This is a genomic window from Enterobacter cloacae complex sp. 2021EL-01169 (assembly GCF_020733125.1).
Lineage (GTDB): Bacteria > Pseudomonadota > Gammaproteobacteria > Enterobacterales > Enterobacteriaceae > Enterobacter > Enterobacter roggenkampii.
Map to the genome: position 1 here is coordinate 57672 of NZ_JAJFTC010000005.1, position 57671 is coordinate 115342.

Sequence of the window (57671 nt, forward strand, 5' to 3'; positions counted from 1 at the left end):
TTGCCGTCCTCTTTCATCTGCACCTTACCGGTACTCAACGTCAGGCTGTTGGCATTAATGGTGGTGGCGCCGTTAACGCTAATACCGTTTTGGTTAGCAACGATCACGTCCGCTTTTCTGCCGAAGACTTCCATCGTCCCGTTAATATAGGACGCCTGGGCTCCCGTCACTTCACTGATAATTGCTTTTGCTTCATGCTCAAGCTGGGCGTTTTTAACCGTGTAACCCCCGATCTTAGACACACCATCCTGCATGCTGTTGTTAAAAATAAGGCCATTTTTATCAACGTTAAACTGGTCGAATTTATTATGCGAGACGCCTTTCGCATTCGGATCGGTGATATTCACGACTGGCGTGCCGTTAGCCGCCTGACCCATTGTTGGCCCTTTACTCTGGCTGGCATCCGGCACCGTTGCGGCTTCGGCATTAGCTGCGAGAATACCCGCTATTGAAATAAAAAGTGGGCAAAGGTGTTTATGCAAATTCCCTGCGGTTAGCTTCGTTTTTGAGGTTTTATTATTGCTCATAAAAATTCCTTAAATTAGAACGTTACTTCCATCTTGTAATAAACGACCGTGTTATCGACGGTATTCTCTTCCAGTGAATCTGGTTTTTTTATAGGCCAGCCCGCGAGGACATACGTTGAAAAATGGCTACCGGTAGCTTTAATCCCGACAGAGCCACCCATCATGAATTGGCTATCACATACGTTGACGCCTTTAGGGCAATTATCTTTGGCAAAGCCCAGGTCATAACCTACATAGGGAATAAGCTGATAGATACCGCCGACGCCAACATCGAATGGAAACTGCAGGGTATTGGCGATCCAGCCGCCGCTATCAACCAGCAGGCTATCGTCCTTGAAGCCGCGTACGGTGAATTCATCGCCCAGCGTTAATTTTGCATCGCTAACCAGTACGTTCGGGGTGTACTGGAACCCTGCGTTGAGTTCATACACGCCACCTAAACGGCCAGACTGAAAAAGCGGACGCGTCCAGCTGGCAATGCCGTTGTACTTGACGTAATCAAGGTCAAACCCTTTAAGGTCGGCATCGTTTTTCCAGGCGGAACCAAACCAGGGAACCGCTGCCGTCACGCCCACATCGCCATAGAACCAGCCGTTCATCAGAGCGCCGACCCAGGTAGCGCCCGACGAAATCGAGGTATAGGTTTTAGAGCTGACGTCTATACGCTGGTTTTCAATGCTGTTGTTGCTATTACGTCTTTCAACTTTTGCCCACCAGCTGGTTTTACCCGTGGCGTTACGGCCGAGCATGCGGCTGACACGCAGAGAAGCACGGTCAGAATCTCCGTCAGAAGCGTAGCTGGCGTTATTGCCGGCAAGCGTTTTGTCGTAGCTGGATTTGTAATAAAGCGCGTCAAACGACCAATAACCCAGTGGGATGCTGTAACTCGTTGACCACGAATCCTGATTATCCTGGTTATTCTTCAGGTTATTCCATGAATAATAAACGTTGAAAATATCATTGATGCCGGCAATGTTTTTAGCGGTTACGCTGCCATAATACTGCTGCCAGCCGTCAGCCTTAAAGCCAGAGTTGTTAAGACCCGCGGTGACCGAAAGAGGGAATGCAGGCACGTGCAGCAGATTAAGATCGGAATAGCTGTTTATAACAGACGGTTGAATTTCAATATTGTCGTTAGGGTAAACGCGCAGCAGGTTTTCGACCATTTGATCGACATCCTGCATGTTCAGAATCTTGTCTTTCGCAAAAGGATAGGCAGTGAACATGCGCGTGCGTTCACGGAAGGACGGCGCTTGCCCGTTAACCTTAAGATCGTGTATTTTTCCCCACATCACCCGCAGAGAGAGTGTGCCCGTTTTGATATTACCGGGCTCAACACCAATCAGCGTCGTGGCATAACCACGAGAAATATAAAAATCGGTCAGTTCTTTGGCCAGTTCAAATATTTCTGTTCGACCGAGCATTTTGCCCTCATAGCGATCGATAATCGCCTGACGCTGCGGTGAGTTGTCAAACTGCGTATCATCAAGGATGACAATATGATTGACCTGAAATTTCCAGTTCGAGTCGCTGCTGGCCAGGGTTTCATCTCCGGCTTCGCGCATTTTTTTTTGTTGCTGGATTAACTGCTCGGTCCGCTTGGCTTCTTCTATTAATGCCTGGCTGGTTTGTCTTTCGAGACGATCCAGTTCCTGTTTATTTTGCTGACCAGGGAGTGCCGCCGTAGCGTGAGCCACAGGAATGAACGGCACTAATAAAAGTGCATATTTTGAAAAACGCTGAAGCACGAATCTCTCCTTGATAATTATCTTAAAGCCATGGTGTATTGAATTGCGCCGACCACCCTGCCAGCACTTAATGAGTTTTCGCGATTAACCTCGGCAGGAACGAATATCTGGGCCTGATAGTTTTTAGTTAAGCGGGATGAAACCTGGAAAGGGTATTCTTTTCCAAGAACAAGGGCCGATGAGACATACGGGCTGGATTTTTCGTAAACCATAATCGCGAAATTTTTCGCGTAGCCTTCGCCGGTCTCGACGCCCAAAAGACCGTTCATTGATGCGAATTTGGTATTGATCAGGGAAGAGAAAGTTAAGCCAACTTGTGCCTGTTCCGGGCATGTGATGGTAATAGAAAAGTCCTTTTTATCACCTTGATAATTTAGCGTATTCTGGAATGAGGCAATACTGTAGGTCCCCAAATCGACGTTGGTCGACGAGGGATAAATGGAACATGAACGCGTATTTACTTTAATTGGCGCTGAGAAATTGATAGTAAGAATACGAAGCGCATCCTCTGGCGTGAGCAAAGGTTTGACTTTTACGTTAACCATTTCGCCGGCAGGGATCTCGGATTCTCCCTGATTAATATTACCTGTCTGCACGAACTCTACCAATACGGTGCTGTTGTCGATAGAACAGCTCGGGCTGCAGGTCACCGGAGAGCCGGAGTTACCCGGCACCCAGGTGTTCCCTGCGTTGGCTGGCCATTTCATCCGAATACCGATACCCGGAATTTCGGTTGTATAGACTTTATCTACCGAGGAAGAGAGATAATTTCGGCTGTAAGCGGTGTGCCACTGCGTTTGCGTTGATTCATCACAGATATATTTGATGTTAGGTGCAGTATACGTTTTCGACCATAAGACCGTTCCAGTGGAGCCTTTATCCGCAGGGTTTAACGTAATGTCGTCTGTAATATTTAAAACCTTTTCCACGCCTTCGAGTCTGCACGCAGAGGCTTTTGCTTCAAGGGTAAACATCCATAAAACGGATAATAAAACGAGATAAAGCAGAGTAGTAATGTATTTATTCATTTTCTGTTAAAGGCCTTTGCAGAGAATATCTATCGCATTAAAGGAGGCCGCTTTATTCATGTTGCGGGTGTTTCTGTTATCAGAAAGGTGATTGACTTCTGCTGAGCACGCGTTCATCACCTTATTACTATTCCATTTAATAACGATCGGCTTGCCAGGTTCAGGTAAGGTCAGCATTGCCAGGCCACCCTGTCCGACCATACCGAGCGTGGTATTGCTACCATCGGTAATGGATGCGCCGAAGGGGATCTTTTGCCCGGAGGCATGTGTGAAGCGCACAAAGGTCTGTTGCTTCTGCTGTGTTTCCATTTTGATATGCACGGCGGCACCGGCGGTTGGCACAATGCTCTTACGCGTATCCTCTACATCGACACTCATTGATGTACCTTTTGGATCAATGAAGACATCGTTGTATCTGTAAGGCGTCAGATAGCCGACAATCCCGTAGCCGTTATCTTTAATGACCGCATTTGAATCAGGGTAAACTCTTGCCCCTTCAGCGCCTTTGGCCTCTATCACGCCAATGGTGTCGCCTAACGTTGGGGTCAAATTGATACCGCCACGGTGTACAACCACGCCACCGTTCATGTTCAGACCGCCCATGAAGCTATGGAGGGACTGGCTGAACGCGACGCCGCCGGAAGCGATATCGCCCACATAAGACAGGTTGGTACCGAAGTTGGTTTCTGGCCTGCTGGACTCGCTGAAGTAGCCGCTAAAGCCATACTGCGATCGCTCGCCGGTCGAGCCGCTGAGCGAGGTGCGGATGGTGGCCTCATCACTGTTGTAGCTAAAGTTTGCTCCCAGGCGAGCCTGTTTTTCATAACGATGGCCGAGCGGCATAGATACGCTCAGGTAGATCGTATCGTCGTGACCACCGTCTTCATTGTTGGTTCGGCCAAGCGAAATGCCCCAGGTCGACGAGCCAAACCGGTTGTTGTATCCCAGCGCGTAGTTGGATTTTTCCGTGCGGCCCAGTTCATCGTTCCAGATGTTGCCGATGAAACCACTGACGTAGAAACTTCCCCAACCCGCAGGCAGCATCTGGTTGATGTTTGCTTCCAGGCGTTCACGATAGCGTTCGGGTAAATATCGGTCGTTACCATGCTCCAGCGCCTGCTTCACGCTGACGGCATCCGACAGCGAGTAGTAATTTTTACTGGAGTAGCGGTAACCCACCAGGCTGAAATTTGTCCCGGTTTCGGAAAGATTTTTAGCAAGGCTGATACGCAGGGACATGTCACACAGTGAGCCGCAGTCATCGCTCCCGGTGCTGGAGTTAAAGTTCGTATAAGAGCGGGTAACGTCCAGGCCTAATGCCCCCAGCGGGGTATTGATAGCCACACCACCCAGCAGGGCGTTGTAATCGCCATCAAACGCGGTTTGAGCGCCTACGTAACCGGTCAGATTATTAAGCAAACCGTACTGAAGCGTGCCTTCCGTCATCCACGGATCATCGGCAAGAAATGTGTTGCGGATTTCACCCGAGGAGACCGAATAGCGAAAATAGCCTTCGCGCAGCAGCTGCGGAACGCTGGAGTAGGGGACGGTAAAGGTATTGATGGTGCCATCGGTCTCTTTGACGGTGACTTCCAGATCGCCGTTGTAGCCCGTTGCATAGAGATCGCTGATGGCAAACTCGCCTGGGGGAACCACTTTTTCATAGAGGGTACTGCCGGACTGCTTGATGGTGACCGTCGCGTTGCTGTTGGCAAAACCACGAACGACAGGCGCATAGCTGCGCACGGAGTCCGGCAGCATGCGATCGTCGGTGGCGAGTCTGACGCCGCGAATGGCCGTTGTATCAAACATCTCCCCGCTGGTGTTGAGATCGCCCAGCACCACTTCAGATTGCCAGGCCGCAATTCCCCGGCTGGCAAATGCCTGCAGATGATCGACCCCTTCATCCTCAATATCATTGCCGAGGTTCAGGGTGTCATAGGTTACAAAACGCCACGCACCGAGCGTCATAGCGGTTTGCAGGTTACCAAAGAGATAGTTGCTGGTTTCACCTAACTCACGGTTGCGCGTGCTTGAACCACTCAGCGCGTAGGAGGCCATGAGGGTAGGTTCACCGTCATCCCATAGTTCAGGGCTGATATAACCCTCTGGTGTATTGAGCAGCATCGCCTGCGGAACGGTGACATCCAGGCGCTCATCATCCTGGTTGTAGGTGACGGTGGCGCCGGGGATAAGCGTTTCAAGGATCAGGCAGCGGCCCGTCTTCCAGTTTTCCGGCAGTTTGCTGGTATCGACATCAAAGCGGATAATCATTTCCGGCGTCATGCAGGCATTTACGCCCTGCGTATTGTTTGCCGGAATAAATGAAATGGGCCAGGTTCCTAATTTGCGCAAGTTGCTAAATACTTCCAGTTTGTAATCACCTGGCTGGATTTTATCTACCCCGTCGAACTGGCTAAGGTCTAATCCACTGTCATAGAAATTCATAAAGCCGCGAGAAAAGTTTACCGCTTTTTTTTCTGTTTCTGCGTTAACCTGGCCTGAAATGCACAATGCCAGAATCATTATCTGGCCAAGGGTACTTTTCGCTTTTTTGAGAAGCCTGTATTTATTATGGCGTGCGGACATTTGACCTTCCGAAAGGTAGAACGTATAAAAAGTTAAAAGTTATAGGTGCGCTTAATATATGCGCCTAAATCAGTGATATAATTGTATTTAAATATGCCGCGTCCACTCACTGCGCTCACCTGCGGAAAGTGATAAACCAGCGTTCCATAAGGGACAATCATGTCACCGGGGATCTCAATGTCTTTATTGTCGGCATTCGTTAGCCACACGCTCGTCATGCTCACGTGGAAAGGCGAATTATTGGTTCCCACCACGTCGTAGCCCTTTGCCACTTTACGCAGTTCCCACTTCAGATCGTCGCCCGCCTGCATGGGATTGCCTTTCAGGCCCGCAGGGCGATAGAAAAATTTGATCATCGTGCGGAACGCCATTTTTATCTGATTCCGATCCGCCTCTTCCGGCAGTTCAGGTGGAATATCCAGCACGTTTAGCCAGAGCAGGGTTTCACGATCTTTCGGGTATTTTCCTGCGGCTTCCTCTGTCTGGAATATACGGAAAACTTTCCCTTTCTGACCGTTTACGCGCGCAGCGGGAGGGTTGATAAAGAACGGAAGATTCTCCTTCTCCGTCCCATCGGTTTTGTCGGTGCTGGAAAGCCAGACCTGCACCAGCTCCGGGTTTTTACTGAGGTTATTTACGCGAACGGTTTGTTCACTCTCGTTTGCATTGAATGCCACACGAGTTGTTAAAATTTGTATAGTGGCGTTGGCGCAGGGGAACCACGTCAATGTCACCATTAACATTACTTTGAGAATATTACTGACCATCAGGCTCAACGTTCCTAAATGTGGCAGGGAAAGCAGTGGGATCACTCCCACTGCTCAAAGGTCTTACTGATACTTAATGGAATAAATGACGTCAGTGGTGACTTTACCGGCCGTTGCCGCACCGCCAGTGGCAACGTACTGCGCCCAGTAGTCGAAGCGAGCGGTATTACCCGAAATGACCGCTGTTTTCGGGTTATTGTTTGCGGTATTCAGATCCAAAACAGCTTTGCTGGAATCTAACAGACCGATTTCAACTTTATCGGCACCACCCGTGGTAACGGTGTTTTTCAGGTTACCGGTCGCGGTGTTGATATTGGTGCTCTGTGCCAGTTCGAAGAAGACGCTGGCGACTTTGTTGTTGGTGCAATTTGAGCCGCTCAGTTTAATGAAGAATGGCGTGTCTCCCGCGCGCTGACCCGCAGTGGCCAGCGCGGTGGTGCTGACGCTTGGCAGATGCACGGTGAAATCAGGAGAGGTGGATTCACCCTGTGCGTCACCGCCTGTAATAATACAGGTGGCGTCACTGATCGTTCCGTCAAAGGTAATTGTGCCATCTTCGGCCGCTGCTGCAGAACCCGCTCCCGCCAGAATGGTAAAAAGACCAATTTTTAAATATTTGTTCATAGATAATTCCATTTAGACATAAATTTTAATAAAGCGGCGGGATTGTAGGGAGTAAAAAAAGAGAAAACCACAGGATGAAACTAAATAAATTCCGAATTGAGACTGTCTCATGCTGTTTATGTATGTATGAATATGGTATGAGGTGTTTTTTTCTTTGAATTACAAGGGCGAAATAGATGGTGGGATGAATTAAATATTCACTTGGAAAATATATGGATTGTAAAGATTATAATATTTTTATGGCTATGGCTTTATTTGGTGAATAGGATGGGTTGTCTATATATGTTGTATTTATGAGTCGCTTGAATTTAATGGATTCAGGCGCTATTCTTAGCGCCATACAGCATTACGATATGAAACGATCCCTTCCTCGTCGGGCTTAACGACGCGGAAGGGATTTTTTTTCACCTTTAGCAACGATCGTCTATCTATGATACGAGGACAGGACATGAGCACTTTAGGTCATCAGTACGATAACTCTCTGGTATCTAACGCGTTTGGTTTTTTACGCCTTCCGATGAACTTCCAGCCGTACGACAGTGACGCGGACTGGGTGATCACCGGCGTGCCGTTCGACATGGCAACGTCAGGCCGTGCGGGTGGGCGTCATGGCCCGGCGGCGATCCGTCAGGTTTCCACTAACCTGGCCTGGGAGCACAACCGCTTCCCGTGGAACTTCGACATGCGCGAGCGTCTGAACGTGGTGGACTGCGGTGACCTGGTGTACGCCTTTGGCGACGCGCGTGAGATGAGCGAAAAGCTGCAGGCCCACGCCGAGAAGTTGCTGGCTGCCGGTAAGCGCATGCTCTCCTTCGGCGGCGACCACTTCGTGACCCTGCCGCTGCTGCGCGCCCACGCGAAGCACTTTGGTAAAATGGCGCTGGTGCACTTCGATGCCCACACCGACACCTACGCCAACGGCTGTGAGTTTGACCACGGCACCATGTTCTTCACCGCGCCGAACGAAGGTCTGATCGACCCGAACCACTCCGTGCAGATCGGTATTCGCACTGAATTCGACAAAGACAACGGCTTCACCGTGCTGGATGCGGGTCAGGTTAACGATCGCGGTGTTGATGACATCCTCGCGCAGGTGAAGCAGATCGTGGGTGATATGCCTGTGTATCTGACCTTCGACATCGACTGCCTGGATCCGGCATTTGCACCGGGTACCGGTACGCCGGTGATCGGCGGCCTGACCTCAGACCGTGCCATCAAGCTGGTGCGCGGCCTGAAGGATCTCAACATTGTCGGGATGGACGTGGTGGAAGTGGCGCCTGCGTATGACCAGTCCGAGATCACTGCGCTGGCCGCAGCGACCCTGGCTCTGGAAATGCTCTACATCCAGGCAGCCAAAAAAGGCGAATAAGCCTCTTCTGGCGTAAAAAAAACCTCTCCCTGGAGAGGTTTTTTATTGCCTTTAAAACACGTTAAACGGGTATTCCACGTAAGCGCGGATCTCGTCCCCGCCCACGTTATAATCGCTGGCGTTGCTGGAGACGCGCAGTACGGAATAGCGCAGTTTCAGTTTCAGATCCTTCGCCGGACCATCCTGCACCTGGTACTGGATCTGATTAAACCACTCGTGCTCTTTGCCGTTGCTGGTTTCTGCGGTTTTGATGTTGTCCCCGCGCACGTAGGCGGTGGTCCAGCTCAGACCCGGCAGGCCAAGGCCACCAAAGTCCAGACCGTAGGATGCCTGCCAGGAACGTTCATCTTCGCCGTTAAAATCAGACCAGTAGGAGTTTGCCAGCCAGATGGTGTTACCGCCATCACCCACGCCGCCCTGGTCGCGGTAGCCGCCGTAGTTGTAGCCGGTGCTGCCGCTGCTCTGCTGGTACGCCACTTTGAACGTGTGAATATCCCAGATGTAGCTCGCCGCCAGGCTCCAGATAGCGTTGCTGCGGCCCGTGTCGAGGCTGTCCGCATAACTCTGGTCCAGACGGGAGTTATAACCGTTGAAGTCGAGCACCAGCTGCTGCCCGGTGCTGAACGGCTGTTTGAAGTTCAGGCCCAGATATTGCTTGTTCATCACCTCTTCATTGTGAGAGGCGTAAAGCGCGCCGCTGAACTGGTCGTTGAACTGGTAGCTCGCGCCGCCGAAGGAGAGGCTCTTCAGCCCGCTGTCGTGGCGGTCGTCACTTTTACGCTGCTCGTCCGTGAAATAACCGGCATTGATTTCCAGACCATCGATCTCTTTTGAGGTCAGCATGGTGCCGGTATAGCTTTCAAACAGCAGGCGGGAGCTGTCGGCATTCACGATAGGCAATTCTGGTCGCTGATTCCCGTAGCTCAGTACGGTATTCGAGATGCGCATTTTGGCGGTTGCGCCAAACTTTGCCAGATCGGATTTTGCCCGGCCGTCGTCTTCCTGCTTAAAGAAGTCGATGCCGCCCGCGCCGCTCTTGCCGCGGCCGCCGTCCAGGCGCACGCCGTATTGAGCAATACCGTCCACACCAAAGCCAACCGGTCCTTCGGTATAGCCGGATGCAAACGTGGCGATGATCCCCTGACCCCATTCGGCTTTGTCCTGCTGGCCCTGATGATAATCACGGCTGATATACGCATTGCGTAAAAAAAGGTCCAGATGGCTGTCGTCAATAAAACCCTGGCTGTCGGATTGCTGACTTGCAGCGGCAGGTAATGCGGCAAATAAACTTAAAGCAATTAATGATAATTCTTTTTTCACGGAGGGAACGTCTCTGTCTGGATATATTAATTGAATAACTGCAGGGGGGATAATTACCGGAAAAAGTGACCTTTGCAATAATTATGTGACCAGGTGTTTCGATGTGACAGGGCAGATTTTGCGGGGCTTTCAGGGGTGTTATCGATACGTGCTGTTAAGTTAACAATTCATGCGAAATAAAAAGGAGGCAAAACTGCCTCCTTCTGAAATTATTTAATTCCGTCTGCGGCCATACGGTCGCGAATATGCTGTGCGCGTTCTTCAGAGGCAGGGTGATCGTCAAACATGGAGCTTTGACGTCCCGCTTCCAGCTTGGCCAGTTTTTCGAAGCTGGTGGCTAAACCGGATGGATTAATGCCGCGTTTGCGCAACAGATCGTAGGAGTAGTCATCCGCTTCGGACTCCTGACGCTGGGAGAACTGAGAGTTCACCAGCTTTTCACCTACGTCGCCCAGCTGTGACTGCGACAGGCTGCCAACGATACCGCCCGCTGAGGCTGCCGCTGCGCGGATGGCATTGGTGCCCAGGGCTACCTGCATCCCTTTCTTCACGTGGCCCAGGGCAACGTGGCCCATTTCATGGCCGATAACCGCTTCCACTTCGTTGTCGGTCATCATGTCCATCAGCCCGCTGTAGACGCGGATACAGCCGTTTGCCATCGCGAAGGCGTTGACGTCTTTCGCCATGTACACCTTGTAGTTCACCGGCTGGCCGTTGATGTTATCGCCCAGCGCGGAAGCAATCTTATTCAGACGCTGCGTGTAGGTACTGTCAGACGGTGCAAGGGTGGCTTTTCCGTCCATATCTTTACAGGCCTGGTCGCTCAGCGCTTTTACCTGCGCATCGCTCAGGGAATAGGCCTGAAAGGCCTCTGCGCCTGACGTCATCAGACCGTTAGAGTCCATATTCTGACAGCCGCTCAGCAGGAGCGTTGTACCCAGGGCCAGCACTATTGCACGCATTTTCATGAGGTTGCTTCCGTACTCGTTAATCTGAATAAAATCCGAAAAGTGCACCGTCAGCGAAGCCGGTGTCGGGCTAAGTATAAGGAATATCTACAGGGCCGGGCGAGCAGATTGCGCAACATGCGAGCATGATCCAGAGATTTCTTAACAAGCAAAAGAATGCTCCATGTACATGACTTGCGGCTTGGGTTACATTGTTGGCACTTTTTTCCGGCGTAGCCCAAAACGCGCTGTCGTCAAGGGCATGGCCTTTAACAGTCCGATCTGGAGTTAAAATGTCCTCACGTAAAGAGCTTGCTAATGCTATTCGTGCGCTGAGCATGGACGCAGTACAGAAAGCCAAATCCGGCCACCCAGGGGCCCCTATGGGTATGGCTGATATCGCCGAAGTTCTGTGGCGCGATTTCCTGAACCACAACCCGCAGAACCCGTCATGGGCTGACCGCGACCGCTTCGTGCTGTCCAACGGCCACGGCTCTATGCTGATCTATAGCCTGCTGCACCTCACCGGCTACGATCTGCCTATCGAAGAGCTGAAAAACTTCCGTCAGCTGCACTCCAAAACTCCAGGTCACCCGGAAGTGGGCTACACCGCTGGCGTAGAAACCACCACCGGCCCGCTGGGTCAGGGTATTGCAAACGCTGTGGGTATGGCGATTGCTGAGAAGACCCTGGCGGCGCAGTTCAACCGTCCTGGCCACGACATCGTTGACCACTTCACCTACGCGTTCATGGGCGATGGCTGCATGATGGAAGGCATTTCTCACGAAGTGTGCTCCCTGGCAGGTACCCTGAAGCTGGGTAAACTGGTTGCGTTCTATGACGACAACGGTATCTCCATCGACGGTCACGTTGAGGGCTGGTTCACTGACGACACCGCTGCACGTTTCGAAGCCTACGGCTGGCACGTTGTGCGTGGCGTTGATGGCCACGATGCTGACTCGATTAAACGTGCAGTAGAAGAAGCGCGCGCAGTGACGGACAAACCGTCCCTGTTGATGTGCAAAACCATCATCGGCTTCGGTTCTCCGAACAAAGCGGGTACGCACGACTCCCACGGCGCGCCGCTGGGCGACGCGGAAATCGCACTGACCCGCGAAGCGCTGGGCTGGAAATACCCTGCATTCGAAATCCCATCTGAGATCTATGCTCAGTGGGATGCAAAAGAAGTAGGCCAGGCAAAAGAAGCGGCATGGAACGAGAAGTTCGCTGCTTACGCGAAAGCCTTCCCACAGGAAGCGGCTGAATTCACCCGTCGTATGAAAGGTGACATGCCGTCTGACTTCGACGCGAAAGCGAACGAATTCATCGCTAAGCTGCAGGCGAACCCGTCTAAAATCGCGAGCCGTAAAGCGTCTCAGAATGCCATTGAAGCGTTCGGTCCTCTGCTGCCTGAATTCCTCGGCGGCTCCGCTGACCTGGCGCCATCTAACCTGACCCTGTGGTCCGGTTCTAAGCCAATCAACGAAGACACTGCCGGTAACTACATCCATTACGGTGTACGTGAATTCGGTATGACTGCGATTGCCAACGGTATCTCCCTGCACGGTGGTTTCCTGCCGTACACCTCTACCTTCCTGATGTTCGTTGAATATGCGCGTAACGCCGTGCGTATGGCGGCGCTAATGAAACAGCGTCAGGTGATGGTCTATACCCACGACTCCATCGGTCTGGGCGAAGACGGTCCAACTCACCAGCCGGTAGAGCAGGTGGCTTCCCTGCGCGTGACCCCGAACATGAGCACATGGCGTCCATGTGACCAGGTGGAATCCGCGGTGGCGTGGAAATACGGCGTTGAGCGTCAGGACGGTCCTACCGCGCTGATCCTCTCCCGTCAGAACCTGGCGCAGCAGGAACGTACCCCAGAGCAGCTGGCGAACATCGCGCGCGGCGGTTATGTGCTGAAAGATTGCGCGGGCCAGCCAGAGCTGATCTTCATCGCTACCGGTTCTGAAGTTGAACTGGCCGTTGCTGCATGGGAAAAACTGACTGCCGAAGGCGTGAAGGCGCGCGTGGTTTCCATGCCGTCTACCGACGCGTTCGACAAGCAGGATGCGGCTTACCGTGAATCCGTACTGCCTAAAGCGGTTTCCGCGCGTGTGGCAGTGGAAGCGGGTATCGCTGACTACTGGTTCAAATACGTGGGTCTGAACGGCGCTATCGTCGGTATGACCACCTTCGGTGAATCTGCTCCGGCAGAACTGCTGTTCGAAGAGTTCGGCTTCACCGTTGAGAACGTTGTCGCTAAGGCGAAAGAACTGCTGTAATCACCATTTTGCCCGGTGGCGCTTATGCTTACCGGGCCTACAAATGGCTCGAAAGTAGGCCGGGTAAGCGCTAGCGCGCCACCCGGCTTTTTTGTAAGCATTATTCCACCTAAAATGTGACGCAAGTCATATAGCTCGCTTATTCATCTGGACAGACATTCCTTTTATTCCCCGATTCGCTTATTCTTGCTGAAGCGTTTCAGTCGATTAAATGTTCGACAAATGACCAATCAATCGCAGTTTGTGACAGCAAGGATTCCCCTTCGGGCGTAGCTGGATTACTCTTTCAGCCACCTCAAACTCAGGGATTGCTTTGCAGGAGATCTATGACCGTACGCGTAGCGATTAACGGCTTCGGTCGCATCGGGCGTAATGTGATTCGTGCTTTGTATGAATCCGGACGTCGGGCGGAAATGACCGTGGTGGCAATCAATGAACTGGCGGATGCTGCGGGCATGGCGCATTTGTTGAAGTATGACACCAGCCACGGACGCTTTGCCTGGGATGTGCGCCAGGAAAGAGATCAGCTTTTTGTGGTTGATGACGCTATTCGTGTGCTGCATGAGAACAGCATCTCCGGGCTACCCTGGCGTGAACTGGGTGTGGATGTGGTGCTTGACTGTACCGGTGTGTATGGCAATCGCGAACATGGCGAAGCGCATCTCGCGGCAGGTGCGAAAAAAGTCCTGTTTTCTCATCCCGGCAGTAACGACCTCGACGCGACCGTCGTGTTTGGCGTCAACCAGCATGAGCTGCAAGCCGAACACCGCATTGTCTCCAACGCCTCCTGTACCACTAACTGCATTATTCCGGTCATCAAACTGTTAGACGATGCGTATGGCATTGAGTCCGGCACCGTGACCACGATTCACTCCGCCATGCACGATCAACAGGTCATTGACGCTTACCACCCGGATTTACGGCGCACGCGTGCAGCGAGCCAGTCAATCATTCCGGTGGATACAAAGCTGGCTGCAGGGATCACCCGAATTTTTCCGCAGTTCAACGATCGTTTTGAGGCGATTGCCGTGCGCGTCCCGACGATCAACGTCACCGCGATCGACCTTAGCGTGACGGTGAAAAAACCGGTAAAAGCTTGTGAAGTCAACCTGTTGCTGCAAAAAGCGGCACAGGGGGCATTTCATGGTATAGTTGACTATACGGAATTACCGTTGGTCTCAGTAGATTTTAACCACGACCCGCACAGCGCCATCGTCGATGGCACGCAAACGAGGGTCAGTGGCGCACACCTTATCAAGACGCTGGTCTGGTGTGATAACGAATGGGGCTTTGCTAACCGAATGCTCGACACCACGTTAGCAATGGCTGCTCAAGGTTTCAGGTAAGGCGCATCGTGCGTCTGCAAAACTTTAAGAATCAACGAGAGGATTCACCATGTCTGTAATTAAGATGACCGATCTGGATCTGGCTGGTAAACGCGTTTTCATCCGTGCCGATCTGAACGTACCGGTTAAAGATGGCAAAGTGACCAGCGACGCGCGTATCCGTGCATCTCTGCCAACCATCGAGCTGGCTCTGAAGCAGGGCGCGAAAGTGATGGTCACCTCCCACCTGGGTCGTCCAACTGAAGGCGAGTACAACGAAGAGTTCTCTCTGCTGCCAGTGGTTAATTACCTGAAAGACAAACTGTCCAACCCGGTTCGCCTGGTGAAAGATTACCTGGACGGCGTTGACGTTGCAGCCGGTGAGCTGGTTGTGCTGGAAAACGTTCGCTTCAACAAAGGCGAGAAGAAAGACGACGAAACCCTGTCCAAAAAATACGCTGCACTGTGCGACGTATTCGTGATGGATGCATTCGGTACGGCTCACCGTGCTCAGGCGTCTACCCATGGTATCGGTAAATTCGCAGACGTAGCGTGTGCCGGTCCTCTGCTGGCTGACGAACTGGAAGCGCTGGGTAAAGCACTGAAAGAGCCTGCTCGTCCGATGGTCGCTATCGTTGGTGGTTCTAAAGTTTCTACCAAACTGACCGTTCTGGATTCTCTGTCTAAAATCGCTGACCAGCTGATCGTTGGCGGTGGTATCGCGAACACCTTCGTTGCCGCTCAGGGCCACAACGTCGGTAAATCCCTGTACGAAGCAGACCTGGTTGACGAAGCCAAACGCCTGCTGGGTACCTGTGATATCCCGGTTCCAACTGACGTTCGCGTCGCGACTGAGTTCTCCGAAACCGCAACCGCGACCCTGAAATCTGTAAACGACATCAAAGACGAAGAGCAGATTCTGGACCTGGGCGACGTTTCTGCACAGAAACTGGCTGAAATCCTCAAAAACGCAAAAACTATCCTGTGGAACGGTCCTGTTGGCGTGTTCGAATTCCCGAACTTCCGCAAAGGGACTGAAATCGTGGCTAACGCAATCGCAGACAGCGAAGCGTTCTCTATCGCAGGCGGTGGTGACACCCTGGCAGCAATCGACCTGTTCGGTATCGCTGACAAGATCTCCTACATCTCCACTGGTGGCGGCGCATTCCTCGAATTCGTGGAAGGCAAAGTACTGCCAGCAGTAGCAATGCTCGAAGAGCGCGCTAAGAAGTAAGCCATTCAAGGGCAGGGAAACCTGCCCAATTTTCAGCGCGCTTTTAAGAGCTCGCACCTTTTCTAACGGCCGAAGATACAGGACTAAGCAACATGTCTAAAATTTTTGATTTCGTAAAACCTGGCGTTATCACTGGTGATGACGTACAGAAAGTGTTCCAGGTAGCTAAAGAAAACAACTTCGCTCTGCCAGCAGTTAACTGCGTGGGTACCGACTCCATCAACGCCGTACTGGAAACTGCTGCTAAAGTTAAAGCTCCAGTTATCGTTCAGTTCTCTAACGGCGGCGCTGCGTTCATCGCAGGTAAAGGCGTGAAAACTGACATTCCTCAGGGTGCTGCAATCCTGGGTGCTATCTCTGGTGCGCACCACGTACACCAGATGGCTGAGCACTACGGTGTTCCAGTTATCCTGCACACTGACCACTGCGCGAAGAAACTGCTGCCGTGGATCGACGGTCTGCTGGACGCGGGTGAAAAACACTTCGCGGCAACCGGTAAGCCACTGTTCTCTTCTCACATGATCGACCTGTCTGAAGAGTCACTGCACGAAAACATCGAAATCTGCTCCAAGTACCTGGCGCGCATGGCCAAAATGGACATGACCCTGGAAATCGAACTGGGTTGCACCGGCGGTGAAGAAGATGGCGTGGACAACAGCCACATGGACGCTTCTGCACTGTACACCCAGCCAGAAGACGTTGATTACGCTTACACCGAGCTGAGCAAAATCAGCCCACGCTTCACCATTGCAGCGTCCTTCGGTAACGTACACGGCGTTTACAAACCAGGTAACGTGGTTCTGACCCCAACTATCCTGCGTGATTCTCAGGAATACGTTTCCAAGAAACACAACCTGCCGCACAACAGCCTGAACTTCGTCTTCCACGGCGGTTCCGGTTCTTCTGCTCAGGAAATCAAAGACTCCGTAAGCTACGGCGTTGTGAAAATGAACATCGACACCGACACCCAGTGGGCAACCTGGGACGGTATCCTGCAGTACTACAAAGCGAACGAAGCTTACCTGCAGGGCCAGCTGGGCAACCCGAAAGGCGAAGACCAGCCGAACAAGAAATACTACGATCCACGCGTATGGCTGCGCGCAGCGCAGACGTCCATGGTCACCCGTCTGGAGCAGGCTTTCAAAGAACTGAACGCGATCGACGTTCTGTAATTTGAGCTGCTAACAGCATCAGAAGGCCCGCAAATGCGGGCCTTTTTTTATGCTTTTTCAATACCCTGCCAGCCCTGTTTTTGTGATCTGTTTGGCAAAGCCTGTGCTTTTTGTTTACCCTTTACTGACCTGCCTGTCTCCATGGGGGATGGATTTTGTGTTTTGGTTTAACAAAAGGAAGAATAAATGGAACAACTCGATGTTGTAGACAGCATCAATAACGCCGGTAACTGGCTGGTGCGCAACCAGGCCCTGCTGCTGAGCTATGCCGTGAACATCGTCGCGGCGATTGCCATCATCATCGTCGGGATGATCGTGGCGCGTATTGTCTCGAATACGGTTAACCGCGTAATGCTGGCCCGTCACATTGACGCCACGGTGGCAGACTTCCTCTCCGCACTGGTGCGCTACGGCATTATCGCCTTCACGCTGATTGCCGCGCTGGGCCGTGTGGGGGTGCAAACCGCCTCCGTCATTGCCGTTCTCGGTGCCGCCGGTCTGGCCATTGGTCTGGCACTGCAGGGCTCGCTTTCAAACCTGGCGGCAGGCGTGCTGCTGGTGACCTTCCGTCCGTTCCGCTCCGGCGAATACGTTGACCTTGGCGGCATTGCCGGAACCGTGCTGCAGGTGCAGATTTTCTCAACGACTATGCGTACCGTCGATGGCCGCATCGTGGTCGTGCCGAACGGGAAAATTATCGCGGGCAACATCATCAACTTCTCCCGTGAACCGGTGCGTCGTAACGAACTGATTATCAGCGTGGCATACGACTCCGACATCGATCAGGTGAAGTCGCTGATTACCAATATCATTGCTTCAGACGATCGCATTCTGAAAGACAAAGAGCAGACGGTTCGCCTGAATGAACTCGGCGCTTCCTCCATTAACTTTGTGGTGCGTATCTGGAGTAAAAGCAGCGATCTGCAAAACGTGTACTGGGACGTGCTGGAACGCATTAAGCGCGACTTCGACGCCAACGGCATCAGTTTCCCGTATCCGCAGATGGACGTGAATCTTAAACGCGAGAAAGCCGCCGAGTAATCCCCCGACGTTGTAGGCCCGGTAATCGCTAGCGCCACCGGGCTTTACCTTCATAAGCTCCGCTAATACCCAATTAATATTATCCATTTCATCTAATGTGATTCGCGCAGTATAGTCAGCTTCCAGAACAACTCTGCGAGAAAATCATCATGCTATCTTATTATTTTCAAGGGCTTGCCTTAGGTGCAGCCATGATCCTTCCCCTCGGCCCGCAAAATGCGTTCGTGATGAATCAGGGCATCCGCCGCCAGTACCATCTGATGATTGCCCTGTTGTGCGCGGTAAGCGATTTGCTGCTGATCTGTGCCGGGATTTTTGGCGGCAGCGCGCTGCTGATGCAGTCTCCGTGGCTGCTGGCGCTGGTCACCTGGGGCGGCGTGGCGTTTCTGCTCTGGTACGGATTCGGCGCGCTGAAAACGGCGATGAGCAGCAACCTCGAACTGGCGAGCGCGGAGGTTATGAAGCAGGGCCGCTGGAAGATTATCGTCTCCATGCTGGCGGTGACCTGGCTTAACCCGCATGTGTATCTCGACACCTTCGTCGTGCTGGGCAGCCTGGGCGGTCAACTGGACGTTGAGCCGAAACGCTGGTTTGCGCTCGGTACGGTCAGCGCCTCTTTTCTGTGGTTCTTCGGTCTCGCCATTCTGGCGGCATGGCTGGCGCCCCGCCTGCGTACGGCCAAAGCCCAGCGCATCATTAATACCCTGGTCGGCCTGGTGATGTGGTTTATCGCTTTCCAGCTGGCGAAAGAGGGGATTCATCATGTCCAGGAATTGTTCAACTAATCCTTGTCTTATGGACAACTGAATAAGACCCGCTAAGCTTGCTGGCATGCGCCCTGTTATTGGGGCACTCTTCGCAACATGGAGGAATGACAGTGAAGTTTAAAGTGATGGCCCTGGCGGCATTAGTGAGTTTCGGTGCGGTGTCGGTGCAGGCAAGCGAATTGCCGGATGGCCCGCACATCGTCACGTCAGGCACCGCAAGCGTGGACGCGGTACCCGATGTTGCAACCCTGGCAATTGAGGTGAATGTGGCGGCGAAAGATGCAGCGACGGCCAAGAAGCAGGCTGACGATCGCGTTGCGCAATACCTCTCTTTCCTCGAGCAGAACGGTGTCGGTAAAAAAGATATCAACTCTGCGAACCTGCGTACTCAACCCGATTACGACTACCAGAATGGCAAAAGCATCCTGAAAGGCTACCGTGCGGTGCGTACCGTTGAAGTGACCGTGCGTCAGCTGGATAAGCTTAACTCGCTGCTGGACGGTGCGCTGAAGGCGGGCCTGAACGAGATCCGTTCCGTGTCGCTGGGCGTTGCGCAACCGGAGAAGTACAAAGACGAAGCGCGTAAAGCGGCGATTGATGATGCCATTCACCAGGCGGAACAGCTGGCTTCTGGCTTTAAGAGCAAGCTCGGTCCGGTTTACAGCGTGCGTTACCACGTCTCTAACTACCAGCCAAGCCCGATGGTTCGTATGATGAAGGCTGACGCAGCGCCGGTATCCGCTCAGGAAACTTACGAGCAGCCGACAATCCAGTTCGACGATCAGGTGGATGTGGTGTTCCAGCTTGAACCTGTTGCAGCACAGCCGAAACCGGCTCAGTAATCTGTAGGCCGGGTAAGGCGTAGCCGCCACCCGGCTTTTCTTTTTAATCCTGTCTCAATACCTTATGCCCGTACGCCAGCAGCGCGTCAGTGACGTTGCGCATCATGCGGCTTTCCGGCGCAAAACGGTGCCAGTAGAGCATCCGACGCTGATAAAGCCCCGGCGTTAAGTCAATCAGCTCACCGCTTTTCAACTCTTTCTCAATCTGCAGGTGCGGGATCATGCAGCAGGTGGTGCCCTGGCGCGCAAGCTGCACGAAGGCTTCTGACGAGTTCACGATATGGCACGGCACGCTGCCCGGCGGCAGGTCGAAGTTTTGCTGCAGGAACGCCTGATGCATATCGTCCAGATGGTCGAAGGCCACGGCAGGGGCTTTCAGCAGCGCCGCGCGGGTGACGCCGTTGGGGAAGTAGCGTTCCGCAAAGGCTTTTGAACCCACAAACAGATAGTCCAGAGCGCCTAACTGATCGACAAGGCAGCTTGGCAGCGCCTGCGGCTGAATACTGACCGCCCCAACCACTTCACCGCGACGCAGGCGCTCCTGGGTGCGGGTTTCGTCTTCAACCTGCAAATTCAGGCGGATAGGGGAGTCTGCGAGGACCGGTGCCAGGGCCGGCAGCAGCCAGGTTGCCAGACTGTCGGCGTTGACCGCCAGAGAGAGCAGCAGCGGCGTAGAGCCCGTTTGTTCGTCACCCAGCCACTCGTCTTCCAGCAGTTCAACCTGACGCAGCAGAGCGAGGAGCTTTTGCCCTTGCTCTGTTGGACGTGGCGGCACGGTACGCACCAGCAGCGGCTGGCCGAACATGTTTTCAAGCTGTTTGATACGCTGAGAGACGGCGGACTGCGTGATGCAAAGCTTTTGCGCCGCGCGCTCAAAGCCTCGTTCACGAATAACTGCATCAAGTGCCTGTAGTGTTCTGTAGTCCGGACGTTTCATTGCTCTGGCTGGCTCCTTAATTTTGCTTATTCTGCACTATGACACAATTTTCCCTTTGTGGCAGACGAATTCCATTCGACGTGTTCTATAATGCGCCCTGAGTTTTAACACCACAGGCAAAACGATCATGACGCAGGATGAACTGAAAAAAGCAGTAGGATGGGCCGCTCTCCAGTACGTACAGCCGGGTACCATTGTCGGTGTCGGTACGGGATCAACCGCGGCACACTTTATCGATGCGCTGGGCACGATGAAGGGGCAGATCGAGGGCGCGGTTTCCAGCTCTGATGCTTCCACGGAAAAGCTGAAAAGCCTCGGCATTACCGTTTTCGATCTTAACGAAGTGGATCGTCTGGGGATTTACGTTGATGGCGCGGATGAAATCAACGGCCACATGCAGATGATCAAAGGCGGCGGCGCGGCGCTGACGCGCGAAAAAATCATCGCCTCCGTTGCGGACAAGTTTATCTGCATCGCCGACGCCTCCAAGCAGGTGGACATTCTGGGGAATTTCCCGCTGCCGGTTGAAGTGATCCCGATGGCCCGCAGCGCGGTTGCCCGTCAGCTGGTCAAGCTGGGCGGTCGTCCGGAATATCGTCAGGGCGTAGTGACCGACAACGGCAACGTGATCCTCGACGTTCACGGTCTGGAAATTCTTGACGCGATTGCGCTGGAAAACGCCATCAACGGCATTCCAGGCGTAGTGACCGTAGGGCTATTCGCCAACCGTGGCGCGGATGTGGCGCTGATCGGCACCGCTGACGGCGTGAAAACCATCGTAAAATGATCTGACGGGGGGAGTCCTCCCCCCGCTAAAAAATTTTTGAAACGCTAAATTCGGTGACTTGTGTCACGTTTTTATGCCTCTTTTGCCGATCCTTCCGCGTTTGTAAATTTCCATAGCATTTTCCTCTGCCATTTTGCGCTGTATGACTTTCCTTCAGCGTACTGACGCAAACGTTCATATTGCTGCAATAGTTTTTTTTGATATGTTGGCTACAGCGGATTTATATCCAGCACAACATCAGTTCAGACAAAAACAGGGTCGGGTAAATGGCAAAGGTATCACTGGAGAAAGACAAGATTAAATTCCTGCTGGTCGAGGGCGTGCATCAAAAAGCAATCGATAGCCTTCGTGCGGCAGGTTACACCAACATCGAATTTCACAAAGGCGCGCTTGATACCGAAGAGCTGAAAGCGTCCATCCGTGATGCCCACTTCATTGGCCTGCGATCCCGTACTCACCTGACTGAAGATGTGATTGCCGCGGCGGAAAAGCTGGTGGCTATCGGCTGCTTCTGCATCGGTACCAACCAGGTTGACCTGAATGCTGCTGCAAAACGCGGTATTCCTGTCTTTAACGCCCCGTTCTCCAACACCCGTTCCGTGGCGGAGCTGGTGATTGGCGAACTGCTGCTGCTCCTGCGCGGCATTCCGGAGGCTAACGCCAAAGCACACCGCGGCGTCTGGAACAAACTGGCTGCGGGCTCCTACGAAGCCCGTGGGAAAAAACTGGGTATCATCGGCTATGGCCACATCGGTACCCAACTGGGGATTCTGGCGGAATCTCTCGGTATGCATGTCTATTTTTACGATATCGAAAGCAAGCTGCCTTTAGGCAATGCCACCCAGGTTCAACACCTGTCTGACCTGCTGAACATGAGTGACGTGGTAAGTCTGCACGTGCCGGAAAATGCCTCCACCAAAAACATGATGGGCGCAGAAGAGCTGGCGCTGATGAAGCCGGGCTCACTGCTGATTAACGCCGCGCGCGGCACGGTGGTCGATATCCCTGCGCTGTGCGATGCGCTGAAGCGTAAGCATCTGGCAGGGGCGGCCATCGACGTTTTCCCAACGGAGCCCGCCACCAACAGCGATCCGTTCACCTCTCCGCTGTGCGAGTTCGACAACGTGATCCTGACGCCGCACATCGGCGGTTCGACTCAGGAAGCGCAGGAGAACATCGGTCTGGAAGTGGCGGGTAAACTGAGCAAATACTCCGACAATGGCTCGACGCTCTCCGCCGTTAACTTCCCGGAAGTGTCTCTGCCGCTGCACGGCGGTCGTCGTCTGCTGCATATTCACGAAAACCGTCCAGGCGTGCTGACTGCCATTAACCAGATCTTTGCTGAGCAGAGCGTCAACATCGCCGCGCAGTATCTGCAAACCAATTCGCAGATGGGCTATGTGGTTATTGATATCGAAGCGGATGAAGACGTTGCCGAGAAAGCGTTGCTGAGCATGAAGGCCATTCCGGGGACGATTCGCGCGCGTCTGCTTTACTGATGGTGCGGTCTGTGGTGTCGGGGGGCTTACGCTTACCCGACCTACAATGTTTGAGGATTTACGTAGGCCGGGTAAGGCGCAGCCGCCACCCGGCTTTATGCTACCAAAGCCACGTTTTACTGGGCGTCACTACCGCCGGCAACGGCACATCCCATTTCTCCACCGGCAACGCCTCCACGCCCTGGCAATCATGCGCGTAGCCTACCGGCTGCAACCCATACTGCTGCCAGTTTTGCAGCGTCCGGTCGTAAAAACCGCCGCCCATACCTAAGCGCTGTCCCTGCTCATCAAACGCCACCAGCGGCGTAATCAGCACATCCAGCTGTGACAGCGGCAGCACGTCGCGCACATCGAGTTTCGGCTCGGTGATTTTCAGACGATTCACCACCAGCTCGCTGTGCGGGTGATAGTGCAAAAACAGCAGATTGCCTTCACTGATCGGGTGCAGCACCGGCAGGTATACCTTCTTCCCGGCGCGCCAGAGTTGCTCTATCAGCGGTTGGGTGTCCAGCTCGCCGTCAAACGACAGAAACAGGGCAACCGTGCGCGCCATCACGACAGGGGGATACGCCATCATACGGGCGGCGGCCTGCTGGGCAAAATGCGCTTGCTGTTCTGGGGTTAACGCACGACGGCGTTGACGAATGAGCTGACGAATGTCCTGGCGTGAAGCTGAAACTTCAGGGAATTGAGTCATGGTAGTTGGTAGAAGAAAAGAGAGGGAATCTCCGAGATGCCGCCGCAGGCTGTAACCCTTGAACCCTTGGTTCAAGGTGAATGTGTCGTCATAGTTTTAAGGCTTCTCGGACGGACCGAGCATGCTCACCAACCATGGAGCGCCACATTCTTGTGGTATGAAATATCGGCTCAGGGGACTGGCCCGCTTGCGAACATCTCAGAGAAATTTTGTCTTCACAGTTACTCTACCATAGTCAACTGAGAAGTGTTATTCAAACTTGGGTCCCGGTCTTTCGGGATTGCGACCTTGATCAAGCAATGCTTGTTCTATGGTCTGCTGGAGCATTTTTATGCGCTGCTCCATGCTTGCCGCGTAGTCGCGGGTCTTCGCTTTTTCCTGAGTCAGTTCATAGCTGATGTTCAACGCGGCGATGAAAACCAGCTGCTCAGTATTTGTGACTCTAGTGCGTTCTTTTAGATCTTGCAACCGCTGATTCAAATCGTCCGCAGCCTGATTCAAAGCATCCCTTTGTTCAGGCGGACAATTCACTCGCAGTGAACGGCCAAAAATCTGGAGATCGACGGGTTGTGCAGACATGCCACCTTCCTGCTGATTGACTGCGCTGCCTTCGCTTACTGCCCCGGGGGCTGCGAAGGGGCGACACTATAGCTACCCTGATGTGAAGATACAAGCCCTTTTCTGGTATCACCAGGGTCCAAAGTGGTAGCATATCATGAAACTTCCCCCCAATGATGACGAATGCGCATGTCTATACAGAACGAAATGCCTGGTTACAAGGATTTAAACCAGTTACTGAACCAGCAGGGAGTTGGTTTAACCCCTGCCGAAATGCACGGTCTGATCAGTGGCATGCTGTGCGGCGGAAACAGCGACAGCTCCTGGCAGCCGCTGATCCACGACCTCACGAATGAAGGGCTGGCGTTTGGTCACGAGCTGGCGGAAGCGCTGCGTAAAATGCACGCCGCCATCAGCGATTCGCTGGAAGACGATGGCTTCCTTTTTCAGCTTTATCTGCCTGACGGCGACGACGTCAGCGTGTTCGATCGCGCCGATGCGCTGGCCGGCTGGGTAAACCACTATCTGCTGGGGCTGGGCGTCACGCAGCCTAAACTGGATAAAGTGACCGGCGAAGCGGGTGAGGCGATCGACGACCTGCGCAACATTGCCCAGCTTGGCTACGATGAAGACGAAGACCAGGAAGAGCTGGAAATGTCTCTCGAAGAGATCATCGAGTACGTGCGCGTAGCGGCACTGCTGTGCCACGACAACTTTACGCGCTCACAGCCGACCGCACCGGAAGTTCGTAAGCCAACCTTACATTAAGAAAAATAACGCACAGGAGGGTGTCATGGTTATCTCGAGTCAAGAGTATTCGCGCCGCCGTCAGGCGCTGCTGGCGAAAATGCAGCCGGGCAGCGCCGCGCTAATTTTTGCTGCGCCTGAAGTGACGCGCAGCGCCGACAGCGAATATCCCTATCGCCAGAGCAGCGATTTCTGGTATTTCACCGGCTTTAACGAGCCGGAAGCGGTACTGGTGCTGATTAAAAGCAATGACACCCACAACCACAGCGTGATATTCAACCGCGTGCGCGACCTGACGGCCGAAATCTGGTTTGGCCGCCGCCTGGGCCAGGAGGCCGCGCCGGCGAAGCTGGGCGTTGACCGGGCGCTGGCGTTTAGCGAAATCAACCAGCAACTCTACCAGCTGCTTAACGGCCTCGACGTGCTCTATCACGCGCAGGGCGAATATGCCTACGCCGATGAGATTGTCTTCACCGCGCTGGATAAGCTGCGCAAAGGCTCGCGGCAGAACCTGTCCGCGCCTGCCACGCTGACGGACTGGCGTCCGATAGTGCATGAGATGCGCCTGTTTAAGTCTGAAGAAGAGCTGAACGTGATGCGCCGCGCGGGCGAAATCAGCGCGCTGGCGCACACCCGCGCGATGGAGAAATGCCGCCCCGGGATGTTCGAATACCAGCTGGAAGGCGAAATTCACCACGAATTTAACCGCCACGGCGCGCGCTATCCCTCCTACAACACCATTGTCGGCGGCGGGGAAAACGGCTGCATTCTGCACTACACCGAAAACGAAAGTGCGCTGCGCGACGGCGATCTGGTGCTGATTGACGCCGGTTGCGAATATCAGGGCTATGCGGGGGACATCACCCGTACCTTTCCGGTGAACGGTAAATTCTCGCCGGCACAGCGCGCGATTTACGACATTGTTCTCGAATCCCTTGAGACAGCGCTCAAACTGTATCGTCCGGGGACTTCCATGCAGGAAGTGACCGGCGAAGTGGTGCGCATCATGATTACCGGTCTGGTCAGGCTCGGGATCCTGAAAGGGGATGTCGACACCCTGATTGCTGAAAATGCGCATCGACCGTATTTCATGCACGGCCTGAGCCACTGGCTGGGGCTGGACGTGCATGACGTTGGCGCATACGGCACCGACCGTTCGCGCGTGCTGGAGCCGGGCATGGTGTTAACCGTGGAGCCGGGTCTCTACATCGCGCCGGATGCCGACGTGCCAGAAGAATACCGCGGGATTGGCATTCGTATTGAAGACGATATCGTGATTACCGAAACCGGTAACGAAAACCTGACCGCCAGCGTCGTGAAAAACGCTGACGATATCGAGGCGCTGATGGCAGCGGCGCGCGCATGAGCGTGATCATCGTGGGTGGCGGCATGACCGGGGCCACGCTGGCGCTGGCCATTTCGCATTTGACGCAGGGCCAGCTTCCGGTGCACCTGGTAGAAGCCGTTGCGCCAGAGGCGTCGAATCACCCCGGTTTTGATGCCCGCGCCATTGCGCTGGCGCAGGGAACCTGTCAGCAGCTTGCGCGCATTGGTATCTGGCAGGCGATAGCCGACCGTGCCACGGCGATCGGTACTGTTCACGTCAGCGATCGCGGCCATGCTGGCTTTGTCACGCTGGAGGCGCAGGATTACCGTATTGATGCCCTGGGTCAGGTTGTTGAGCTGCACGACGTCGGATTACGTCTGTTCCGCCTGCTCCAGGACGCGCCGGGCGTTACGCTGCATTGCCCCGCGCGCGTGGCCAGCGTGAGCCGAAGCGAAGCGTCGGTCAGCGTGACCCTGGAAAGCGGCACCGTCCTTGAAGGCCAGCTTCTGGTCGCTGCGGACGGTTCGCGCTCGTCGCTCGGCACCCAGTGTGGCGTGGAGTGGCGCCAGCAGCCTTACGGGCAGGTGGCGGTCATTGCGAACGTCGCTACCGCAGCTGACCACAACGGCAGGGCCTTTGAGCGCTTTACGCAGCATGGCCCGCTGGCGATGCTGCCGATGTCGGACGGGCGCTGTTCCCTGGTCTGGTGTCACCCGCAGGATAAGGCGGAAGAGGTTAAGGCCTGGTCCGACGAACGTTTTTGTACCGAGCTGCAGAAAGCCTTTGGCTGGCGGCTGGGGCGTATTACCCATGCCGGCAAGCGGACGGTCTACCCGCTTTCGCTGACCACGGCGTCTCAGTCTGTCTCCCACCGTCTGGCGCTTGTCGGTAACGCTGCGCAGACGCTGCACCCCATCGCGGGGCAAGGTTTCAACCTTGGCTTACGCGATGTCATGAGCCTGGCCGAATCTCTGGCGCAGGCGTGGGGCGAGCAAAAAGACTGTGGGGCCTATTCGGTGCTGAGTCATTACCAGAAGCGCCGGCAGGCGGATAAAGAGGCCACCATCGGTGTGACCGATGGTTTGGTTCATCTTTTTGCCAATCGCTGGGCACCGCTGGTTGCGGGTCGCAACCTTGGGCTGATGGCGATGGAATTATTCATTCCGGCACGTGACGTGCTGGCGCAGCGGACCCTGGGTTGGGTCGCGCGTTAAGGAGTTATCACCGTGCAAAATGTTGATGTCGCCATCGTTGGCGGCGGAATGGTTGGACTGGCATTGGCCTGCGGATTACAGGGCAGCGGCCTGCGCGTGGCGGTGCTGGAGCAAAAGCAGCCTCAGCCCGTTGCACCGGATGCGCCGCCGGAACTCCGCGTCTCGGCGATCAATGCGGCCAGCGAAAAGCTGCTGACGCACCTTGGCGTCTGGGCAGATATTGTGGCGCACCGCGCCAGCTGCTATCACGGCATGGAAGTGTGGGATAAAGACAGCTTTGGTCATATTGCTTTTGACGATGAAAGCATGGGCTATAGCCATCTGGGGCACATCGTTGAAAACGCGGTGATCCACCACGCGCTCTGGCAGAAAGCACAGCAGTGCAGCGACGTGACGCTGATTGCGCCTGCGCAGATCCAGCAGGTGGCGTGGGGCGAAAACGAGGCGTTTATCACCCTGCAGAGTGGCGACATGCTGACCGCGCGTCTGGTGGTCGGTGCTGACGGTGCCAACTCCTGGCTGCGTAATAAAGCCGATATCCCGCTGACGTACTGGGATTACCGCCATCATGCTCTGGTCGCGACGATCCGTACCGAAGAGCCGCACGGCGGCGTGGCGCGCCAGATTTTCCACAACGATGGCATACTGGCGTTCCTGCCGCTTGCCGATCCGCACCTGTGCTCAATTGTCTGGTCCCTGGTGCCGGAAAAAGCCCAGCAGATGCAGGAGGCGACGCCGGAGGCCTTTAACCAGGCGCTGTGCGTGGCCTTTGATAACCGCCTTGGCCTGTGCACGCTTGAAAGCGAGCGTCAGGTATTCCCGTTAACCGGCCGCTACGCGCGCCAGTTTGCGGCGCACCGTCTGGCGCTGGTGGGGGATGCGGCGCATACCATCCATCCGCTGGCCGGGCAGGGCGTCAACCTTGGCTTTATGGACGCGGCGGAGCTGGTAGAAGAGCTGCGTCGCCTGCATCGTGAAGGCAAAGATATCGGCCAGCATCTCTACCTGCGTCGCTACGAGCGCAGCCGCAAGCACAGCGCGGCGATGATGCTGGCGGGCATGCAGGGCTTCCGCGAGCTGTTTGCCGGGTCAAATCCAGCGAAGAAATTGCTGCGCGACATCGGCCTTAAGCTTGCTGACACCCTTCCGGGTGTTAAACCCCAACTCCTCCGTCAGGCGATGGGTCTTAACGACCTGCCGGACTGGCTACGTTAAAATACACGTCATCCTTCAAGCTGCCTCTGCGTTGGCCGCGTCTGCTCACCCCAGTCACTTACTTATGTAAGCTCCTGGGGACTCTCAGACTTGCCGCCTTGATGCAACTTGAATGATTTTGTGTATTGACCCCTGTCACACTTTCTTTTCCCGGCCTCTGCGCCGGGGAAATTCCCTCGTTTGAAATATTCTAATTTCACGTCATTTTTCGCATTAGATAATCTAATGTCGTGTTTTTCTCGTTACGGAAATTCGGCCCGTTTTTCCGCACGAAATATCACCATGTGCTAAATCCTGTTAGATCATTGTTAATTTTGTGCGGGGTTAATCGCATTTTTCCAGTGGATAACTCTGTAGGCTTTTCAGCGTTTTTTGGTCATAAGCTAATGTGATGACCTGTTTTGCCTTATGGTTAACCGCCGTTTTCGGTGGTAAGTTCAGGTAAAAGAGAACGTTTGCGTCGGTGCCCGAACGCGGGGCCGATACCGGGTTTCACGGTGAATTTTTCAACGAGGACAAGATGGCTCAACAGACTCCTTTGTACGAACAACACGTGTTATGCGGCGCCCGCATGGTGGACTTCCACGGCTGGATGATGCCGCTGCACTACGGCTCGCAGATTGATGAGCACCACGCGGTGCGCACCGATGCCGGTATGTTCGACGTGTCCCATATGACGATTGTCGATCTGCGCGGTAGCCGCACCCGGGAGTTTTTGCGTTATCTGCTGGCAAACGACGTCGCCAAACTGAAGACGCCGGGTAAAGCGCTCTATACCGGCATGCTGAATGCCTCGGGCGGCGTGATTGATGACCTTATCGTCTACTACTTCACCGAAGATTTCTTCCGCCTCGTTGTAAACTCCGCCACCCGCGAAAAAGACCTCTCCTGGATCACCCAACACGCCGAACCGTATGCCATCGACATCACCGTCCGTGATGACCTGTCGCTGATCGCCGTTCAGGGGCCTAACGCGCAGGCGAAAGCCGCGTCTCTGTTCAACGATGAGCAACGTAAAGCCACCGAAGGCATGAAGCCGTTCTTCGGCGTGCAGGCGGGCGATCTGTTTATCGCCACCACCGGCTACACCGGTGAAGCGGGCTACGAAATTGCGATGCCGAACGAAAAGGCCGCTGATTTCTGGCGTGCGCTGGTGGAAGCGGGCGTGAAGCCTGCGGGCCTGGGCGCGCGCGATACGCTGCGTCTGGAAGCGGGCATGAACCTCTACGGTCAGGAGATGGACGAAGGCGTCTCTCCGCTGGCCGCCAACATGGGCTGGACCATCGCGTGGGAACCGGCTGACCGTGACTTTATTGGCCGTGAAGCGCTGGAGATGCAGCGCGAGAAGGGCACTGAACAGCTGGTTGGCCTGGTGATGAAGGAAAAAGGCGTGCTGCGCGGCGAGCTGCCTGTACGTTTTACCGATGCTGACGGCAATCCTCGCGAAGGCGTGATCACCAGCGGAACCTTCTCACCGACACTGGGCTACAGTATTGCACTGGCACGCGTGCCGGCGGGCATTGGCGAAACGGCGGTGGTGCAAATCCGCAACCGCGAAATGCCGGTCAACGTGACCAAACCGATTTTTGTTCGCGCCGGTAAGCCGGTCGCCTAACTATTTTTATCAGGAGAACTTCAATGAGCAATGTGCCAGCAGAACTGAAATACAGCAAAGAACACGAGTGGCTGCGTAAAGAGGCGGACGGCACTTACACCGTCGGGATCACCGAGCACGCGCAGGAGCTGCTGGGCGACATGGTGTTTGTTGACCTGCCTGACGTGGGCACGACCGTGAGTGCGGGCGACGACTGCGCCGTGGCGGAGTCCGTAAAAGCGGCATCAGACATCTACGCACCGGTAAGCGGTGAGATTGTTGCGGTCAACGACGCGCTGAGCGACTCCCCTGAGCTGGTCAACAGCGAGCCTTATGAAGGCGGCTGGATCTTCAAGATCAAAGCCAGCGACGAATCCCAGGTTGCCGCGCTGCTGGATGCGACCGCATACGAAGCATTACTGGAAGACGAATAACGTTGTGCCGGATGGCGCTGCGCTTATCCGGCCTGGAGATCAACGTAGGCCCGGTAAGCGTTAGCGCCACCGGGCAACAGCGTTACAGATAACTACGATTCACTGCACGTTTCAGGAACCATCGCTCATGACACAGACTTTAAGCCAGCTTGAAAACCGTGGCGCCTTCATTGAACGTCACATTGGGCCGGATGCTCAGCAACAGCAGGAGATGCTGAAGACGGTTGGCGCGGATTCATTAAACGCACTGATCGGCCAGATTGTGCCAAAAGACATCCAGCTAGCCACGCCGCCTCAGGTGGGGGAAGCCACCACGGAGTTCGCCGCGCTGGCGGAGCTGAAGGCTATCGCCGGCCTGAACAAGCGCTATAAGTCTTACATTGGCATGGGCTACACCAACGTGCAGTTGCCGCCGGTGATCCTGCGCAACATGCTGGAAAACCCGGGCTGGTACACCGCCTATACGCCGTATCAGCCAGAAGTGTCCCAGGGTCGTCTGGAAGCGCTGCTGAACTTCCAGCAGGTAACGCTGGATCTGACCGGTATGGATATCGCCTCCGCGTCTCTGCTGGATGAAGCGACCGCCGCCGCCGAAGCGATGGCGATGGCGAAGCGCGTGAGCAAACTGAAAAATGCCAACCGCTTCTTCGTGGCGGCGGACGTGCATCCGCAGACGCTGGACGTGGTGCGCACCCGTGCGGAAACCTTCGGCTTTGACGTGATCGTCGATGACGCTGACAAAGTGCTGGATCACCAGGACGTCTTCGGCGTGCTGCTGCAGCAGGTGGGCACCACCGGCGAAGTGCACGACTACGGCGCGCTGATTGCCGAGCTGAAATCCCGCAAGGTGGTTGTGAGCGTTGCCGCCGATTTTATGGCGCTGGTGCTGCTGACGGCCCCGGGCAAACAGGGCGCGGATATCGTATTCGGCTCTGCGCAGCGCTTCGGCGTACCGATGGGCTACGGCGGCCCGCACGCGGCGTTCTTCGGCGCGAAAGATGAATTCAAACGTTCCATGCCTGGCCGTATTATCGGCGTCTCCAAAGACGCTGCCGGTAATACCGCGCTGCGCATGGCGATGCAGACCCGCGAGCAGCATATCCGCCGCGAGAAAGCGAACTCCAACATCTGTACCTCACAGGTGCTGCTGGCAAACATCGCCAGCCTGTACGCCGTGTTCCACGGTCCGGCTGGTCTGAAACGTATTGCTAACCGCATTCACCGCCTGGCCGATATCCTGGCCTGCGGCCTGCAGCAAAAAGGTCTTAAGCTGCGCCATGCCCACTACTTCGATACCCTGTGCGTGGACGTGGCGGACAAAGCCGCCGTGCTGGCACGCGCGGACGCGGCAAAGATCAACCTGCGCAGCGACATCCACAACGCCGTCGGCATTACGCTGGATGAAAGCACCACCCGCGACGATATCCTGAACCTGTTCAGCGTGCTGCTGGGTGACGCGCACGGTCTGGACATTGACGCGCTCGACAAAGAAGTTGCGCTCGACAGCCGCTCCATTCAGGACAGCATGCAGCGTAACGACGCCATCCTGACGCACCCGGTCTTTAATCGCTACCACAGCGAGACCGAGATGATGCGTTACATGCACTCTCTGGAGCGCAAGGATCTGGCGCTGAACCAAGCGATGATCCCGCTGGGATCCTGCACCATGAAGCTGAATGCTGCAGCAGAGATGATCCCGATCACCTGGCCTGAATTCTCCGAGCTGCACCCGTTCTGCCCGCCGGAGCAGGCGGAAGGTTATCACGTGATGATTAACCAGCTTTCCGACTGGCTGGTGAAGCTGACCGGTTACGACGCGCTCTGCATGCAGCCGAACTCCGGCGCGCAGGGTGAATATGCGGGCCTGCTGGCAATCCGTCACTATCACGAAAGCCGCAACGAAGGCCATCGCGATATCTGCCTGATCCCAAGCTCCGCCCACGGCACCAACCCGGCTTCAGCCCAGATGGCGGGCATGGAAGTCGTGGTGGTCGCGTGCGATAAGAACGGCAACATCGACCTGGCTGACCTGCGCGCGAAAGCCGAACAGGCGGGCGACAAGCTCTCCTGCATCATGGTGACCTATCCGTCCACCCACGGCGTGTACGAAGAGACCATCCGTGAAGTGTGCGAAGTGGTGCACCAGTTCGGCGGTCAGGTATACCTCGATGGCGCGAACATGAACGCGCAGGTGGGCATTACCTCTCCGGGCTTTATCGGCGCGGACGTGTCGCACCTTAACCTGCACAAAACCTTCTGCATCCCGCACGGCGGTGGCGGCCCGGGCATGGGCCCAATCGGCGTGAAGGCGCACCTGGCACCGTTTGTCCCAGGCCACAGCGTTGTGCAGATCGAAGGCATGCTGACCCGTCAGGGCGCGGTCTCTGCGGCACCGTTCGGTAGCGCCTCTATCCTGCCAATCAGCTGGATGTACATCCGCATGATGGGCGCGGAAGGGCTGAAGCAGGCGAGCCAGGTGGCCATTCTGAACGCCAACTACATTGCGACCCGCCTGAAGTCTGCCTTCCCGGTGCTCTATACCGGCCGCGACGGTCGCGTGGCGCACGAGTGCATCCTCGATATTCGTCCGCTGAAAGAGCAGACCGGCATTAGCGAGCTGGATATTGCCAAGCGTCTGATCGACTACGGCTTCCACGCGCCTACCATGTCGTTCCCGGTTGCGGGCACGCTGATGGTGGAGCCAACGGAGTCCGAAAGCAAAGCCGAGCTGGATCGCTTTATCGACGCGATGCTGGCCATCCGCATGGAAATTGACCGCGTGCAGGACGGCGAGTGGACGCTGGAAGATAACCCGCTGGTCAACGCTCCGCACACCCAGCACGAGCTGGTGGCCGAGTGGAACCACGGCTATTCCCGCGAGCTGGCCGTCTTCCCGGCGGGCGTGGCGAACAAATACTGGCCGACCGTGAAGCGTCTTGATGATGTCTACGGGGACCGTAACCTGTTCTGCTCCTGCGTACCGATGAGCGAATACCAGTAACATTGCTGATGTAGTAACGTAGGCCGGGTAAGGCGAAGCCGCCACCCGGCTTTTTTATTGGGAGAAGAAAATGGGCATTGCACTTGTGACCGGCGCCAGCCGGGGCATTGGGAAAGCCACTGCGCTGCAGCTGGCCCGTGAAGGCTACACCGTGGCGGTGAACTATCATCACAACATTAAGGCCGCAACGGATGTGATCAACCAGATTGTTGAGGCGGGCGGTAAAGCCTTTGCCGTTCGGGCAGACATCAGTGATGAAGCTCAGGTGCTGGCGATGTTTGAAAGCCTCGATCGTGAAGGCGAGCCGCTGACCGCGCTGGTGAATAATGCGGGGATTCTGTTTGAGCAATCCACCATTGAGAATCTCTCCGCCGAGCGCATTAACCGCGTCCTGGCGACCAACGTCACGGGCTACTTCCTCTGCTGCCGGGAAGCGGTAAAACGCATGTCCTTCAAACATGGCGGCAAGGGCGGGGCGATAGTGAATGTCTCTTCCGCGGCGTCCCGCCTGGGCGCACCGGGGGAATATGTGGATTACGCCGCGTCCAAGGGGGCGGTGGATTCGCTGACAACGGGGCTGTCGCTGGAGGTGGCGGCGCAGGGCATTCGAGTCAACTGCGTCCGTCCGGGCCTGATCTATACCGATATTCATGCTTCGGGCGGAGAACCGGGGCGAGTGGACCGCGTGAAAGCGTTACTGCCGATGCAGCGCGGCGGCCAGCCGGAAGAGGTCGCCCAGGCGATTGTCTGGCTGCTGAGCGAAAAGGCGTCGTACGTGACGGGGAGTTTTATTGAGTTAGCGGGCGGGAAATAAGCCGGGTGGCGGCCCGGCCTCCTATTCGTGTAGGCCCGGTAACCGCAGTGCCACCGGGCAAAAAATCACAGCGCCTCGCCGTTGCTGGCAATCACGCCTTTATACCACTCGAAGCTCTTCTTGCGGGAACGCGACATGTCGCCCGTGCCGTCGTCGTGCTTGTTCACGTAGATAAAGCCGTAGCGCTTGCTGTACTGGCCGGTGGTGAACGACACGCAGTCGATACAGCCCCATGGCGTATAGCCCATCAGATCGACGCCATCGTGGGTGACGGCTTTGATCATCTCCTCCACGTGGGCACGCAGGTAGTCGATGCGATAGTCATCGTTGATGCTGCCGTCTTCTTCCACCTTGTCGTAGGCACCGAAGCCGTTTTCAACGATAAACAGCGGCTTCTGGTAACGCTCGTACAGTTCGCACAGAGAATAGCGCAGGCCCACCGGGTCAATCTGCCAGCCCCAGTCGGAGGCCTTCACGTGCGGGTTCGGCACGCTGCCTTCGAAACCGGAAATGGCATCGCCGGTACCGCCTTCCGCCTTCACCGCGTTGGTCATGTAGTAGCTGAAGCCCAGGTAGTCGCAGGTGCCTTCGCGCAGGATCTGCTCGTCACCCGCTTCCATTTTGATGGAGAAGCCACGACGCTCCCATTCGTTCAGCACGTAGGACGGGTAGTAGCCGCGCAGCTGGACGTCGGTAAAGACGTAGCGCTCGCGCATCGATTCCTGGGCGAACATCACGTCTTCCGGTTTGCAGGAGAACGGATAGAGCGCCACCATCGCCAGCATGCAGCCGACTTTCATCTCCGGGTTGATGCGGCGCGCGGCTTTCACCGCCAGGGCGCTGGCCACAAACTGGTGGTGCAGGACCTGGTACATGGTCTCTTCCGGATTTTCATGTTCCGTATAGACCACGCCCGAGCAGCAGTAGCCGAACAGCGGGGCGCGCCAGTTGCGCTGGTTGTTGATTTCGTTGAAGGTCATCCAGTATTTGACCTTGTTTTTGTAGCGTTCGAAGACCACTTCCGCGAAGCGCACAAAGAAATCGACCACTTTACGGTTGGTCCAGCTGCCGTACTCCTTCACCAGGTGCAGCGGCATTTCGAAGTGGGAGAGGGTGATCACCGGTTCGATGTTGTATTTCAGCAGCTCATCGAACATGTCGTCGTAAAACTTCAGCCCTTCTTCGTTTGGCTGCGTTTCGTCACCGTTCGGGAAGATACGCGTCCAGGCAATCGAGGTGCGGAAACACTTGAAGCCCATCTCGGCAAACAGCTTGATGTCTTCTTTGTAATGGCCGTGGAAATCAATCGCCTCATGGTTGGGATAGTATTTTCCCGGCACCACGTCCTGCGTGATTTCGCGCGGCACGCCGTGTGCGCCGCCCGTCAATACGTCGCAAATGCTTGGCCCTTTGCCGCCTTTGTTCCAGCCGCCTTCAACCTGGTGAGCGGCAACCGCGCCACCCCATAAAAAATCTTTTGGTAAGGTCAATTTTTTCATCGCTGCTATTCTCAATAAATGGCTTATTGGCATCGAGTCTAGCAAAGCGAAATTAAATGTCACGATATAACAAATTGGGCATAATGTGATTTGTCACATCAAAAAAACAGGATGTTTTATTCTGCAAGTTTCTTCGCCAGCTTACGGCCGAGAGATTCCAGAATATAGATGACGGGAATTTGCGTGGTGATATCGTAGACGCCTGCAATACGCGTCTGGGGAACGTGCCAGGAGAGATTAAAGTCCGCCAGTTTTGCGAGACGCGAGTGCTCGTGGCTGGTAATGGAGAGCACCTTGCAGTGATGCAGGCTAAACTGGCTGGCGAAGCGCAGGATCTCCTCGGTCTCACCCGAGACGGAGAGCACAATCGCCAGCGCATTTTTCGCCATGTCATTGGTGACCGGGAAATAAGGGTCATCAATATGGTTACTGAATTTTCCGATATTAGAAAAGAAACGTGCGCCATATTTTGCCAGCGAGCCTGATGTCCCTGCGCCGACAAATATAATGCGTTCCGACGATAAAATAATATCGACCGCATTATCTAATAACGCGTCGAACTCTTCATTATTTACGCTTTTAAAGAAGCTGATTATTTCGCTGGCGCCGAAATTCGCCTGCTGGGGCTCGTTTTGTTCAAGATAAAGCTTAAAGCGAACGCGAAACTCCGAGTAGCCTTCGCAGTTAAGCTTGCGGCAAAAGCGCAGGATGGTGGTCGTCGAGACACCCGCCGCATCCGCCAGCTCGCGGATGGTCATGTACATGACTTTGTCACGGTTTTTAATGACATAGTTGTAGACCATCATCTCCAGGTTATTGAAACTGGCAATGGCGGAGTGGGTGAACATACTCACAGTGGCATAACTCTTATTCAGACTTCATGTATCCATCATAACATGCGGCCAGACGGCAGGATCCATTTTTATGCTCTTGATTCTTAATGGTTAAATTTTAACGTGAACAAATGTTAGGTGAAAAATTCATTTATACCTATGATTTTTAGGTATAAATCCTGAAGTGAAATTATTTTAGCTAACAGGTGTTCACTGGAATCATTCTCAGTTAGCATAGTGATGCGATGAATAATCATCTTTTGTTTTCCCGGAGTTTTGTATGGTGAGTAGACCATTAATCGCACAGGGATATTCGCTGGCTGAGGAAATAGCCAACAGCATCAGCCACGGCATTGGCCTGGTGTTTGGGATTGTCGGTTTAGTGTTATTGCTGGTGCAGGCGGTAGACGCCAATGCCAGCGCGATGGCTATTACCAGCTACAGCCTCTATGGCGGGAGCATGATCCTGCTGTTTCTGGCCTCGACGCTGTATCACGCGATCCCGCATCAGCGGGCCAAGATGTGGCTCAAGAAATTTGACCACTGCGCTATCTATCTTCTCATTGCAGGTACCTACACGCCGTTTCTGCTGGTGGGGCTCAACTCACCGCTGTCGCGCGGGCTGATGATCGTTATCTGGAGCCTGGCGCTGCTCGGGATCCTGTTTAAGCTCACCATCGCGCACCGGTTTAAGGTGCTGTCGCTGGTCACCTATCTGACCATGGGCTGGCTGTCGCTGATCGTGGTGTACCAGCTGGCAATCAAACTGTCGATAGGGGGCGTAACGCTTCTGGCCTTAGGCGGCGTGGTGTATTCGCTCGGCGTCATTTTCTACGTCTGCAAGCGCATTCCGTACAACCATGCTATCTGGCACGGTTTTGTGCTGGGCGGCAGCGTGTGCCACTTTTTGGCGATTTATTTGTACGTGGGGCAGGTGTAGTTTTTCGTCGGGTGGCGGCTTCGCCTTACCCGACCTACGGGATAAGTAGGCCCGGTAAGCGCAGCGCCACCGGGCGATACAGCATCACTCTTCCAGAGAATACGGCAGCGGCTCGATGCTCAGTGTGTTCACATCGTCACGCACGCGGAACACGCTGTCGGCTTCCATGTCGTTGTTCATAACGGCCTGCACCAGAAGACGTCCATCATCCAGCTGTACGGCGGCTAATACGGTGCCGGTACGGCGCCAGTTTTCACCCATCTTCAGCTCTAAATCTTCACCCGCTTCAGGGACGCGGCTGGCATGTCCCGCCAGCGTCCACAGCGCGCGTTTGTTTGCCCCGCGGAATTTCGCACGCGCGACCATCTCCTGGCCGGTGTAGCAGCCTTTTTTAAAGCTGATGCCGCCCAGCGCCTGTAAGTTCGTTGCCTGAGGAATAAACTGCGCGCTGTTTGCAGCGTCAATGATCGGCAGACCCGCTTCGATGTTCAGCGCCAGCCACTGCTGGCTGTTGTTAAGCTGCGCTTCGCCGCGCAGCGCCTCGGTGACGCGTTCGGCAGTTGCCGCATCCGTGACTAACAGGAAACGCTCCGCCGGGTGTTCAAACCACAGGATTGAGGTGGCGCCTTCGCTGACGAGCTGCTTTTCGGCATCCGGCAGTTCGCTGAACAGGTTTTTCAGCGCCGCACGCGCCTGGAAGCCGGCCACACCCAGCAGGACATGTTCGTCGTCTGCGGCAATGGTGACTTTGGAAAAGACCGCGTATTTTTTCAGCTCTTTGAGCTGGGCGTCTCGCAGGCTGCGGCGCTCAATAAAGGCAAAGCCGTCCTGACGGCGGAACAGACGCAGGTTGCTCCACATTTTGCCTTTTGGATCGCAATGGGCGGCCAGCAGGTGCTGGTGTTCGGTCATCTGGCTGACGTCGGCGGTCACCTGGCCCTGCAGATATTTTTCGGCGTCGGCACCGGTGAGCGTTGCCAGCGCCCAGTCATCAAGAGAAATAAGCGTCAGCGGCAGACGCGCAGAGGCGGCGGGCTGGCGAGGAGAAAATGGTGTAAAGGCCATAACGATATCCTGAATTGCTTAACGCTTTGATAATGCCTAATGGTAAAAGAGCCTGCAGGCAATGCAAGCGCTTTCAACAGGCCATTTGTGCCATAAACCGGTTCTGCGTAGCGCCACGCAAAATAGTGTAATCCGCTGTGTTTGTAGGGATTATTCTGGAAGCCTGCTCGTTGATCGCAATATTCCAGTAATGAAACGGTCAAAAACACGTTACACTAGCTGGTGTCCCCGTAGAGAAATAAAGAACACCGAATGGGGTACCGACTGTGCCAAACGTAATGCAGGAAACTGAACATGGATATTAACAACAAGGCCCGTATTCACTGGGCGTGCCGTCGCGGCATGCGTGAACTTGATATTTCCATCATGCCTTTCTTCGAATATGAGTATGACACCTTAAGCGACGACGATAAGCGTCTGTTTGTCCGCCTGCTTGAGTCTGACGATCCGGATTTATTCAACTGGCTGATGAACCACGGCAAACCCGCCGACACCGAGTTGCAACGGATGGTGCAATTAATTCAAACACGGAATCGGGAACGTGGTCCTGTGGCAATCTGATCTTCGCGTCTCGTGGCGCTCGCAGTGGATGTCTTTATTGCTCCACGGCCTGGTTGCGGCCTTTGTGTTACTGATGCCGTGGCCGCTGAGCTATACGCCGCTGTGGCTGCTGCTACTTTCGTTTGTCGTTTTTGACAGCGTACGCAGCCAGCGTCGCATTAATGCCCGTCAGGGAGAGATCAAGTTACTGATGGATTCCCGCCTGCGCTGGCAGGGAAAAGAGTGGGATATTCTCGGTATGCCCTGGATGCTCAACTGCGGCATGATGTTACGGTTACGCAAGGTGGACGGCGGGCGGTGCCAGCATCTTTGGCTGGCGGCTGACAGTATGGATGCTGCCGAATGGCGAGACCTGCGCCGGATGCTGTTGCAGCAGACGACGCAGGGGTAGCGCGCGTTAGCTAAACTTTTCTGCCATTTCGCCGAGAATCTGCTCGCACCAGGTTTGCAGACGTTCATCGCTAAGATCGTACTGGTTGGTTTCATCCAGCGCGAGCCCAACAAACAGCTCGCCGTCGGCAATAATCGGTTTTTTACTGGTGAACTCGTAACCTTCGGTTGGCCAGTAGCCGATGAACGACACCCCTTTCGGCGCCAGCTTGTCGTGCAGCATGCCGAGTGCGTCCAGGAACCATTCCCCGTAACCCAGCTGATCTCCCATGCCGTACATGGCAATGATCTTGCCGTCGAGATTGACTGAGTCGAGTTGATCCCAGATGGCTTCCCAGTCTTCCTGTATCTCACCAAAATCCCAGGTTGGGATGCCCAGGATCAGTACATCGTACTGTTCCATCAGCGCGACCGCGTCATCTTTCAGGTTATGCAACGTCACCAGTTCCGGGCCAATGATGTCGCGAATTTTCTCTGCCGCCATTTCGGTGTAGCAGGTGCTGGAACCATAGAACAGACCAATATTCATCGCGTAACTATCTCAATTCATGCTTTGACTTTGCGCGTAGTGTACCAGAAACCGGTCACAATCAGGCATAATGGCCTGACTGCAGAATCAAAGGGGCTGATGTGGAAAAGGATCTCGCACTCGTTGAACAGTTTCTCGACGCGCTGTGGCTGGAAAAAAATCTGGCCGAGAATACGCTCAGCGCCTACCGGCGCGATCTTACCATGCTGGTGGAGTGGCTGGCCCGTCGGCAGCTCTCGCTGGCGAGTGCGCAAAGCGACGACCTGCAGGCGCTGCTCGGTGAACGTGTAGAAGGGAGATACAAAGCCACCAGCTCTGCACGCTTGCTCAGCGCCATGCGTCGGCTGTTCCAGCATCTCTACCGTGAGAAGATCCGCGAAGACGATCCCAGCGCGCTGCTGGCATCCCCTAAGCTCCCGCAGCGGCTGCCGAAAGATCTCAGCGAAGCACAAGTTGAGAGATTATTACAGTCACCGGCTGTTGACCTGCCGCTGGAGTTACGCGATAAAGCGATGCTTGAGCTATTGTATGCTACCGGCCTGCGCGTTTCGGAGCTGGTTGGCTTGACGATGAGCGACATCAGCCTGCGTCAGGGCGTGGTGCGCGTCATCGGTAAAGGAAACAAGGAAAGGCTGGTTCCGCTGGGCGAAGAGGCGGTTTACTGGCTGGAAACGTATCTGGAGCACGGTCGCCCGTGGCTGCTCAACGGCGCGTCTATCGACGTTCTGTTTCCGAGCCAGCGCGCACAGCAGATGACGCGGCAAACATTCTGGCATCGCATCAAGCATTACGCCACACTGGCCGGTATCGACAGTGAAAAGCTATCGCCGCACGTATTGCGTCATGCCTTCGCGACGCATCTGCTCAACCACGGCGCGGATTTACGCGTGGTGCAGATGCTGCTGGGACATAGCGATCTTTCCACGACGCAAATTTACACCCATGTCGCGACGGAACGCCTGCGGCAGCTACACCAACAGCACCACCCTCGTGCGTGAGTGCCGACGAATTGTAACAGGATCAACTATGAAAAAGAGTTTCGCGCTATTCACCCTGCTGGCAGCCTCCTTCACCGGTTTCGCCCATGCTGACGACGCCGCTATCAAACAGTCGCTCGCTAAGCTTGGCGTCACCGGCAGCGATATTCAGCCAGCACCGGTCGCCGGGATGAAAACGGTACTGACCAACAGCGGCGTGCTGTACGTCACCGAAGACGGCAAACACATTATTCAGGGGCCGATGTACGACGTGAGCGGCGCGCAGCCGGTCAACGTGACCAACCAGCTGCTGATGAAAAACCTGAACGCGCTCGAAAAAGAGATGATCGTCTATAAGGCGGCGCAGGAAAAACACGTTATTACCGTCTTCACCGATATCACCTGCGGCTACTGCCACAAGCTGCATGAAGAGATGAAAGACTACAACGCGCTGGGTATTACCGTGCGTTACCTGGCCTTCCCGCGCGCGGGCGTGCAGAGCCAGCCGGAGCAGGACATGAAGGCCATCTGGTGTGCAAAAGACCGCAACAAAGCGTTTGACGACGCGATGAACGGCAAAGGCGTTAAGCCGGCCTCCTGCGACATTGATATCGCTAACCACTACGCGCTGGGCGTGCAGTTTGGCGTGAGCGGTACGCCAGCGATTGTCCTGAGCAACGGGTACGTCGTTCCGGGCTATCAGGGACCAAAAGAGATGAAAGAGTTCCTCGACGCGCACCAGAAACAGGTTAGTGGTAAATAATCCGCGTGAAAGCCCCGATAAAATTGCGCCGCCGCGAGGCGGTTGAACCGATTGATTTGCCGGACGATCTCCCGCCGCTGCTGAAGCGCCTCTACGCCAGCCGCGGCGTGCGTCGTGCTGAGGATCTTGAACGCAGCGTAAAAGGGATGCTGCCCTGGCAGCAGCTGAACGGCATCGAAAAAGCCACTGAAATGCTCTACAACGCCCTGCGTGAGAACACGCGTATTGTGGTAGTAGGGGATTTCGACGCCGACGGCGCAACAAGCACCGCGCTGAGCGTGCTCAGCCTGCGCGCGCTGGGCTGCGATAACGTCACGTATCTGGTGCCGAACCGTTTTGAAGACGGCTACGGACTCAGCCCGGAAGTGGTCGATCAGGCCCACGCCCGCGGTGCGCAGATGATCATGACCGTCGATAACGGGATCTCTTCCCATGCGGGGGTCGATCATGCCCACGCGCTGGGGATCCCGGTGCTGGTTACCGATCACCATCTCCCCGGTGAAACGCTGCCTGCCGCCGACGCGATTATTAACCCCAATCTGCGCGACTGTGATTTTCCGTCGAAATCCCTCGCGGGCGTAGGCGTGGCGTTTTATCTGATGCTGGCGCTACGTACCCTGTTACGCGACAAGGGCTGGTTCGAATCCCGCGGTATTGCCGTACCGAACCTGGCCGAATATCTCGATCTGGTGGCGCTGGGTACCGTCGCGGACGTGGTCCCGCTCGATACCAATAATCGTATTTTGACCTGGCAGGGCTTAAGCCGTATCCGGGCAGGCAAGTGCCGTCCGGGGATCAAGGCGCTGCTGGAAATCGCCAACCGCGACCCGCTCAAGCTGGCGGCAAGCGATTTGGGCTTTGCCCTCGGTCCACGCCTGAACGCGGCCGGAAGACTGGACGATATGTCCGTTGGCGTCGCGCTGCTGCTGTGCGACAACCTCGGTGAGGCGCGCGTGCTGGCCAACGAGCTGGACGCCCTGAACCAGACCCGTAAAGAGATTGAGCAGGGGATGCAGGCCGAAGCGCTGACCCTGTGCGAAAAACTGGAGCGCAGCGGCGACACGCTGCCGGGCGGCCTGGCAATGTACCATCCCGAGTGGCATCAGGGCGTGGTCGGCATTCTGGCGTCGCGCATTAAAGAGCGCTTCCACCGCCCGGTGATCGCCTTCGCCCCCGCGGGCGACGGCACGCTGAAAGGCTCTGGCCGCTCGATTCAGGGTCTGCACATGCGCGACGCGCTGGAGCGTCTCGATACGCTGTATCCGGGCCTGATGATCAAGTTCGGCGGCCATGCGATGGCGGCAGGCCTGTCGCTGGAAGAGGCGAAATTCGACGAGTTTCAGCGCCTGTTCGGCGAGCTGGTCACCGACTGGATTGACCCGGCCCTGCTGCAGGGGGAAGTGGTGTCCGACGGCGAGCTTTCACCGCTTGAGATGACAATGGACGTGGCGCAAATGCTCCGCGATGCCGGTCCATGGGGACAGATGTTCCCGGAACCGCTGTTCGACGGCCGTTTCCGCCTGCTGCAGCAGCGCATCGTCGGCGAGCGTCATCTGAAGGTGATGGTTGAACCGGTCGGCGGCGGCCCGCTGCTGGACGGCATTGCCTTTAACGTTGACACGGCGGTATGGCCGGACAACGGCGTGCGCGAGGTCGAGCTGGCGTACAAACTGGACATCAACGAGTTTCGCGGTAACCGCACCCTTCAGATCATCATCGACAATATCTGGCCAATTTAGCGGCAGTAATCTCTATAAAAAAGGGCGTGGATTCGGTACAATCCCGCTCTTATCACCGCATTTTGACAAGTCCATAAAAGAAAACAGACCATGTTTGAAATTAATCCGGTAAAAAACCGTATTCAGGACCTCACGGAGCGCTCTGACGTTCTTAGGGGGTATCTTTGACTACGATGCCAAGAAAGAGCGTCTTGAAGAAGTAAACGCCGAGCTGGAACAGCCGGACGTCTGGAACGAACCTGAACGCGCACAGGCGCTGGGTAAAGAGCGTTCCTCTCTCGAAGCTATCGTAGATACGCTGGATCAAATGGCCCAGGGGCTGGAAGATGTTTCCGGTTTGCTGGAGCTGGCCGTCGAAGCCGACGACGAAGAGACCTTTAACGAAGCCGTGGCAGAACTCGACGTGCTGGAAGAGAAGCTGGCGCAGCTTGAATTCCGTCGCATGTTCTCCGGCGAATACGACAGCGCTGACTGCTATCTTGATATTCAGGCAGGTTCTGGTGGTACCGAAGCGCAGGACTGGGCCAGCATGCTGATGCGTATGTATCTGCGCTGGGCCGAAGCGCGCGGCTTCAAAACCGAAATTATCGAAGAGTCTGAAGGTGAAGTGGCCGGTATTAAATCCGTCACCATCAAGATCATCGGTGATTACGCCTACGGCTGGCTGCGCACTGAAACCGGCGTTCACCGCCTCGTGCGTAAGAGCCCGTTCGACTCCGGTGGCCGTCGTCATACCTCCTTCAGCTCCGCGTTTGTTTACCCGGAAGTTGATGAAGATATCGATATCGAAATTAACCCGGCGGACCTGCGTATCGACGTTTATCGCGCATCCGGCGCGGGCGGCCAGCACGTTAACCGTACGGAATCGGCGGTGCGTATTACCCACATTCCAACCGGGCTGGTAACACAGTGCCAGAACGACCGTTCCCAGCATAAGAACAAAGACCAGGCCATGAAGCAGATGAAAGCGAAGCTTTATGAGCTGGAGATGCAGAAGAAAAATGCTGAGAAACAGGCGATGGAAGACAACAAGTCTGACATCGGCTGGGGCAGCCAGATCCGTTCTTACGTCCTTGATGACTCCCGCATCAAAGACCTGCGTACCGGGGTTGAAACCCGCAACACGCAGGCGGTGCTGGACGGCAGCCTGGACCAATTTATCGAAGCAAGTTTGAAAGCAGGGTTATGAGGAACCAACATGTCTGAACAACAAGCACAGGGCGCTGACGCGGTAGTCGATCTTAACAACGAACTGAAAACCCGCCGCGAGAAACTGGCAGCGCTGCGCGAGCAGGGCGTGCCGTTCCCGAACGATTTTCGTCGTGACCACACCTCAGACCAACTGCACGCTGACTTCGACGCGAAAGAGAACGAAGAGCTGGAAGCGCTGAACGTTGAAGTGGCCGTTGCGGGCCGCATGATGACCCGTCGTATCATGGGTAAAGCCTCCTTCGTGACCCTGCAGGACGTTGGCGGCCGCATTCAGCTGTACGTGTCCCGTGACGATCTGCCGGAAGGCATCTACAACGAGCAGTTCAAGAAGTGGGACCTGGGCGATATTCTGGGCGCGAAAGGTAAACTGTTCAAAACCAAAACCGGTGAACTGTCTATCCACTGCACCGAGCTGCGTCTGCTGACCAAAGCCCTGCGCCCGCTGCCGGACAAATTCCACGGCCTGCAGGATCAGGAAGCGCGCTACCGTCAGCGCTACCTGGATCTCATCTCTAACGATGAATCCCGCAAGACCTTCAAAATTCGCTCCCAGATTATGGCCGGTATCCGCCAGTTCATGGTCAACCGCGACTTTATGGAAGTGGAAACCCCGATGATGCAGGTGATCCCTGGCGGCGCGTCTGCGCGTCCGTTCATCACCCATCACAACGCCCTGGACCTGGACATGTACCTGCGTATCGCGCCGGAACTGTACCTGAAGCGTCTGGTGGTTGGTGGTTTTGACCGCGTGTTCGAGATCAACCGTAACTTCCGTAACGAAGGGATCTCCGTTCGTCATAACCCAGAGTTCACCATGATGGAACTCTATATGGCGTACGCGGATTACAAAGATCTGATCGAGCTGACCGAATCCCTGTTCCGTACCCTGGCGCAGGATATTCTGGGCACCACGCAGGTTCCTTACGGTGAAGAAGTCTTCGACTTCGGCAAGCCGTTCGAAAAACTGACCATGCGCGAAGCGATCAAGAAGTACCGTCCGGAAACCAACATGGCCGATCTGGATAACTTCGATTCTGCGAAAGCGATCGCCGAAAGCATCGGTATCAAGGTTGAGAAGAGCTGGGGTCTGGGCCGTATCGTGACCGAGATCTTCGAAGAAGTGGCCGAAGCGCACCTGATTCAGCCGACCTTCATCACCGAGTACCCGGCTGAAGTCTCTCCGCTGGCGCGTCGTAATGACCAGAACCCTGAAATCACTGACCGCTTCGAATTCTTCATCGGCGGCCGTGAAATCGGCAACGGCTTTAGCGAGCTGAACGATGCGGAAGATCAGGCTCAGCGCTTCCAGGATCAGGTTGACGCGAAGGCGGCAGGCGACGACGAAGCGATGTTCTTCGACGAAGACTACGTGACCGCGCTGGAGCACGGTCTGCCACCAACGGCGGGTCTGGGAATTGGTATCGACCGTATGGTGATGCTGTTTACCAACAGCCACACCATCCGTGACGTGATCCTGTTCCCGGCGATGCGCCCGGTGAAGTAAGGCGTTAAGATGTAAAAAAAGCCCCGAAAGGGGCTTTTTTATTGCGCCGCGAAGGCTTTGAGTTTTTCGCGGGCGGTTGTCGCTTCCATGACCATCCACGGGCTAAAGGCCCAGGGCGTCGCGTCCAGCGCGCGGAATAGCGCGTCCAGCTCAACCCACTGATAGTCCATCACTTCATCTTCGTTTATTGTCACGTCATTGGTAATGCGTGCCGCGAATACAGGGCAAATTTCGTTTTCCACGATCCCGGACGGGTCGGTTTCCCGATAGCGAAATTCAGGGGCGACGGCGGTGATATCGGTCAACTCCGCGCCCACTTCGAAGCGGCAGCGGCGGATTATCGCCTGGACTGTCTCTTCACCCGACTGCGGGTGGCCGCACACGGAGTTGGTCCAGACGCCGGGCCAGGCTTTTTTGCTTAAGGCGCGTCGGGTGATCAGACATTCGCCTTTTGCGTTAAAAAGCCAGGAAGAGAACGCCAGATGCAGCGGGGTATGTAACGTGTGCGCGGCATATTTTTCCTGAGTGCCAATCACCATTCCCTGGTCGTTTACCAAAATAACGTGTTCTTGAATACTCATTGATGCTCCAGTGCCAAATTGCCGAGTGGTTCAGCACCATCAGCCGAAGCATTATACTGCATTCTTATACGAACGGTTTGGCTCGTAGAGCGGAAAAGGGCATGACCCCTGTTCGTTTTGGCTGTTATCATAGTGCGCCATTCACGCTGACCGAGGATCTGTTTTGTTTGCAGGAAGCCTGACGAGAAAACCCCTTACCGCTATTTTTTGCCTGACGCTGACGCTATTACTGGTGGGCTGTTCAGGGAGCAAATCTTCGGATACGGGAAGCTATTCCGGTTCGGTCTACACCGTCAAACGCGGGGACACCCTGTACCGGATTTCGCGCGCAACGGGAACCAGCGTGAAGGATCTGGCGCGTCTGAATAACCTTTCTCCGCCCTACACCATCGAGGTGGGGCAGCAGCTGAAGGTTAGCGGCGGATCGTCCTCCGGTAAAAAATCCTCTTCGAAAGGCAAAACCGCCAAAGTGACGCCGTCCTATCAGGTGCCACAATCGTCATGGCCGCCGGTTGGACAGCGCTGCTGGATTTGGCCTGCCAGCGGTAAAGTGGTCGCCCCTTACTCACTCTCTGAAGGTGGCAACAAGGGTATTGATATCGCCGCTGCGCGCGGTACGCCGGTTTATGCCTCCGGGGCCGGGAAGGTGGTTTACGTGGGTAACCAGCTGCGCGGCTACGGTAACCTGATCATGATTAAGCATGGCGAAGACTACATCACGGCCTATGCGCACAACGACACGATGCTGGTCAACAACGGGCAGAACGTCAAAGCAGGGCAGAAGATTGCCACCATGGGCAGTACCGGTACGGATTCAGTGAAGCTGCATTTCCAGATTCGCTACAAGGCGACGGCCATCGATCCGCAGCGTTATCTTCCTGCGCCCGGCAGCAAACCGAAGTGCTAAGTGATTATTTAATCGCCGGTTAGTTGTGAAGAGGCTTGTATGAAGGTGCGTAAGGTCTATAATGCCTTACGCACCTCAAAGCGGGCGTAGTTCAATGGTAGAACGAGAGCTTCCCAAGCTCTATACGAGGGTTCGATTCCCTTCGCCCGCTCCAGATTTTCTTGATGTTATCCTCCTCTGTCTATTTTTTTACCAGCCTATCCTTTTCCATCCAGGTATCGTCATGCTGTTGTTTGATCGCTTCAACGAAGTTATCACCCATGCCTCCATATTCAGCACTGAGTTATCAGGTGTCATCAGAATTTGCAGCACGATGAATGCAACGGATAATTTAATCTGCGCTGCTAGCTGATGTTTATATCTAACTATTGGAAGGGGTGGTTAAAATTTTTTGAAAGAAGAAACAATCAGGCAATAATAAAAAATTCCGATATGACGCTCTTCGTCATAACGGTTTTTTTAAACTTAACGCAAATATTACTACCAATTATAGTAGCCCTCTTTTTGAGACTATTCCCTATTGCGCCAGAGCTGGCATATTGAGGAAAACAAAAACTATTATCCTTTAATATGCGCTATTACAGCAAAGCCGTCTTTTTTTGCTCGTTTTATTTTTTTGCTCTCTGAGCCATGCAGCCCCCTTACTCCTGCTGACCGGGACACAGTGCGTCAGCAGCAGGAGGAACTGTTATTAAAGAGCCAGCAACAGCGTGAGGAGCTGGAGCGGAGTATTCCTCGCCCTGCGCCCGCCAGACCGCTGCCTGTTTCCGGCTCCGGACCCTGTTTCACCATTCATACCATTACCCTTTCCGGTGCGACCTTAATCTCCCCAATAACCCGGCAGAACCTTGTCGCGCAGGCCGGTAACGATCTCTCCCTGTCAGGTACGGATATCCGTGCCGGTAAATCGGTCTCACTCAGTGGCGAAAATGACCTCATGGGGGTGAGCCGGGATACCCGCGACGGTGAAAACCACAGCAGCAGCGCCCAGTATGGTGTGACGGCATCTGCTGGCGGCTGGGCTGTTGAGGCTGCTAAAGCCGCAGAGACGGCTGCCCGCAGCGCAGGGCGCTATGTCGGACTCGTCGCTCGTCAAGGCTAAAGTGTCTTTAACGGCGGAGACGTCCTCTCAGGACAGTCGTTACAACAGTACCGACACGCAGGGCACCACCATTAATGCCGGTGAGAATGTCTCTGTCCGTGCCGGAAATGACATTGCCGGTATGGGGATACAGATCGCGGGTAAACACGTGGCGCTGGATGCGGGGCGCGATATTCTGTTGTCTGCCTCCCAGAACACAACCCTCTCTGAGAGTAAAAACAGCGGTAGCCAGTTCAGCGTTGGTGTCGGTGTGAGCCTGATTGGTGCACAAAACGGCATCTCGGTGGAGCTGGGAGCGTCACAGCATAAGGGTAAGGAAAACAGCCAGTCACAGCGCAATACGAACAGCGTTGTCCATGCTGATGAACAGCTTACGGTGAACAGCGGACGCGACACCATCCTGAAAGGTGCGGAGCTGGAAGGTAACCGTGTGGTGGTGAATACCGGACGCGATCTCACCATCAGCAGCGTGCAGGATACAGCCAGTTATGACAGCAAGCAGTCTTCGTCAGGCGCGTCCCTCAGTCTGTGCATACCGCCACTGTGTTATGGTGCCTTTTCCGGTAGCGTCAGTGCATCGGTGAGAATATCACCCAGAATGGTAAGAGCGTCGCTGAACAGAGCGGGATATTCGCAGGCAAGGGCGGCTTTGCCGTCACCACCGGAAATCATACCCAGCTTGACGGCGCGGTGATTGCATCCACGGCGTCTGCAGATAAAAATAGCCTCGACACCGGTACGCTGGGTTTCAGTAATCTCCATAACGAGAGCCAGACCAGCGGCAACGGCTACACGGTGGCGCTTTCCGGCAGCGCGGGCGGCAGCGGAAACGGTGAAAACCGCAACCTGGCACCGGCCATCGGTACGGGCCAGGCAAAAGAGAGCCACACCGGCACGACCTCATCAGCGGTGAGTGGCGGTAGCATTGTCATTCGCAACCCGGCGGGACAGAAACAGGATATTGCTGACCTGAACCGTGATACGGCTGACGCCCACCACGGCGTGGACGTGAACGGTGATGTGCAGAAGGTCAGGGATAACCTGGCGGTCCAGAGCGAAGGCGCGGCGCTGGCCACCTCTGCGCTGGATGCTTACGGCAAGTATGCGGAGCAGAAAGCGCGGGAATCCAATGCGGTGCTGGGCGCGAAGCTGGCGTCAGAAGGAAAACTGTAGGGCGATACGCCGCAGGAGCAGGAAGCATTCCTGAAGACGCAGCCCGGATATCAGAATACCGAGTACGGTCCGGGGAGTGCCTTCTGGACTAAGGGCAGCGCAGCGGCGGGATTACTGGCAGGTGCGCTTGGCGGTAACCTGAAGGCAGGTGCGGCAGCGGGGGCGGCCCCTCTGCTGGCGACCCTGGTCAAGGAGCAGAAAGATCCGACAGCCCGTGCCGCGCTGCACGGTATTGTGGCTGCGGCGCTGACGCAACTGAGTGGCGGGAGCAGTGCGGATGGCCTGAAGGCTGGTGCCATAGGGGCCATTACGGCCTCGGCGATGACTGACCATCTGGTCAGCGCGCTGTATGGAGATAAAAAATCCAGTGACCTGACGGCAGAGGAGAAACGGCTGGTCAGTAGCCTCGTGAGTATCGCAGGTGGTCTGGCGGGCGCAGCAGTGACGGATGGCAGTGTCTCCATGGCGGCGACGGCGTCGGAAACGGCGAAGGTGGAGGTTGAGAATAACACGCTGAGTCCTGGCCATGATGAGGAAGAGCTTGAGAAAGAGCACGGCGACCGCCTCCCAAAAGTCTACAACATTGCCAGGCCTGGGGTGTTGTTTGACGAAGATGGTAAGCCGCTTCCTGGAACTGCTGGTCTTGGGATTGGGGCTGTTCCGATTGGTGGTAAATCTAAAGATACTCAGATTTGGACAGAAACCAAGAAAGCAAAACCTGTGGGTAATGCCTATGGACACTGGACAAAACATGGGAAAGAATTTCCTGAGTATCAGAATGCTAAGCAATATGTTGATGCTGCCCATAATTTTATGACAACCCCACCGCAAGGTACCTTAACTAAAACTCGCCCTAACGGAGACACGCTGTATTACAATCCTGCGACTAATGTCTTTGCTTCAAAAGATATAAATGGTGTACCGCGTACAATGTTTAAACCAGAGAAAGGTCTCGAATATTGGAAAAAACAATGATGAATAATGGCTCTTATCCTTGTCCATGCTGTGGAAATAAAACAATTGATGAGCTGGGTTGTTATGAAATTTGCCCTGTATGTGGGTGGGAAGATGACCCTGTACAATCGGCTGATCCAGATTTTTCTGGCGGGGCAAACTCTTCGAATTTAAATGAGGCGAAACGAGCATTTAACAAACAGTAACTGATAAAACGATCCCAGCTCAATGGCTGGGATCGTTTTATCAGCCTTTAACCCCTTGAAACGCTTAACAGCGAAAAAAGTTGCAGCAGCAGATGTACCTTAGCAAAAACACCCTGTAAGTCACTGACTGAACAGGGAAAAATGTGTTGTTCCTGCCGGAATGCACAGGAAAGAGTTGTTGTTGAGAATAACACGCTGAACAGCGCAATGTGTGCACAGGAGCCGTGGGCATGCAGAAATCCATTGCTGGAAGGTGGTGGGTTTGGGCCAGGAGGCGGGACTGCTGCCGCCACTGGTGCAGGTGTAGCAATCGGTGAAGCGCTGACTAATGATAAAGAACAGCCAAATACTGGCGCAAATTGGACGGATGAAGAAAAGGCAGAACTGGGGGGAGCGGGATCAGGCACGCCGGGGGGCTGGGAGCCGCAGGATGAGGAGAATGCTCGGAATAACAGGGCTTCTACTGCCCCATCAAAAGATCGCCTTAATGAGGCCGCTTCAGCATCTAACAGAAATGGATTGACTGATGCCGGACGAGCACTACAAAAGCATGGCGGAAGAGAAGGTTCCGCATATTCTTATTCCAGTCAAAAAGCGTCAGTTCTTAATCAGGAAGCTCAGAATATAGTTAACGAAATATTAAACAATCCAAATACTAAGATTGAATCCCGAGTGGTTTTTGAAAATAAACAAAGGATTACTGTTGTTGAAGCTACAGCTCCTGATGGACGAGCATTAGGATTTAATTCTGATGGTTCAAGATTAATTGGCTTCCGTGAACCACCAACTAAATAGAGGTCTCATATGTTGGAATATAGCGTAGGTAGTTCAGTTGATCGGGAAGATCTTTATGCTGAATTGTCTTTTAATCGAGTCCAGTGGGGTGAAATCTCACTATCAGAAGACAGGAAATCAGTGAATATTATTATTTATCCAGATGAAAGTAATATTCTTGAATTTCAATGCGATGAGTTTTTACAGCTTATAGAGAAGGCAAAGTCTCATCTTCTTCGCCTTGAACCACTGTCTAAATGACACAGATCCCGGCCACTGTGCCGGGATCGTTTAATCAGCCGTTAAGTTTACCCCCAATGCGGCGCTGGGCGCGAAGCTGGCGTCAGAAGGAAAACTGCAGGGCGATACGCCGCAGGAGCAGGAAGCGTTCCTGAAGACGCAGCCCGGATATCAGAATACCGAGTACGGTCCGGGGAGTGCCTTCTGGACTAAGGGCAGCGCAGCGGCGGGATTACTGGCAGGTGCGCTTGGCGGTAACCTGAAGGCAGGTGCGGCAGCGGGGGCGGCCCCTCTGCTGGCGACCCTGGTCAAGGAGCAGAAAGATCCGACAGCCCGTGCCGCGCTGCACGGTATTGTGGCTGCGGCGCTGACGCAGCTGAGTGGCGGGAGCAGTGCGGATGGCCTGAAGGCTGGTGCCATAGGGGCCATTACGGCCTCGGCGATGACTGACCATCTGGTCAGCGCGCTGTATGGAGATAAAAAATCCAGTGACCTGACGGCAGAGGAGAAACGGCTGGTCAGTAGCCTCGTGAGTATCGCAGGTGGTCTGGCGGGCGCAGCAGTGACGGATGGTAGTGTCTCCATGGCGGCGACGGCGTCGGAAACGGCGAAGGTGGAGGTTGAGAATAACTCGCTGGGTGTCGTTATACAGGGCGGTAAACTGGCTGCACAGGGATGTCTGAAAATTTCTGCTTGCCGTGATCGCCTGGTTGGCAGTGGTCTGGGTGCTTTACTGGGCATTGGTGCATCCACATCAGCAATGGATACATTGTCACAAGATGAGCAGTTGCATCTGATCTATGTGGCCTCGCTCAATGATCCTTCCCAGCTCAGTCAGTTAAATAATGCTCAGAAAGCGGCCTATGAGTCCCTGACAGGTAAGACGATCACCAGTACTGGTGGTACGCAGGTCATCAACCCGGGACCATCAAACACTGGTGGCGACCAGACTGTAACTGGAAATGTGCCCTCCAACACAGGGAAGAATAGTGTAGCAACCGGAGGGATAAATCATACTGGTAATACCAACGGTGATGGAGCGTCAAACAATAATGGCTGGACGACAACTACGCCGGTTCCGGATTCTCCTTCACTGGATGATCTTTTCTATCAGAACGAGAAGATCCCCGGTCTTGAAAATGTTCGCCCTGAAAATCCCGGTTATCCAGCCAATCAGAGTGTTATTGAAAAAATGAACGAACCTAAGTTTATTGCCTGGATAGGCAATACAGATTGTACGGATTGCTCAGATATCGCACCTAAACTTCTCGATGCAGCTGGCGGGCACGGGAAAATTATTGAAGCAAGGCCGACGACTCCGTACAACTTAAATGTGTATGAAAATGGAAAAATTGTACATGAACAAGCATTTCATCAGGTTTATACCGATGGTCAGTATGTTTACGATCCAAGAGTGTCCTTAAAACCAATTCCTAAAGGAGATTGGGAAAAACATATCAAATCTATAAATCAGGGAAGTGTTACGATCTCTGATAAATTACAGGGGTTAAAATAATGTTTCCGATAGGTAAGAAAGAAACAATCTTGTTGGACTTCATTGGTTCTCTTGGAAAACTGGAGTGGTTACATTATCAGAGCCGTATTGAAGATGAATGGATAAATGACCATTTTGAAAAAATTGATCGCTCTAAGTATCCTCCTTATACCAGTTTTCGTTTTGAAAAAGAGGTTCCAGAAGTTATCGCCTTACTGGAAGATGCGATTCAATCATATAAAGGTAAAGTTGAGTGGTGTATGACCCATCATCCGAAAGAGTATGGTACTGGTGTTAATCATCGTATTTTGCCTACATTTGTTAAGAATCTCAGAGTCAGTGAAGGTATGGAAGATGTTAACGAGTATATTGAAAACCATTATCCTGATTTTGGCCCAATCGCCTATGAAGATCTTGTTGGACTGACGGAGCATGTTCAATCAGTTTTCAAAAATGCTGGATATGATGCATAAATTTTCTTTATATGCTCTGTAATAACATTTTGATATGGAGCCTTAACCCGTTATGCGTAGGGATGGAAAGAAGGGGCAGGTAAATATTTAAGTCGGAATGCCTTAACAATAATCGCTAGCGCCACCAATCCTGGCATCTGCGCATTTCTTTATTTTGTAGACCCGGTAAGCGAATCTCTACCGGGCCATGGCAGATTAATTATTGACTCATCACCCTTTCGGGAACACCCAAACATGCTTCTCCGGCAGCGAAAGATGGCAGTGCTGCGGATCCCGAACCTCATGCCCATACGCGCGGATCACAAAATCATCCCCCACCGTGCGGAACAGGTACTCCCAGCGGTCGCCAAGGTACATGCTGGTGAGCAGCGGCAGCTCAAGCTGATTTTCCCCAGGCCCCTCGACCACCGCGACGCGCTCGACGCGGATCACCGCCGTGGCGTCAGCGCCACTCTGCACGCCTTCACCGGCCTGGCCCCACAGCACCCAGCCTTTGCCTTCGATGCGCGCTCTGCCGTCGCGCACTTCGGTGACCTTGCCGTGCAGGCGATTGTTGCTGCCCATAAACTCGGCGGTAAACAGCGTCTTCGGCGAGCCGTACATCTCCTGCGGCGTGCCCTGTTGCTCAATTTTGCCGTTGTTCAGCAGCAGGATGCGGTCGGAAATGGACATCGCTTCGTTCTGGTCGTGCGTCACCATCAGCGCCGATAGCCCGAGCTTGATAATCAGCTCGCGCAGGAACACGCGGGCCTCTTCGCGCAGCTTGGCGTCGAGGTTGGAAAGCGGCTCGTCCAGCAAAATCACCGGCGGGTTGTACACCAGCGCGCGGCCAATCGCCACGCGCTGCTGCTGCCCACCGGAGAGCTGGTGCGGGTGACGTTTGCCAAGATGGCCCAGACCAAGCTGGTCCAGCACGTCCTGCACGCGCTGCTGGATCTCTTTGGCCGGGACTTTGCGCAGCTTGAGCGGATAGGCCACGTTCTCAAATACGGTTTTGTGCGGCCACAGGGCGTAGGACTGGAATACCAGCCCCAGGTTACGCTCTTCCGCCGGGACCTCACTGCGCGGCGTGCCGTCGTAAACCTTATTGTTGCCAATCACAATCGAGCCCTGAGTCGGCTTTTCCAGACCCGCGACGGCACGCAGCAGGGTGGTTTTGCCGCTGCCGGAGGGGCCTAACAGGGAGACCACTTCGCCGCGCTTCAGGTTCATGGAGACACCTTTTAAAACAGGATTGTCGCCGTAGGTTAAGTGCAGATCGTCAACCGCTAATTCAATCATGTATTTTCACTCCGAAACGAAGGGCAATGCCCAGACCTACCACGACAAGCAGGATGTTAATGAAAGAGAGCGCCGCCACGATATCAATGGCACCCGCGGCCCAGAGGGAAACCAGCATCGATCCGATGGTTTCCGTGCCGGGTGAAAGCAGGTACACACCCGTTGAGTATTCGCGTTCAAAGATCAGGAACATCAGCAGCCACGAACCGATAAGACCGTAACGGGAGAGCGGGATGGTAACGTGGCGGGTGATCTGCCCGCGCGTCGCCCCGGTGCTGCGCGCGGCTTCTTCAAGCTCCGGCCCTACCTGCAGCAGCGTGGAAGAGATGAGCCTCAGCCCGTAAGCCATCCACACCACGGTATAGGCCAGCCAGACGCTGAAAATGGTGCTGCGCAGCGAGCGTAGCCAGACGATGACGTTTTCACGCATCCAGTCGGTCCAGGCGAATCCGGAAAGCCAGCCGGATTTCAGCGAGTTATCCAGCCACATCGGCAGGAACAGGAACACCCACAGGAAGGCCAGACCCGCCAGCAGGCCAGGCACGGCGCGCGGTACCAGCACGCTGTAGTCCAGGAAACGCGTGGTGTTATCCGGCTTGCGGTGCATGGCAATGCCGACAAACAGGTAGCACACCACGGCCAGCGCGCCGCCAATGACGCCAATCGCCATGGAGTTGACGATGGCGCGCAGCAGGTTGGGCTGCGCCCAGATGGTGCGGAAGGTGTTCAGAGAAAGCTCGTCCCACAGCGAAACGCCCACGCCCCAGTTGGAGATAAACGCGCGCAGCACCACGCCGAGCAGCGGAACGCCGATGGTGACGGTGAGCCAGAAGGCAATCACCGCGCCAGCCACCCAGCGCCATTTACCCAGCGGCAGCGCGCGGGCCTGGGAGGCCTTGCCCTTCATGGTGACGAAACGGTTGGCGGTGCGCATCAGGCGACGCTGGAGCATCACCAGCGGGATGGTGATGCAGATCAGCACCACGGCAACCGCCGCCATCAGGTTATAGGACGGGGTACCCATCTTGTTCGTCAGTTTATAAAGATAGGTCGCCAGCACCATATTGCCTTCCGGGTCGCCGAGGACCAGCATCAGGCCGAACACTTCCAGCCCGAGGAAGAACAGCAGCACGGTGGCGTACAGAATAGACGGGCGCACCATCGGCAGGCTGACGGAGGTCATCACCTGCCAGGGCGACGCGCCCGCGGTGCGTGCGGCTTCTTCCACGTCGGAGCCCACGCTGCGCAGCGCTGACGAGATATACAGATAGGCGTGCGGGACGTGCGTCAGGCCGGCAATGACCACAATGCTCGACATGTCGTAGATATTCCACGGCACAAAGCCAATCAGCGCCTCCGCCCACTGGGAGAGAAAGCCCACCGGACCGGCGGCCACCACGTAGCCGAAGCCCAGCACCATCGGTGAAACGAAAATCGGGACCAGGATCAGCGGCTCAATCAGCCGGCGACCGGGCAGGTCGGTACGCACCATCAGAAACGCCAGCACGCCGCCCAGCGGGATAGAGATAAAGACCAGCCCGAAAGCCAGAATAAAGCCGCTTTTCAGGGCCTTATAAAAATCGGGGTCGGTGAAAATAAAATCAAATGATTCAAAGCTCCACTCTTTTGACGGCGAAAAGAACGGCGCGGACAGGAAGCTCTGGATCACGATAAACGACAGCGGCGTGTAGATAACCAGGGCGGTTATCAGCACGACGATGCCTCGCGGCAGGCTTTGCCACTTTCTGCGTAATGTATTCATGGGGTATCCCTGGTGTTGCAGCCCAGAAAAACGAACTCAGTCGATAAGGGAGCGCGGCGGCCAGCGCCGCGCTCAGACGCTTATTTACCGGCGGCGGTACGCCACTCTTTGATGTACTCGAGGCGTTTTTTCGGCTGCAGGTATTCCAGCAGCGTTTCATCAACCGGGATCGGCTTCAGCGCGTTGCCGAGGATTTTGGTCAGGCCGTCGATATCATTTTTCCCTTCGATATCGTTACGAATGGAGGGAATGTCCGCCTGGTTGGCCAGAATGCTTTGCCCTTGTTCAGACAGCACGTAGTC

Annotated in this window: 53 protein-coding genes, 1 tRNA gene, 1 other RNA gene and 1 pseudogene (2 of these 56 cut by a window edge); 36 read left to right on the forward strand and 20 right to left on the reverse strand. The window is 54.9% G+C overall.

Going from position 1 to position 57671, the window contains the following annotated elements; genetic code table 11:
• The 6 genes from LLF79_RS14635 to LLF79_RS14660 all read right to left on the reverse strand — a co-directional run.
• On the reverse strand, positions 1-527 hold the 5' end (the start) of the coding sequence (locus tag LLF79_RS14635; RefSeq protein WP_227879748.1) for a hemagglutinin repeat-containing protein. Its footprint begins 7732 nt before the window's first position; 527 of the gene's 8259 nt are visible here — the first part of the coding sequence; it begins with the start codon at positions 525-527; its stop codon lies off the left edge, out of view.
• A gap of 14 nt (positions 528-541) precedes the next feature.
• On the reverse strand, positions 542-2275 hold the full coding sequence (locus LLF79_RS14640; RefSeq protein ID WP_023294519.1) for a ShlB/FhaC/HecB family hemolysin secretion/activation protein: 1734 nt from the start codon (positions 2273-2275) through the stop codon (positions 542-544).
• 17 nt (positions 2276-2292) lie between these two features.
• The gene (locus LLF79_RS14645; protein ID WP_023294518.1) at positions 2293-3303 is read right to left on the reverse strand and encodes a fimbrial protein; all 1011 of its coding nucleotides are present in this window, start codon (positions 3301-3303) and stop codon (positions 2293-2295) included.
• Positions 3304-3309: 6 nt separating this feature from the next.
• A complete protein-coding gene (locus LLF79_RS14650) occupies positions 3310-5892 on the reverse strand; it encodes a fimbria/pilus outer membrane usher protein (RefSeq protein WP_227879752.1) in 2583 nt (860 codons plus the stop codon).
• Between the two features lie 32 nt (positions 5893-5924).
• Positions 5925-6659, reverse strand: coding sequence for a molecular chaperone (locus LLF79_RS14655; protein ID WP_008499739.1), 735 nt, complete (start codon positions 6657-6659; stop codon positions 5925-5927).
• Positions 6660-6722: 63 nt separating this feature from the next.
• Positions 6723-7283 (reverse strand): fimbrial protein, encoded by a 561-nt coding sequence (locus LLF79_RS14660; protein WP_008499738.1) that lies wholly within the window; start codon positions 7281-7283, stop codon positions 6723-6725.
• Between the two features lie 448 nt (positions 7284-7731).
• Between LLF79_RS14660 and speB the strand changes: the two genes are divergently transcribed.
• Positions 7732-8652 (forward strand): agmatinase, encoded by a 921-nt coding sequence (gene speB, locus LLF79_RS14665; protein WP_008499737.1) that lies wholly within the window; start codon positions 7732-7734, stop codon positions 8650-8652.
• 51 nt (positions 8653-8703) lie between these two features.
• On the opposite strand, the gene LLF79_RS14670 is transcribed toward speB, so the two are convergent.
• Positions 8704-9972, reverse strand: a complete 1269-nt coding sequence (locus LLF79_RS14670; RefSeq protein WP_021242067.1) for an OprD family outer membrane porin — start codon at positions 9970-9972, stop codon at positions 8704-8706.
• Between the two features lie 209 nt (positions 9973-10181).
• Positions 10182-10940 (reverse strand): M48 family metallopeptidase, encoded by a 759-nt coding sequence (locus LLF79_RS14675; protein WP_008499735.1) that lies wholly within the window; start codon positions 10938-10940, stop codon positions 10182-10184.
• Positions 10941-11212: 272 nt separating this feature from the next.
• On the opposite strand from LLF79_RS14675, the gene tkt reads away from it, so the two are divergent.
• The 7 genes from tkt (at position 11213) to LLF79_RS14710 (ending at position 19585) form a co-directional block, all read left to right on the forward strand.
• Positions 11213-13204 carry a transketolase gene (gene tkt, locus LLF79_RS14680; RefSeq protein ID WP_021242065.1) on the forward strand — a complete coding sequence of 664 codons (1992 nt, stop codon included), beginning with the start codon at positions 11213-11215 and terminating at the stop codon, positions 13202-13204.
• A 326-nt stretch (positions 13205-13530) separates the two neighbouring features.
• Positions 13531-14550 (forward strand): erythrose-4-phosphate dehydrogenase, encoded by a 1020-nt coding sequence (gene epd / locus LLF79_RS14685; RefSeq protein WP_227879753.1) that lies wholly within the window; start codon positions 13531-13533, stop codon positions 14548-14550.
• Between the two features lie 49 nt (positions 14551-14599).
• Entirely contained in the window at positions 14600-15763 is a 1164-nt protein-coding gene (pgk, locus tag LLF79_RS14690; RefSeq protein ID WP_008499732.1) for a phosphoglycerate kinase, read from the forward strand.
• Positions 15764-15855: 92 nt separating this feature from the next.
• Positions 15856-16935 (forward strand): class II fructose-bisphosphate aldolase, encoded by a 1080-nt coding sequence (gene fbaA, locus LLF79_RS14695; protein WP_008499731.1) that lies wholly within the window; start codon positions 15856-15858, stop codon positions 16933-16935.
• Between the two features lie 186 nt (positions 16936-17121).
• Positions 17122-17976, forward strand: coding sequence for a small-conductance mechanosensitive channel MscS (gene mscS, locus LLF79_RS14700; RefSeq protein ID WP_008499730.1), 855 nt, complete (start codon positions 17122-17124; stop codon positions 17974-17976).
• A gap of 149 nt (positions 17977-18125) precedes the next feature.
• Positions 18126-18761 (forward strand): arginine exporter ArgO, encoded by a 636-nt coding sequence (gene argO / locus LLF79_RS14705; RefSeq protein WP_045407147.1) that lies wholly within the window; start codon positions 18126-18128, stop codon positions 18759-18761.
• 92 nt (positions 18762-18853) lie between these two features.
• Positions 18854-19585 carry an oxidative stress defense protein gene (locus tag LLF79_RS14710; protein ID WP_008499728.1) on the forward strand — a complete coding sequence of 244 codons (732 nt, stop codon included), beginning with the start codon at positions 18854-18856 and terminating at the stop codon, positions 19583-19585.
• 43 nt (positions 19586-19628) lie between these two features.
• On the opposite strand, the gene argP is transcribed toward LLF79_RS14710, so the two are convergent.
• A complete protein-coding gene (gene argP / locus LLF79_RS14715) occupies positions 19629-20522 on the reverse strand; it encodes a DNA-binding transcriptional regulator ArgP (RefSeq protein WP_008499727.1) in 894 nt (297 codons plus the stop codon).
• 127 nt (positions 20523-20649) lie between these two features.
• On the opposite strand from argP, the gene rpiA reads away from it, so the two are divergent.
• Both rpiA and serA read left to right on the forward strand, forming a co-directional pair.
• Positions 20650-21309 carry a ribose-5-phosphate isomerase RpiA gene (gene rpiA, locus LLF79_RS14720; protein WP_003860091.1) on the forward strand — a complete coding sequence of 220 codons (660 nt, stop codon included), beginning with the start codon at positions 20650-20652 and terminating at the stop codon, positions 21307-21309.
• A 266-nt stretch (positions 21310-21575) separates the two neighbouring features.
• Positions 21576-22808, forward strand: coding sequence for a phosphoglycerate dehydrogenase (serA, locus tag LLF79_RS14725; RefSeq protein WP_045335232.1), 1233 nt, complete (start codon positions 21576-21578; stop codon positions 22806-22808).
• A 100-nt stretch (positions 22809-22908) separates the two neighbouring features.
• Here the strand turns inward: serA and LLF79_RS14730 are convergent, their stop codons facing one another.
• The 3 genes from LLF79_RS14730 to zapA form a co-directional block, all read right to left on the reverse strand.
• On the reverse strand, positions 22909-23505 hold the full coding sequence (locus LLF79_RS14730; protein ID WP_227879755.1) for a 5-formyltetrahydrofolate cyclo-ligase: 597 nt from the start codon (positions 23503-23505) through the stop codon (positions 22909-22911).
• Positions 23506-23529: 24 nt separating this feature from the next.
• Positions 23530-23713, reverse strand: a non-coding RNA gene (gene ssrS / locus LLF79_RS14735) — 6S RNA.
• 41 nt (positions 23714-23754) lie between these two features.
• Entirely contained in the window at positions 23755-24084 is a 330-nt protein-coding gene (gene zapA / locus LLF79_RS14740; RefSeq protein ID WP_006811891.1) for a cell division protein ZapA, read from the reverse strand.
• 168 nt (positions 24085-24252) lie between these two features.
• Between zapA and LLF79_RS14745 the strand changes: the two genes are divergently transcribed.
• The 8 genes from LLF79_RS14745 (at position 24253) to LLF79_RS14780 (ending at position 34409) form a co-directional block, all read left to right on the forward strand.
• Positions 24253-24831, forward strand: coding sequence for a YecA family protein (locus tag LLF79_RS14745; protein ID WP_025912457.1), 579 nt, complete (start codon positions 24253-24255; stop codon positions 24829-24831).
• A 31-nt stretch (positions 24832-24862) separates the two neighbouring features.
• The gene (gene pepP, locus LLF79_RS14750; RefSeq protein WP_227879841.1) at positions 24863-26176 is read left to right on the forward strand and encodes a Xaa-Pro aminopeptidase; all 1314 of its coding nucleotides are present in this window, start codon (positions 24863-24865) and stop codon (positions 26174-26176) included.
• Entirely contained in the window at positions 26173-27351 is a 1179-nt protein-coding gene (gene ubiH, locus LLF79_RS14755) for a 2-octaprenyl-6-methoxyphenyl hydroxylase (RefSeq protein WP_227879758.1), read from the forward strand. The genes pepP and ubiH overlap by 4 nt, the downstream gene beginning before the upstream one ends.
• A 12-nt stretch (positions 27352-27363) precedes the next feature.
• On the forward strand, positions 27364-28566 hold the full coding sequence (gene ubiI, locus LLF79_RS14760) for an FAD-dependent 2-octaprenylphenol hydroxylase (RefSeq protein ID WP_227879759.1): 1203 nt from the start codon (positions 27364-27366) through the stop codon (positions 28564-28566).
• 520 nt (positions 28567-29086) lie between these two features.
• Positions 29087-30181 carry a glycine cleavage system aminomethyltransferase GcvT gene (gene gcvT, locus LLF79_RS14765; RefSeq protein WP_008499719.1) on the forward strand — a complete coding sequence of 365 codons (1095 nt, stop codon included), beginning with the start codon at positions 29087-29089 and terminating at the stop codon, positions 30179-30181.
• A 23-nt stretch (positions 30182-30204) separates the two neighbouring features.
• Positions 30205-30594 carry a glycine cleavage system protein GcvH gene (gene gcvH, locus LLF79_RS14770; protein WP_008499718.1) on the forward strand — a complete coding sequence of 130 codons (390 nt, stop codon included), beginning with the start codon at positions 30205-30207 and terminating at the stop codon, positions 30592-30594.
• Between the two features lie 127 nt (positions 30595-30721).
• On the forward strand, positions 30722-33595 hold the full coding sequence (gene gcvP / locus LLF79_RS14775) for an aminomethyl-transferring glycine dehydrogenase (protein ID WP_128301813.1): 2874 nt from the start codon (positions 30722-30724) through the stop codon (positions 33593-33595).
• A 70-nt stretch (positions 33596-33665) separates the two neighbouring features.
• Positions 33666-34409: an SDR family oxidoreductase gene (locus tag LLF79_RS14780; protein ID WP_032675464.1), complete on the forward strand. Its 744-nt coding sequence runs from the start codon at positions 33666-33668 to the stop codon at positions 34407-34409.
• 65 nt (positions 34410-34474) lie between these two features.
• On the opposite strand, the gene bglA is transcribed toward LLF79_RS14780, so the two are convergent.
• Both bglA and LLF79_RS14790 read right to left on the reverse strand, forming a co-directional pair.
• The gene (gene bglA, locus LLF79_RS14785) at positions 34475-35908 is read right to left on the reverse strand and encodes a 6-phospho-beta-glucosidase BglA (RefSeq protein ID WP_023294510.1); all 1434 of its coding nucleotides are present in this window, start codon (positions 35906-35908) and stop codon (positions 34475-34477) included.
• 116 nt (positions 35909-36024) lie between these two features.
• Positions 36025-36756: a MurR/RpiR family transcriptional regulator gene (locus tag LLF79_RS14790; RefSeq protein ID WP_227879842.1), complete on the reverse strand. Its 732-nt coding sequence runs from the start codon at positions 36754-36756 to the stop codon at positions 36025-36027.
• Positions 36757-37021: 265 nt separating this feature from the next.
• On the opposite strand from LLF79_RS14790, the gene LLF79_RS14795 reads away from it, so the two are divergent.
• Entirely contained in the window at positions 37022-37681 is a 660-nt protein-coding gene (locus tag LLF79_RS14795; RefSeq protein ID WP_021242052.1) for a hemolysin III family protein, read from the forward strand.
• Between the two features lie 84 nt (positions 37682-37765).
• On the opposite strand, the gene ygfZ is transcribed toward LLF79_RS14795, so the two are convergent.
• Positions 37766-38746 (reverse strand): tRNA-modifying protein YgfZ, encoded by a 981-nt coding sequence (ygfZ, locus tag LLF79_RS14800; RefSeq protein WP_008499712.1) that lies wholly within the window; start codon positions 38744-38746, stop codon positions 37766-37768.
• A 294-nt stretch (positions 38747-39040) separates the two neighbouring features.
• Between ygfZ and sdhE the strand changes: the two genes are divergently transcribed.
• The gene (gene sdhE / locus LLF79_RS14805; RefSeq protein ID WP_006178375.1) at positions 39041-39307 is read left to right on the forward strand and encodes an FAD assembly factor SdhE; all 267 of its coding nucleotides are present in this window, start codon (positions 39041-39043) and stop codon (positions 39305-39307) included.
• A complete protein-coding gene (locus tag LLF79_RS14810) occupies positions 39288-39698 on the forward strand; it encodes a protein YgfX (RefSeq protein ID WP_021242050.1) in 411 nt (136 codons plus the stop codon). Before sdhE ends, LLF79_RS14810 begins: the two co-directional genes overlap by 20 nt.
• Before the next feature lie 6 nt (positions 39699-39704).
• On the opposite strand, the gene fldB is transcribed toward LLF79_RS14810, so the two are convergent.
• On the reverse strand, positions 39705-40226 hold the full coding sequence (gene fldB / locus LLF79_RS14815; protein WP_008499710.1) for a flavodoxin FldB: 522 nt from the start codon (positions 40224-40226) through the stop codon (positions 39705-39707).
• A gap of 101 nt (positions 40227-40327) precedes the next feature.
• Between fldB and xerD the strand changes: the two genes are divergently transcribed.
• From xerD to lysS, 5 genes are all read left to right on the forward strand, one after another.
• On the forward strand, positions 40328-41224 hold the full coding sequence (xerD, locus tag LLF79_RS14820; protein WP_227879761.1) for a site-specific tyrosine recombinase XerD: 897 nt from the start codon (positions 40328-40330) through the stop codon (positions 41222-41224).
• Positions 41225-41252: 28 nt separating this feature from the next.
• Entirely contained in the window at positions 41253-41966 is a 714-nt protein-coding gene (gene dsbC, locus LLF79_RS14825; protein ID WP_008499708.1) for a bifunctional protein-disulfide isomerase/oxidoreductase DsbC, read from the forward strand.
• 5 nt (positions 41967-41971) lie between these two features.
• Complete coding sequence (recJ, locus tag LLF79_RS14830; RefSeq protein ID WP_045335242.1) at positions 41972-43705, forward strand: single-stranded-DNA-specific exonuclease RecJ; 1734 nt, start codon at positions 41972-41974, stop codon at positions 43703-43705.
• Between the two features lie 90 nt (positions 43706-43795).
• A protein-coding gene (gene prfB, locus LLF79_RS14835; protein ID WP_095908218.1) for a peptide chain release factor 2 occupies positions 43796-44894 on the forward strand; the annotation gives its coding sequence in 2 pieces (ribosomal slippage) (positions 43796-43870 and positions 43872-44894; 1098 coding nt in all).
• Between the two features lie 9 nt (positions 44895-44903).
• Positions 44904-46421, forward strand: a complete 1518-nt coding sequence (gene lysS, locus LLF79_RS14840) for a lysine--tRNA ligase (protein WP_021242046.1) — start codon at positions 44904-44906, stop codon at positions 46419-46421.
• A gap of 38 nt (positions 46422-46459) precedes the next feature.
• On the opposite strand, the gene idi is transcribed toward lysS, so the two are convergent.
• Positions 46460-47002 (reverse strand): isopentenyl-diphosphate Delta-isomerase, encoded by a 543-nt coding sequence (gene idi / locus LLF79_RS14845; protein ID WP_039265495.1) that lies wholly within the window; start codon positions 47000-47002, stop codon positions 46460-46462.
• A gap of 163 nt (positions 47003-47165) precedes the next feature.
• Between idi and actS the strand changes: the two genes are divergently transcribed.
• The 10 genes and pseudogenes from actS (at position 47166) to LLF79_RS14895 (ending at position 54326) form a co-directional block, all read left to right on the forward strand.
• Complete coding sequence (actS, locus tag LLF79_RS14850) at positions 47166-47909, forward strand: amidase activator ActS (protein WP_025912449.1); 744 nt, start codon at positions 47166-47168, stop codon at positions 47907-47909.
• Between the two features lie 80 nt (positions 47910-47989).
• Positions 47990-48063: transfer RNA gene (locus LLF79_RS14855), tRNA-Gly, on the forward strand.
• A gap of 423 nt (positions 48064-48486) precedes the next feature.
• Positions 48487-48738: pseudogene (locus LLF79_RS27065) on the forward strand (hypothetical protein); the annotation flags it as partial.
• Between the two features lie 244 nt (positions 48739-48982).
• Entirely contained in the window at positions 48983-49705 is a 723-nt protein-coding gene (locus LLF79_RS14865) for a hemagglutinin repeat-containing protein (protein ID WP_084833222.1), read from the forward strand.
• Positions 49702-50184, forward strand: coding sequence for a hypothetical protein (locus LLF79_RS14870; RefSeq protein ID WP_065101599.1), 483 nt, complete (start codon positions 49702-49704; stop codon positions 50182-50184). The genes LLF79_RS14865 and LLF79_RS14870 overlap by 4 nt, the downstream gene beginning before the upstream one ends.
• A gap of 234 nt (positions 50185-50418) precedes the next feature.
• The gene (locus tag LLF79_RS14875) at positions 50419-51159 is read left to right on the forward strand and encodes a VENN motif pre-toxin domain-containing protein (protein ID WP_021242042.1); all 741 of its coding nucleotides are present in this window, start codon (positions 50419-50421) and stop codon (positions 51157-51159) included.
• On the forward strand, positions 51159-51344 hold the full coding sequence (locus tag LLF79_RS14880) for a CPCC family cysteine-rich protein (protein ID WP_071530933.1): 186 nt from the start codon (positions 51159-51161) through the stop codon (positions 51342-51344). Before LLF79_RS14875 ends, LLF79_RS14880 begins: the two co-directional genes overlap by 1 nt.
• Before the next feature lie 243 nt (positions 51345-51587).
• The gene (locus tag LLF79_RS14885) at positions 51588-52139 is read left to right on the forward strand and encodes a hypothetical protein (protein ID WP_227879763.1); all 552 of its coding nucleotides are present in this window, start codon (positions 51588-51590) and stop codon (positions 52137-52139) included.
• Positions 52140-52713: 574 nt separating this feature from the next.
• Positions 52714-53874: a VENN motif pre-toxin domain-containing protein gene (locus tag LLF79_RS14890; RefSeq protein WP_227879766.1), complete on the forward strand. Its 1161-nt coding sequence runs from the start codon at positions 52714-52716 to the stop codon at positions 53872-53874.
• Positions 53874-54326, forward strand: coding sequence for a hypothetical protein (locus tag LLF79_RS14895; protein ID WP_008499695.1), 453 nt, complete (start codon positions 53874-53876; stop codon positions 54324-54326). Before LLF79_RS14890 ends, LLF79_RS14895 begins: the two co-directional genes overlap by 1 nt.
• A 210-nt stretch (positions 54327-54536) precedes the next feature.
• On the opposite strand, the gene LLF79_RS14900 is transcribed toward LLF79_RS14895, so the two are convergent.
• The 3 genes from LLF79_RS14900 to LLF79_RS14910 form a co-directional block, all read right to left on the reverse strand.
• Positions 54537-55607, reverse strand: a complete 1071-nt coding sequence (locus tag LLF79_RS14900) for an ABC transporter ATP-binding protein (protein WP_021242036.1) — start codon at positions 55605-55607, stop codon at positions 54537-54539.
• Complete coding sequence (locus LLF79_RS14905; RefSeq protein ID WP_023294491.1) at positions 55600-57369, reverse strand: iron ABC transporter permease; 1770 nt, start codon at positions 57367-57369, stop codon at positions 55600-55602. The genes LLF79_RS14900 and LLF79_RS14905 overlap by 8 nt, the downstream gene beginning before the upstream one ends.
• An 80-nt stretch (positions 57370-57449) precedes the next feature.
• Positions 57450-57671, reverse strand: partial view of an ABC transporter substrate-binding protein gene (locus LLF79_RS14910; protein WP_045335252.1) — the final stretch only. 867 nt of this gene lie beyond the right edge of the window; 222 of the gene's 1089 nt are visible here — the last part of the coding sequence; the start codon falls outside the window, past its right edge; the stop codon is at positions 57450-57452.

Bases quoted from the DNA above. Each gene is read 5' to 3' on its own strand.
- LLF79_RS14645 (WP_023294518.1), bottom strand. From the start codon at position 3,303: ATGAATAAATACATTACTACTCTGCTTTATCTCGTTTTATTATCCGTT.
- LLF79_RS14650 (WP_227879752.1), bottom strand. From the start codon at position 5,892: ATGTCCGCACGCCATAATAAATACAGGCTTCTCAAAAAAGCGAAAAGT.
- LLF79_RS14655 (WP_008499739.1), bottom strand. From the start codon at position 6,659: ATGGTCAGTAATATTCTCAAAGTAATGTTAATGGTGACATTGACGTGG.
- LLF79_RS14660 (WP_008499738.1), bottom strand. From the start codon at position 7,283: ATGAACAAATATTTAAAAATTGGTCTTTTTACCATTCTGGCGGGAGCG.
- speB (WP_008499737.1), top strand. From the start codon at position 7,732: ATGAGCACTTTAGGTCATCAGTACGATAACTCTCTGGTATCTAACGCG.
- LLF79_RS14675 (WP_008499735.1), bottom strand. From the start codon at position 10,940: ATGAAAATGCGTGCAATAGTGCTGGCCCTGGGTACAACGCTCCTGCTG.
- tkt (WP_021242065.1), top strand. From the start codon at position 11,213: ATGTCCTCACGTAAAGAGCTTGCTAATGCTATTCGTGCGCTGAGCATG.
- epd (WP_227879753.1), top strand. From the start codon at position 13,531: ATGACCGTACGCGTAGCGATTAACGGCTTCGGTCGCATCGGGCGTAAT.
- pgk (WP_008499732.1), top strand. From the start codon at position 14,600: ATGTCTGTAATTAAGATGACCGATCTGGATCTGGCTGGTAAACGCGTT.
- fbaA (WP_008499731.1), top strand. From the start codon at position 15,856: ATGTCTAAAATTTTTGATTTCGTAAAACCTGGCGTTATCACTGGTGAT.
- mscS (WP_008499730.1), top strand. From the start codon at position 17,122: ATGGAACAACTCGATGTTGTAGACAGCATCAATAACGCCGGTAACTGG.
- argO (WP_045407147.1), top strand. From the start codon at position 18,126: ATGCTATCTTATTATTTTCAAGGGCTTGCCTTAGGTGCAGCCATGATC.
- argP (WP_008499727.1), bottom strand. From the start codon at position 20,522: ATGAAACGTCCGGACTACAGAACACTACAGGCACTTGATGCAGTTATT.
- rpiA (WP_003860091.1), top strand. From the start codon at position 20,650: ATGACGCAGGATGAACTGAAAAAAGCAGTAGGATGGGCCGCTCTCCAG.
- serA (WP_045335232.1), top strand. From the start codon at position 21,576: ATGGCAAAGGTATCACTGGAGAAAGACAAGATTAAATTCCTGCTGGTC.
- LLF79_RS14730 (WP_227879755.1), bottom strand. From the start codon at position 23,505: ATGACTCAATTCCCTGAAGTTTCAGCTTCACGCCAGGACATTCGTCAG.
- zapA (WP_006811891.1), bottom strand. From the start codon at position 24,084: ATGTCTGCACAACCCGTCGATCTCCAGATTTTTGGCCGTTCACTGCGA.
- LLF79_RS14745 (WP_025912457.1), top strand. From the start codon at position 24,253: ATGTCTATACAGAACGAAATGCCTGGTTACAAGGATTTAAACCAGTTA.
- ubiH (WP_227879758.1), top strand. From the start codon at position 26,173: ATGAGCGTGATCATCGTGGGTGGCGGCATGACCGGGGCCACGCTGGCG.
- gcvT (WP_008499719.1), top strand. From the start codon at position 29,087: ATGGCTCAACAGACTCCTTTGTACGAACAACACGTGTTATGCGGCGCC.
- gcvH (WP_008499718.1), top strand. From the start codon at position 30,205: ATGAGCAATGTGCCAGCAGAACTGAAATACAGCAAAGAACACGAGTGG.
- gcvP (WP_128301813.1), top strand. From the start codon at position 30,722: ATGACACAGACTTTAAGCCAGCTTGAAAACCGTGGCGCCTTCATTGAA.
- LLF79_RS14780 (WP_032675464.1), top strand. From the start codon at position 33,666: ATGGGCATTGCACTTGTGACCGGCGCCAGCCGGGGCATTGGGAAAGCC.
- bglA (WP_023294510.1), bottom strand. From the start codon at position 35,908: ATGAAAAAATTGACCTTACCAAAAGATTTTTTATGGGGTGGCGCGGTT.
- LLF79_RS14790 (WP_227879842.1), bottom strand. From the start codon at position 36,756: ATGTTCACCCACTCCGCCATTGCCAGTTTCAATAACCTGGAGATGATG.
- LLF79_RS14795 (WP_021242052.1), top strand. From the start codon at position 37,022: ATGGTGAGTAGACCATTAATCGCACAGGGATATTCGCTGGCTGAGGAA.
- ygfZ (WP_008499712.1), bottom strand. From the start codon at position 38,746: ATGGCCTTTACACCATTTTCTCCTCGCCAGCCCGCCGCCTCTGCGCGT.
- sdhE (WP_006178375.1), top strand. From the start codon at position 39,041: ATGGATATTAACAACAAGGCCCGTATTCACTGGGCGTGCCGTCGCGGC.
- fldB (WP_008499710.1), bottom strand. From the start codon at position 40,226: ATGAATATTGGTCTGTTCTATGGTTCCAGCACCTGCTACACCGAAATG.
- dsbC (WP_008499708.1), top strand. From the start codon at position 41,253: ATGAAAAAGAGTTTCGCGCTATTCACCCTGCTGGCAGCCTCCTTCACC.
- lysS (WP_021242046.1), top strand. From the start codon at position 44,904: ATGTCTGAACAACAAGCACAGGGCGCTGACGCGGTAGTCGATCTTAAC.
- idi (WP_039265495.1), bottom strand. From the start codon at position 47,002: ATGAGTATTCAAGAACACGTTATTTTGGTAAACGACCAGGGAATGGTG.
- LLF79_RS14865 (WP_084833222.1), top strand. From the start codon at position 48,983: ATGTCGGACTCGTCGCTCGTCAAGGCTAAAGTGTCTTTAACGGCGGAG.
- LLF79_RS14880 (WP_071530933.1), top strand. From the start codon at position 51,159: ATGAATAATGGCTCTTATCCTTGTCCATGCTGTGGAAATAAAACAATT.
- LLF79_RS14895 (WP_008499695.1), top strand. From the start codon at position 53,874: ATGTTTCCGATAGGTAAGAAAGAAACAATCTTGTTGGACTTCATTGGT.
- LLF79_RS14900 (WP_021242036.1), bottom strand. From the start codon at position 55,607: ATGATTGAATTAGCGGTTGACGATCTGCACTTAACCTACGGCGACAAT.
- LLF79_RS14905 (WP_023294491.1), bottom strand. From the start codon at position 57,369: ATGAATACATTACGCAGAAAGTGGCAAAGCCTGCCGCGAGGCATCGTC.